The organism is Streptomyces sp. NPDC001781 (genome assembly GCF_053596035.1).
The window spans coordinates 1-55,563 of the sequence record NZ_JBSFFI010000036.1 but is presented as its reverse complement, the minus strand read 5'-3'; the positions used below and the strand labels follow the sequence as shown (position 1 = coordinate 55,563).

The 55,563-nt window shown below is 71.5% G+C and carries 51 protein-coding genes and 8 pseudogenes (1 of these 59 only partly in view); 30 read left to right on the top strand and 29 right to left on the bottom strand.

The window, feature by feature from the left end; translation table 11 throughout:
• The 7 genes and pseudogenes from ACWCV3_RS25820 to ACWCV3_RS25790 all read right to left on the bottom strand — a co-directional run.
• A pseudogene (locus tag ACWCV3_RS25820) lies at positions 1 to 4,139 on the bottom strand (type I polyketide synthase); its annotated part reaches 966 nt to the left of the window's first position; the annotation flags it as partial.
• A 210-nt stretch (positions 4,140 to 4,349) separates the two neighbouring features.
• Positions 4,350 to 5,435: an HAD-IIIC family phosphatase gene (locus ACWCV3_RS25815; protein ID WP_381944996.1), complete on the bottom strand. Its 1,086-nt coding sequence runs from the start codon at positions 5,433 to 5,435 to the stop codon at positions 4,350 to 4,352.
• A gap of 45 nt (positions 5,436 to 5,480) precedes the next feature.
• On the bottom strand, positions 5,481 to 6,593 hold the full coding sequence (locus ACWCV3_RS25810) for an acyl-CoA dehydrogenase family protein (RefSeq protein ID WP_451228675.1): 1,113 nt from the start codon (positions 6,591 to 6,593) through the stop codon (positions 5,481 to 5,483).
• Positions 6,586 to 6,882, bottom strand: coding sequence for an acyl carrier protein (locus ACWCV3_RS25805; RefSeq protein WP_381944999.1), 297 nt, complete (start codon positions 6,880 to 6,882; stop codon positions 6,586 to 6,588). The genes ACWCV3_RS25810 and ACWCV3_RS25805 overlap by 8 nt, the downstream gene beginning before the upstream one ends.
• Before the next feature lie 584 nt (positions 6,883 to 7,466).
• Positions 7,467 to 8,178, bottom strand: a pseudogene (locus tag ACWCV3_RS25800) (transposase); the annotation flags it as partial.
• Positions 8,179 to 8,299: 121 nt separating this feature from the next.
• Positions 8,300 to 9,217 (bottom strand): transcriptional regulator, encoded by a 918-nt coding sequence (locus ACWCV3_RS25795; RefSeq protein ID WP_451228672.1) that lies wholly within the window; start codon positions 9,215 to 9,217, stop codon positions 8,300 to 8,302.
• 842 nt (positions 9,218 to 10,059) lie between these two features.
• The gene (locus ACWCV3_RS25790) at positions 10,060 to 10,440 is read right to left on the bottom strand and encodes a hypothetical protein (protein ID WP_451228669.1); all 381 of its coding nucleotides are present in this window, start codon (positions 10,438 to 10,440) and stop codon (positions 10,060 to 10,062) included.
• Between the two features lie 484 nt (positions 10,441 to 10,924).
• Between ACWCV3_RS25790 and ACWCV3_RS25785 the strand changes: the two are divergent.
• From ACWCV3_RS25785 to ACWCV3_RS25775, 3 genes and pseudogenes are all read left to right on the top strand, one after another.
• A pseudogene (locus ACWCV3_RS25785) lies at positions 10,925 to 11,573 on the top strand (DUF4232 domain-containing protein).
• Between the two features lie 268 nt (positions 11,574 to 11,841).
• Positions 11,842 to 12,300 (top strand): transposase family protein, encoded by a 459-nt coding sequence (locus tag ACWCV3_RS25780; protein WP_451228666.1) that lies wholly within the window; start codon positions 11,842 to 11,844, stop codon positions 12,298 to 12,300.
• On the top strand, positions 12,243 to 12,986 hold the full coding sequence (locus ACWCV3_RS25775) for an ISAs1 family transposase (RefSeq protein ID WP_451228663.1): 744 nt from the start codon (positions 12,243 to 12,245) through the stop codon (positions 12,984 to 12,986). Before ACWCV3_RS25780 ends, ACWCV3_RS25775 begins: the two co-directional genes overlap by 58 nt.
• A gap of 130 nt (positions 12,987 to 13,116) precedes the next feature.
• Here ACWCV3_RS25775 and ACWCV3_RS25770 read toward each other — a convergent pair whose 3' ends face one another.
• The 4 genes and pseudogenes from ACWCV3_RS25770 to ACWCV3_RS25755 all read right to left on the bottom strand — a co-directional run.
• The gene (locus ACWCV3_RS25770; RefSeq protein WP_451228660.1) at positions 13,117 to 13,332 is read right to left on the bottom strand and encodes a hypothetical protein; all 216 of its coding nucleotides are present in this window, start codon (positions 13,330 to 13,332) and stop codon (positions 13,117 to 13,119) included.
• 1 nt (position 13,333) lies between these two features.
• Positions 13,334 to 13,558: a DUF5988 family protein gene (locus ACWCV3_RS25765; protein WP_451228657.1), complete on the bottom strand. Its 225-nt coding sequence runs from the start codon at positions 13,556 to 13,558 to the stop codon at positions 13,334 to 13,336.
• A gap of 754 nt (positions 13,559 to 14,312) precedes the next feature.
• On the bottom strand, positions 14,313 to 14,444 hold the full coding sequence (locus ACWCV3_RS25760; RefSeq protein WP_451228654.1) for a DUF4430 domain-containing protein: 132 nt from the start codon (positions 14,442 to 14,444) through the stop codon (positions 14,313 to 14,315).
• 37 nt (positions 14,445 to 14,481) lie between these two features.
• Positions 14,482 to 14,913, bottom strand: a pseudogene (locus ACWCV3_RS25755) (IS5 family transposase); the annotation flags it as partial.
• Between ACWCV3_RS25755 and ACWCV3_RS25750 the strand changes: the two are divergent.
• From ACWCV3_RS25750 to ACWCV3_RS25725, 6 genes and pseudogenes are all read left to right on the top strand, one after another.
• Positions 14,797 to 15,078 (top strand): annotated as a pseudogene (locus ACWCV3_RS25750) (transposase domain-containing protein); the annotation flags it as partial. The pseudogenes ACWCV3_RS25755 and ACWCV3_RS25750 sit on opposite strands and share 117 nt — an antisense overlap.
• Before the next feature lie 32 nt (positions 15,079 to 15,110).
• Positions 15,111 to 15,185 (top strand): annotated as a pseudogene (locus ACWCV3_RS25745) (transposase domain-containing protein); the annotation flags it as partial.
• A 27-nt stretch (positions 15,186 to 15,212) separates the two neighbouring features.
• The gene (locus tag ACWCV3_RS25740; protein WP_451228682.1) at positions 15,213 to 15,854 is read left to right on the top strand and encodes a transposase; all 642 of its coding nucleotides are present in this window, start codon (positions 15,213 to 15,215) and stop codon (positions 15,852 to 15,854) included.
• A gap of 430 nt (positions 15,855 to 16,284) precedes the next feature.
• Entirely contained in the window at positions 16,285 to 17,151 is an 867-nt protein-coding gene (locus ACWCV3_RS25735) for a metallophosphoesterase family protein (protein WP_451228651.1), read from the top strand.
• Positions 17,141 to 17,821, top strand: a complete 681-nt coding sequence (locus ACWCV3_RS25730) for a 4'-phosphopantetheinyl transferase family protein (RefSeq protein WP_451228648.1) — start codon at positions 17,141 to 17,143, stop codon at positions 17,819 to 17,821. The genes ACWCV3_RS25735 and ACWCV3_RS25730 overlap by 11 nt, the downstream gene beginning before the upstream one ends.
• A 700-nt stretch (positions 17,822 to 18,521) precedes the next feature.
• Positions 18,522 to 18,632 (top strand): annotated as a pseudogene (locus ACWCV3_RS25725) (undecaprenyl-diphosphatase); the annotation flags it as partial.
• A 6-nt stretch (positions 18,633 to 18,638) separates the two neighbouring features.
• Here the strand turns inward: ACWCV3_RS25725 and ACWCV3_RS25720 are convergent.
• Positions 18,639 to 19,298, bottom strand: coding sequence for an HAD family hydrolase (locus ACWCV3_RS25720; RefSeq protein ID WP_451228645.1), 660 nt, complete (start codon positions 19,296 to 19,298; stop codon positions 18,639 to 18,641).
• Between the two features lie 38 nt (positions 19,299 to 19,336).
• A complete protein-coding gene (locus ACWCV3_RS25715; protein ID WP_451228642.1) occupies positions 19,337 to 19,948 on the bottom strand; it encodes a DUF4291 domain-containing protein in 612 nt (203 codons plus the stop codon).
• 118 nt (positions 19,949 to 20,066) lie between these two features.
• Between ACWCV3_RS25715 and lnt the strand changes: the two genes are divergently transcribed.
• Positions 20,067 to 21,638, top strand: a complete 1,572-nt coding sequence (lnt, locus tag ACWCV3_RS25710) for an apolipoprotein N-acyltransferase (protein ID WP_451228640.1) — start codon at positions 20,067 to 20,069, stop codon at positions 21,636 to 21,638.
• Here the strand turns inward: lnt and ACWCV3_RS25705 are convergent.
• Complete coding sequence (locus ACWCV3_RS25705) at positions 21,556 to 22,467, bottom strand: Gfo/Idh/MocA family protein (RefSeq protein WP_451228637.1); 912 nt, start codon at positions 22,465 to 22,467, stop codon at positions 21,556 to 21,558. The two genes, lnt and ACWCV3_RS25705, sit on opposite strands and share 83 nt — an antisense overlap.
• A 485-nt stretch (positions 22,468 to 22,952) precedes the next feature.
• Here ACWCV3_RS25705 and ACWCV3_RS25700 point away from each other — a divergent pair, with 485 nt between their 5' ends.
• Positions 22,953 to 23,234, top strand: a complete 282-nt coding sequence (locus ACWCV3_RS25700; protein WP_451228634.1) for a hypothetical protein — start codon at positions 22,953 to 22,955, stop codon at positions 23,232 to 23,234.
• Here the strand turns inward: ACWCV3_RS25700 and ACWCV3_RS25695 are convergent.
• The 7 genes from ACWCV3_RS25695 to ACWCV3_RS25665 form a co-directional block, all read right to left on the bottom strand.
• The gene (locus ACWCV3_RS25695; RefSeq protein ID WP_451228632.1) at positions 23,231 to 23,752 is read right to left on the bottom strand and encodes a hypothetical protein; all 522 of its coding nucleotides are present in this window, start codon (positions 23,750 to 23,752) and stop codon (positions 23,231 to 23,233) included. The two genes, ACWCV3_RS25700 and ACWCV3_RS25695, sit on opposite strands and share 4 nt — an antisense overlap.
• Positions 23,753 to 23,877: 125 nt before the next feature.
• The gene (gene ung / locus ACWCV3_RS25690) at positions 23,878 to 24,561 is read right to left on the bottom strand and encodes a uracil-DNA glycosylase (protein WP_451228629.1); all 684 of its coding nucleotides are present in this window, start codon (positions 24,559 to 24,561) and stop codon (positions 23,878 to 23,880) included.
• Positions 24,562 to 24,642: 81 nt separating this feature from the next.
• A complete protein-coding gene (locus ACWCV3_RS25685; RefSeq protein ID WP_451228626.1) occupies positions 24,643 to 26,232 on the bottom strand; it encodes an ABC transporter substrate-binding protein in 1,590 nt (529 codons plus the stop codon).
• Positions 26,233 to 26,429: 197 nt separating this feature from the next.
• A complete protein-coding gene (locus ACWCV3_RS25680; RefSeq protein ID WP_451228623.1) occupies positions 26,430 to 27,191 on the bottom strand; it encodes an SDR family oxidoreductase in 762 nt (253 codons plus the stop codon).
• 363 nt (positions 27,192 to 27,554) lie between these two features.
• Positions 27,555 to 28,316 (bottom strand): 3-oxoacyl-ACP reductase FabG, encoded by a 762-nt coding sequence (gene fabG / locus ACWCV3_RS25675; RefSeq protein WP_030808836.1) that lies wholly within the window; start codon positions 28,314 to 28,316, stop codon positions 27,555 to 27,557.
• 144 nt (positions 28,317 to 28,460) lie between these two features.
• Positions 28,461 to 28,910, bottom strand: coding sequence for a DUF3037 domain-containing protein (locus tag ACWCV3_RS25670; protein WP_451228620.1), 450 nt, complete (start codon positions 28,908 to 28,910; stop codon positions 28,461 to 28,463).
• Entirely contained in the window at positions 28,907 to 29,671 is a 765-nt protein-coding gene (locus tag ACWCV3_RS25665; RefSeq protein WP_451228617.1) for a HipA family kinase, read from the bottom strand. Before ACWCV3_RS25665 ends, ACWCV3_RS25670 begins: the two co-directional genes overlap by 4 nt.
• A gap of 70 nt (positions 29,672 to 29,741) precedes the next feature.
• On the opposite strand from ACWCV3_RS25665, the gene ACWCV3_RS25660 reads away from it, so the two are divergent.
• Together ACWCV3_RS25660 and ACWCV3_RS25655 are read left to right on the top strand one after the other, a co-directional pair.
• Complete coding sequence (locus tag ACWCV3_RS25660; RefSeq protein ID WP_451228614.1) at positions 29,742 to 30,131, top strand: VOC family protein; 390 nt, start codon at positions 29,742 to 29,744, stop codon at positions 30,129 to 30,131.
• A 59-nt stretch (positions 30,132 to 30,190) separates the two neighbouring features.
• Entirely contained in the window at positions 30,191 to 31,453 is a 1,263-nt protein-coding gene (locus tag ACWCV3_RS25655; protein WP_451228612.1) for a cytochrome P450 family protein, read from the top strand.
• Here ACWCV3_RS25655 and ACWCV3_RS25650 read toward each other — a convergent pair.
• The gene (locus ACWCV3_RS25650) at positions 31,416 to 32,018 is read right to left on the bottom strand and encodes a ScbR family autoregulator-binding transcription factor (RefSeq protein WP_451228609.1); all 603 of its coding nucleotides are present in this window, start codon (positions 32,016 to 32,018) and stop codon (positions 31,416 to 31,418) included. The genes ACWCV3_RS25655 and ACWCV3_RS25650 overlap by 38 nt on opposite strands.
• 412 nt (positions 32,019 to 32,430) lie before the next feature.
• On the opposite strand from ACWCV3_RS25650, the gene ACWCV3_RS25645 reads away from it, so the two are divergent.
• From ACWCV3_RS25645 to ACWCV3_RS25635, 3 genes are all read left to right on the top strand, one after another.
• Positions 32,431 to 33,147 carry an HAD family hydrolase gene (locus ACWCV3_RS25645; protein ID WP_451228606.1) on the top strand — a complete coding sequence of 239 codons (717 nt, stop codon included), beginning with the start codon at positions 32,431 to 32,433 and terminating at the stop codon, positions 33,145 to 33,147.
• Positions 33,148 to 33,277: 130 nt separating this feature from the next.
• Positions 33,278 to 33,709 carry a Rieske 2Fe-2S domain-containing protein gene (locus ACWCV3_RS25640; RefSeq protein ID WP_451228603.1) on the top strand — a complete coding sequence of 144 codons (432 nt, stop codon included), beginning with the start codon at positions 33,278 to 33,280 and terminating at the stop codon, positions 33,707 to 33,709.
• Positions 33,710 to 33,728: 19 nt separating this feature from the next.
• Positions 33,729 to 34,199 (top strand): pyridoxamine 5'-phosphate oxidase family protein, encoded by a 471-nt coding sequence (locus ACWCV3_RS25635; RefSeq protein ID WP_451228600.1) that lies wholly within the window; start codon positions 33,729 to 33,731, stop codon positions 34,197 to 34,199.
• A gap of 4 nt (positions 34,200 to 34,203) precedes the next feature.
• Here ACWCV3_RS25635 and ACWCV3_RS25630 read toward each other — a convergent pair whose 3' ends face one another.
• Positions 34,204 to 35,106 (bottom strand): LysR family transcriptional regulator, encoded by a 903-nt coding sequence (locus tag ACWCV3_RS25630; RefSeq protein ID WP_451228597.1) that lies wholly within the window; start codon positions 35,104 to 35,106, stop codon positions 34,204 to 34,206.
• 74 nt (positions 35,107 to 35,180) lie between these two features.
• On the opposite strand from ACWCV3_RS25630, the gene ACWCV3_RS25625 reads away from it, so the two are divergent.
• Positions 35,181 to 36,140 carry a DMT family transporter gene (locus tag ACWCV3_RS25625; RefSeq protein WP_451228594.1) on the top strand — a complete coding sequence of 320 codons (960 nt, stop codon included), beginning with the start codon at positions 35,181 to 35,183 and terminating at the stop codon, positions 36,138 to 36,140.
• Positions 36,141 to 36,226: 86 nt separating this feature from the next.
• Here ACWCV3_RS25625 and ACWCV3_RS25620 read toward each other — a convergent pair whose 3' ends face one another.
• Positions 36,227 to 37,555 (bottom strand): aminotransferase class I/II-fold pyridoxal phosphate-dependent enzyme, encoded by a 1,329-nt coding sequence (locus ACWCV3_RS25620; RefSeq protein ID WP_451228591.1) that lies wholly within the window; start codon positions 37,553 to 37,555, stop codon positions 36,227 to 36,229.
• A 48-nt stretch (positions 37,556 to 37,603) separates the two neighbouring features.
• Between ACWCV3_RS25620 and ACWCV3_RS25615 the strand changes: the two genes are divergently transcribed.
• The gene (locus ACWCV3_RS25615) at positions 37,604 to 38,290 is read left to right on the top strand and encodes a pyridoxamine 5'-phosphate oxidase family protein (RefSeq protein WP_451228588.1); all 687 of its coding nucleotides are present in this window, start codon (positions 37,604 to 37,606) and stop codon (positions 38,288 to 38,290) included.
• 163 nt (positions 38,291 to 38,453) lie between these two features.
• Here the strand turns inward: ACWCV3_RS25615 and ACWCV3_RS25610 are convergent, their stop codons facing one another.
• The 3 genes from ACWCV3_RS25610 to ACWCV3_RS25600 form a co-directional block, all read right to left on the bottom strand.
• Positions 38,454 to 39,446: an EamA family transporter gene (locus tag ACWCV3_RS25610; protein ID WP_451228585.1), complete on the bottom strand. Its 993-nt coding sequence runs from the start codon at positions 39,444 to 39,446 to the stop codon at positions 38,454 to 38,456.
• 78 nt (positions 39,447 to 39,524) lie between these two features.
• Positions 39,525 to 40,076: a Clp protease N-terminal domain-containing protein gene (locus ACWCV3_RS25605; RefSeq protein ID WP_451228582.1), complete on the bottom strand. Its 552-nt coding sequence runs from the start codon at positions 40,074 to 40,076 to the stop codon at positions 39,525 to 39,527.
• Positions 40,077 to 40,483: 407 nt separating this feature from the next.
• Positions 40,484 to 41,107, bottom strand: coding sequence for a PadR family transcriptional regulator (locus ACWCV3_RS25600; RefSeq protein WP_451228579.1), 624 nt, complete (start codon positions 41,105 to 41,107; stop codon positions 40,484 to 40,486).
• A 290-nt stretch (positions 41,108 to 41,397) separates the two neighbouring features.
• Here ACWCV3_RS25600 and ACWCV3_RS25595 point away from each other — a divergent pair, with 290 nt between their 5' ends.
• From ACWCV3_RS25595 to ACWCV3_RS25580, 4 genes and pseudogenes are all read left to right on the top strand, one after another.
• Positions 41,398 to 42,135 (top strand): VOC family protein, encoded by a 738-nt coding sequence (locus ACWCV3_RS25595; protein WP_451228576.1) that lies wholly within the window; start codon positions 41,398 to 41,400, stop codon positions 42,133 to 42,135.
• A 64-nt stretch (positions 42,136 to 42,199) separates the two neighbouring features.
• Positions 42,200 to 42,789: pseudogene (locus ACWCV3_RS25590) on the top strand (DinB family protein).
• 88 nt (positions 42,790 to 42,877) lie between these two features.
• Entirely contained in the window at positions 42,878 to 43,708 is an 831-nt protein-coding gene (gene nadE, locus ACWCV3_RS25585; protein ID WP_451228573.1) for an ammonia-dependent NAD(+) synthetase, read from the top strand.
• 238 nt (positions 43,709 to 43,946) lie between these two features.
• Positions 43,947 to 44,759 carry a PhzF family phenazine biosynthesis protein gene (locus ACWCV3_RS25580; protein ID WP_451228571.1) on the top strand — a complete coding sequence of 271 codons (813 nt, stop codon included), beginning with the start codon at positions 43,947 to 43,949 and terminating at the stop codon, positions 44,757 to 44,759.
• Between the two features lies 1 nt (position 44,760).
• Here the strand turns inward: ACWCV3_RS25580 and ACWCV3_RS25575 are convergent, their stop codons facing one another.
• Both ACWCV3_RS25575 and ACWCV3_RS25570 read right to left on the bottom strand, forming a co-directional pair.
• Complete coding sequence (locus ACWCV3_RS25575; protein WP_451228679.1) at positions 44,761 to 45,501, bottom strand: CPBP family intramembrane glutamic endopeptidase; 741 nt, start codon at positions 45,499 to 45,501, stop codon at positions 44,761 to 44,763.
• Positions 45,502 to 45,709: 208 nt separating this feature from the next.
• Positions 45,710 to 47,227 carry a glutamate--cysteine ligase gene (locus ACWCV3_RS25570; RefSeq protein WP_451228569.1) on the bottom strand — a complete coding sequence of 506 codons (1,518 nt, stop codon included), beginning with the start codon at positions 47,225 to 47,227 and terminating at the stop codon, positions 45,710 to 45,712.
• A 578-nt stretch (positions 47,228 to 47,805) separates the two neighbouring features.
• Here ACWCV3_RS25570 and ACWCV3_RS25565 point away from each other — a divergent pair.
• The 8 genes from ACWCV3_RS25565 (at position 47,806) to ACWCV3_RS25530 (ending at position 55,499) form a co-directional block, all read left to right on the top strand.
• On the top strand, positions 47,806 to 48,390 hold the full coding sequence (locus tag ACWCV3_RS25565; protein ID WP_451228566.1) for a hypothetical protein: 585 nt from the start codon (positions 47,806 to 47,808) through the stop codon (positions 48,388 to 48,390).
• 373 nt (positions 48,391 to 48,763) lie between these two features.
• Positions 48,764 to 48,964, top strand: a complete 201-nt coding sequence (locus ACWCV3_RS25560; protein ID WP_030808771.1) for a DUF5999 family protein — start codon at positions 48,764 to 48,766, stop codon at positions 48,962 to 48,964.
• A 185-nt stretch (positions 48,965 to 49,149) separates the two neighbouring features.
• The gene (locus ACWCV3_RS25555; protein WP_451228563.1) at positions 49,150 to 49,680 is read left to right on the top strand and encodes a universal stress protein; all 531 of its coding nucleotides are present in this window, start codon (positions 49,150 to 49,152) and stop codon (positions 49,678 to 49,680) included.
• Positions 49,681 to 50,029: 349 nt separating this feature from the next.
• The gene (locus tag ACWCV3_RS25550) at positions 50,030 to 51,982 is read left to right on the top strand and encodes an amino acid transporter (protein ID WP_451228560.1); all 1,953 of its coding nucleotides are present in this window, start codon (positions 50,030 to 50,032) and stop codon (positions 51,980 to 51,982) included.
• Positions 51,983 to 52,049: 67 nt separating this feature from the next.
• Positions 52,050 to 52,448 carry a TOBE domain-containing protein gene (locus tag ACWCV3_RS25545; RefSeq protein ID WP_451228557.1) on the top strand — a complete coding sequence of 133 codons (399 nt, stop codon included), beginning with the start codon at positions 52,050 to 52,052 and terminating at the stop codon, positions 52,446 to 52,448.
• Positions 52,449 to 52,687: 239 nt separating this feature from the next.
• Complete coding sequence (modA, locus tag ACWCV3_RS25540; protein ID WP_451228554.1) at positions 52,688 to 53,503, top strand: molybdate ABC transporter substrate-binding protein; 816 nt, start codon at positions 52,688 to 52,690, stop codon at positions 53,501 to 53,503.
• Positions 53,500 to 54,354 carry an ABC transporter permease gene (locus ACWCV3_RS25535; RefSeq protein WP_451228551.1) on the top strand — a complete coding sequence of 285 codons (855 nt, stop codon included), beginning with the start codon at positions 53,500 to 53,502 and terminating at the stop codon, positions 54,352 to 54,354. The genes modA and ACWCV3_RS25535 overlap by 4 nt, the downstream gene beginning before the upstream one ends.
• A 59-nt stretch (positions 54,355 to 54,413) precedes the next feature.
• Positions 54,414 to 55,499, top strand: a complete 1,086-nt coding sequence (locus ACWCV3_RS25530) for an ABC transporter ATP-binding protein (RefSeq protein WP_451228548.1) — start codon at positions 54,414 to 54,416, stop codon at positions 55,497 to 55,499.
• Positions 55,500 to 55,563: the final 64 nt, after the last annotated feature.

Sequence of the window (55,563 nt, the reverse complement as noted above, 5' to 3'; positions counted from 1 at the left end):
TTGCCGTAGGTCTCGATCAGGGCGCCCGCCTCGATCGGGTCGCCGAGGGGGGTGCCGGTGCCGTGTGCCTCGACCGCGTCCACGTCGGTCGGGGACAGGCCGGCCTTGGCCAGCGCGGCGCGGATCACCTTCTGCTGCGCCATGCCGTTCGGCGCGGTCATGCCGTTGCTCGCGCCGTCCTGGTTGATCGCGCTGCCGCGCACGATCGCGAGCACCGGGTGTCCGTTGCGGCGGGCGTCCGAGAGCCGTTCCACCAGTAGCATGCCGGCGCCTTCGGCCATGGCGAATCCGTTCGCCTGCGCCGAGAACGCCTTCGAGCGGCCGTCGGGGCAGACGCCGCGCTGCCGGCTGAAGTAGACCGGCCAGGCGAGGTCGCCGAAGATCCACACGCCGCCGGCCAGCGCGAGCGAGCACTCCCCCGCCTGGAGTGCCTGCACCGCGAGGTGCAGGGAGACCAGCGACGAGGAGCACGCGGTGTCGACCGAGACGGCCGGGCCTTCGAGCCCGAGCGTGTAGGCCACCCGGCCCGAGGCGACACTGTTGGCGATGCCGGTCTGGAGGTGCCCCTCGTAGGTGTTGGGCAGAGCGCTGCCGTAGCCGGAGTGGGTGGCGCCGACGAACACGCCGGTGTCCGAGCCGCGCAGGCCGGTCGGGTCGAGGCCCGCGCGTTCGAGGGTCTCCCACGCGAGTTCCAGCAGCACCTGTTGCTGCGGGTCCATGGCGGTGGCCTCGCGGGGCGAGATGCCGAAGAACGCGGCGTCGAAGTCGCCCGCGTGGTGGAGGAAGCCGCCTCGCGCGCAGTAGTGGGTGCCGGAGTGCTCGGGGTCGGGGTTGTAGAGCTGCGCCAGGTCCCAGCCTCGGTTGGCGGGGAACGGCGAGGTCGCGTCAGTTCCGGTCCTCAGCAGGTCCCAGAAGTCCTCGGGTCCGGTGACGCCGCCGGGCACGCGGCACGACATGGCGACGATCGCGATCGGGTCGTCGTCCGCGCGGGCGGTCCGGCGCGGGGCGGGGAGGTCGGTCTCGGGTTCCTCGCCGAGCAGGTGGGCCTTGATCGACCGGACCAGTGCCTCGGGGGTCGGGTAGTCGTAGACGAGGCTGACCGGCAGGGCGAGCCCGGTGGCGGCGACGAGCCGGTTGCGCAGGTCCACCGCCGTCAGGGAGTCGAAGCCGATCTTCTTGAACGTGTACCGAGGGTCGATCTCGTCGCCGGAGGCGTGACCGAGGGACGCGGCCACGTGTGCCTGGACGAGGTCCGTCAGCAGTGCGGTGGACTCGGTCCCCGACAGCCCGGCCAGCCGCTCGCGCAGCACCGCCGCGCCGGCCGGTGTCCTGGTGCGGGCCGAGGGGGCCGCGACGACCTGTCCGGTGGCGTTGAGGAGCGTGCCGGTGCCGTCGAGCCAGTAGCGGGTGCGCTGGAACGCGTAGGTGGGCAGTTCGACGACGGGGGTGGCGGGCAGCACCGCCGGCCAGGAGATCTCGACGCCGCCGCAGTGGGCCTCGGCAAAGGAGTGCAGGACCCGCAGGGGGCCGCCCTCGTCGCGCCGCAGGGTGCCGGTGACGACGGGGACGGCGGGTTCGTCCTCGGGGCGGGAGTGCGCGAGGTCCTCGAAGATCTCGCCGATCGTGCCGACCAGCAGCGGGTGCGGCGACGTCTCGACGAAAACCCGGCAGCCGGCGTCGGCGAGGACGCGGATCGCGGCGTCGAACTCGACCGTCTTCCGCAGGCCCGCGTACCAGTACTCCGCGTCGAGTTCGGGGCCGGTGAGGAGTTGTCCACTCATCGACGAGACCATCGGTGTCCGGGCGGGGCGCGGGACGATCCCGGCCAGCCGCTCCGCCAGTTCGCCCTGGATGCGCTCGACCTGCGGGCTGTGCGAGGCGTAGTCGACGGCGACGGTGCGGGTGCGCAGACCCTCGCCGGCGCACACCTCGGCGAAGGTGTCGAGTGCGGCGAGGTCGCCGGAGACGACCGTGGCGTCCGGGCCGTTGACGACGGCGACGCTGAGCGCGCTGCCGTGCCGGCCGAGCAGGTCCCGCACCAGCGCGGCGGGGGCGGCGATCGAGAGCATCCCGCCCGCCCCGGCCAGCGCCTCCAGGGCGTGGCTGCGCAGCGCGACCGTCCGGGCGGCGTCGGGCAGCGAGAGGATCCCGGCGACGGTGGCCGCCGCGATCTCGCCCTGGCTGTGTCCGACGACGAAGTCGGGGCTCACCCCGGCGCTCTCCCAGAGCGCGGCCAGGCTGACCATGACGGCCCACAGCGCGGGCTGCACGACAGCGGCGGCCTCCAGCTCGGGCGCGCCCGGGGCACCGGCCAGCACCTCGTCCAGCGACCAGTCGACGTAGGGCTCCAGCGCGGCGGCGCACTCGGCCAGCCGCGCGGCGAACACCGGTGACGCGGCAGCGAGTTCACGACCCATACCGAGCCACTGGCCACCCTGGCCGGGGAAGACGAAGGCGGTCTTCCCCCGGCCGGCCGGCTGCGCCTGCGCGGCGACCAGTCCGGCTGCGGGGCCGCCCTCGGCCAGCGCGGCGAGCCCGGACAGCAGTTCGTCCCGGCCTGCGCCGGTGATCGCGGCGCGGTGCTCGAACGTCGACCGGGTGGTCGCCAGAGACCAAGCGACGGCGGCGGGGTCGAGTCCCGGATGCCGGTCCAGGTGCGCGGCGAGCCGGGCCGCCTGCTCGGCCAGCCCTGCGGCGGTGCGGCTGGAGACCAGCCAGGCGGTGGGCTCGTCGGGCGTGGCCGAAGCGGCGTCGGCCGGGTCGGGGGCTTGCTCGGTGCGGGTGGAGACCAGCAACGCGGTCGGCTCGTCCGGCGTGGCCGAAGCGGCGTCTGCCGGGGTGGGGGCCTGTTCGAGGATGGTGTGCACGTTGGTGCCGCTGATGCCGAAGGAGGAGACGCCGGCGCGTCGGGGGCGGTCCAGGTCGGGCCAGGGGCGGGCCTCGGTCAGGGGGTGGACTGCGGCAGCCGCCCAGTCGACCTCGGCCGTGGGGTGGTCGATGTGCAGGGAACGGGGCATGACGCCGTGGCGCAGGGCCATGACGGTCTTGATGACGCCGGCCACGCCGGCCGCGGCCTGGGTGTGGCCGATGTTCGACTTGACCGAGCCGACGTACAGCGGGCGCCCGTCCGGTCTGGTGCCGCCGTAGCCGGCGATCAGGGAGCGGGCCTCGGTCCGGTCGCCGAGCGGGGTGCCGGTGCCGTGCGCCTCCACGATGTCGATCTGGCCGGGTTCGAGCCCGGCGTCGGCGAGTGCGGCGTGGATGACGGCGCGCTGGGCGCGGTCGTCGGGTGCGGTCAGTCCGTTGCTGGCGCCGTCCGAGTTGGCAGCCGTGCCCCGAATGACGGCCAGCACGCGGTGGCCGCCCCGCTGGGCGTCCGAGAGGCGCTCCAGCAGCAGGACGCCGACGCCCTCGGACCAGACGGTGCCGTCGGCGTCGTCGGAGAACGCCTTGCAGCGGCCGTCCGGGGCGAGGCCCTTGAGGCGGCTGAAGGCGATGAAGTTGCCGGGGGTGGACATCACGGAGGCGCCGCCGACGACGGCCATCGAGCACTCGTCGCGGCGCAGCGCCTGCGCGGCGAGGTGCAGGGCGACCAGGGAACTGGACGCGGAGGTGTCCACGGTGACGGCCGGGCCGCGCAGGCCGAGCGTGTAGGAGATGCGGCCGGAGGCGACGCTGCCGGCGGTGCCGGTGAGGAGATAGCCCTCGATGCCGTCGGGCGCGTCGGACAGCCGGGGGCCGTACTCGCGGGCCTCGGCGCCGATGTACACGCCGGTGCGGGTGCCGCGCAGGGCGGCCGGGTCGAGGCCGGCGCGCTCCAGAGCCTCCCAGGACACTTCGAGGAGCAGGCGCTGCTGCGGGTCCATGGAGACGGCTTCGCGCGGGGAGACGCTGAAGAACGCCGCGTCGAAGTCGGCGGCGTCGTGGAGGAACCCGCCGCGCTTGACATAGCTGCGGCCGGGCACGTCCGGGTCCGGGTCGTACAGGGCCGCGACGTCCCAGCCGCGGTCTTCCGGGAAGGGCGAGATGACGTCGCGCTCGTCGGCGACGATCCGCCACAGGTCTTCGGGGGATCTGACTCCGCCGGGGTAGCGGCAGGCCATGCCGACGACGGCCAGCGGCTCGGCCGTGACGGCCTTCTCGGACTCGCTCATTTCTGGTGCTCCCTGGATTTCCCTGCACACGAAACTGGGATCGGTGCACGGCTCGGCATTCAGCTCAAGACGCCGATCGGCGCGCCGTGTGTGAGTGCGCAGCAGAGCACCATTCGGGCTTGATATGTGGAACGCATACGGAGGACCGGCCACCGCCCGCGCCGCCGAGTCGCTTCGGCGGCGTGGGTACTGCTGTCAGACCAGACCGAGTTCGGGCGCGATCACGGTCATGGTCGTGGGGCCCTCGCGGCGGTCGGCGGCCAGGTACAGCACCTGGATGCCGTCGGCTCCGGGCTCGGCCGGGACCGACTGCGGGATCGGGCGGTCGCCGGGGTCGTCGGTGAATCCGGCGAACCGGTAGGCGATCTCCATCATCCGGTTGCGGTCGGTGCGCCGGAAGTCGGCCGCCAGGTGCGCCCCGCCTCGGGCGGTCTGGTCCACGAGCCAGTTGAGCAGCACCGCTCCGGCGCCGAAGCTGACGACGCGGCAGGAGGTGGCGAGGAGTTTGAGCCGCCAGACCGTCTCGCCGTATTCGAGGAGGATCACGCCGACGGCGCCGTGCGGGCCGAAGCGGTCGGTGAGGTTGACCGTCAGCACCTCGTGCTTCGGGTCCGTCAGCAGGGCGCGCAGCGTCTCGTCCGAGTAGTGGACGCCGGTGGCGTTCATCTGGCTGGTGCGCAGGGTCAGTTCCTCGACCCGGGTGATGTCCTCACCGTCCGCCCGCTTGATCTCCATGACCAGGTCGAGCGAGCGCAGGAACTCCTCGTCGGGGCCGTTGAAGGACTCCTTCTCGGCCTCGCGGCGGGAGCCGGCCTGGTACATCTCGCGGCGCCGCCGGGCGTCCACGGTGACGACCTCGGGGCTGAACTCGGGCAGGTCCAGCAGTTCCGTGAGCTGCTCGGCGGCGTAGCAGCGCACCTCGGGCGCGCCGAACTCGACCTCGGCGCGCTCGGTGGGCTGGTCGTCGATGAAGGCGATGGTCCCGATCGCGAAGTTGAGCTGCTCGGCGATCTCGGTCACGGAGTCCGACTTGCGGCCCCAGTTGATCTGGGGGTGCAGGAAGTACTCGGTCAGGCCGAGTTTCTCCAGCCGTTCCCAGGCCAGGTCGTGGTCGTTCTTGCTGGATATCGACTGGAGGATCCCCCGGGAGTCGAGCGTCTCGATCACCTCGCGGGCCTGCTCGAACAGTTCGACGTCGGGGTCTTCCAGCAGCGTGCCTTGCCACAGCGTGTTGTCCAGGTCCCAGACCAGGCACTTCACCAGGGTCGGCTTGTCGGACACGGATCCTCCTGCGAGCTTGCGTGGGGTTTTGTCCTGCGGTGCGGGTTACCGGGTCAGGGACAGCGCGTGCTCGGCCAGGATGAGCTGGCAGATCTCGTTGCTGCCCTCGATGATCTCCATCAGCTTCGCGTCCCGGTAGGCGCGGGCGACGACGTGGCCGTCCTGGGAGCCGGCCGCGGCGAGTACCTGCACGGCGGTGGCGGCGCCGCGTGCGGCGTGGCCGGCGCTGACGTGCTTGGCGAGTACGGCGGCGACGGCCTGGTCCGGGGAGCCTGCGTCCCAGCTGCGGGAGGCGTTCGCGCAGATCTGCGTGGAGACCTGCTCGGCGACCAGCAGGTCGGCGAGGTGGCGGGAGACCAACTGCCGGTCCGAGAGCGGCAGTCCGCCCTGGGTGCGGGTCGCCGCGTGCCGGGTCGCGGCGTCGAGGCAGGCCCGGATGATCCCGACGCAGCCCCACGCGACCGACATCCGGCCGTAGGACAGCGCGGTGGTGAACAGCATGCCCAGCGCCTGGCCGCCCCCGCCGAGCAGGTACGACGCGGGCAGCCGCACCTCGTTGAGACGCAGGTTCATGTGCCCGGCCGCCCGGCAGCCGAGCGGGCTCTGCACCAGGTCCAGGTGGACGCCGGGGGCGTTGGTGGGAACGACGACGGCTGCTCCGACGCCGTTCGCGTCCAGTCCGAGGACGATCAGCAGGTCGGCGTAGCGGGCGCCGGTGGTCCACTTCTTCTCGCCGCTGACGACGACGGTGTCGCCGTCGGAGACGACGCTGGTCCGCATGGCGGAGAGGTCGCTGCCCGCGTCGGGTTCGCTGAACGCGACCGCCGCGAGCTGTCCGCCGGTCAGGTCGCCGAGGAAGCGGGTGCGCTGCGCCTTGTCGCCGAAGCGGCGGATCGTCGCGGCGGCGATGCCCTGCGAGGTCATGATGCTCCGCAGGGAACTACAGTGCCGCCCCACGTGCGCGGTCAGCGCCCCGTTGTCGGCGCTGCTGAGACCCAGCCCCCCGAAGGACTCCGGGACCTCCGCGCACAGAATGCCCGCCGCGCCCAGCTCGACGAGCAGGTCACACGGCAGTTCACCGGCCACGTCCCAGGCCCCGGGCTGGTCACCGACCAGCCCGTCGACCATGGCGAACCGCTCCGACAGGGTCTCAGCCACCCTGGGTCACGCCCTCCTGCGCGCGCAGCCTGAGCACCAGCTCCGTCATCCGCTGCACCGTCCGGAAGTTGTCGATGTTCAGCTCCGGTCCGACGATCGCGATGTCGTAAGCCTCCTCCAGGTGGACCACCAGCTGCATCGCGAACATGGAGGTGACCAGCCCGGTCCCGAACAGGTCCTGATCGACCTCGACCGTCGAGCTGATATGTCCAGCAAGGAAGGCCAGCAGCGCCTTCTCAATCTCTGGCGCGCTGATCGCCGCGGTTTCGATGTTCTGGTCAGCGGTCATCAGATCGACCCTCCATAGTCGTGAAAGCCCTGTCCGGGCGTGCGGAAACCCTCCGCGCCACAGGGCGCCGTCGCCGATCCGTGAACGCAGGCAACGGCACTGAAGAACCGGACGCCCCCTTACGGACGCCGGCCCGGCGGCCCCCCCGGCTCGATCACAGTGATGCACCTGCCGACGGAGGCTTCACCCGCCGCCTGAGGAAACACGCCGACCATAAGGCGGTCCGCCGGAGGAGGTGAAGCGGCGAGGTTGAGCACCCGCGCACCGGTCCGGAGCCGGCAAGAGGCTTGACCCGTCCGGGTCTTGCTGACGCCCCACCGGGCGATGCCGCGATCCGGACCGGGGCGGCGGTGTGTCCTACGGGGCGTGTCCGGGACGTCCGTCGGTCTGGGGGCGGAGAGGCCGGCGGCGAGCGCGCGGGGCCGCCGGAGGCCGGTCGGGCGGGTGCTGCGAGTGACGGCCCGTCGGGGGCGTGCGCCGTCGAGGGGGTCGGGGCAGGGGCGGGGATCGGACTGACGCCGGGGTTCGGATCGGCGCCGAGGGACAGAGTGGCGCCGGGGGACGGGCTGTCAGGAATGCCTTCGTGCGCCTCCGGCGCTGTCGGTGCGGATGAGGATGTCGGTGCCGTGGCGGTGGGCGTCGGGGATCTGCGCCAGGGTCTGCTCGAGGACGGCGATGTGATCGGCCGCGGTGTTGGCTCCGGCGTTGCCCGGCCGCAGCACTCCGGCCAGGGCTTCTCCGGTGTTGTCCAGGAAGCACAGCAGCGGGTGGTAGCCGAAGCCGCGTTTGTAGGTGGCCGCCGCGTGTTCCTTCTCGGAGTGGCAGGTGACGAGTGTGGCGTCGATGTCCAGGACCAGGCCCGCAAGGTCGCGTCCGCCCGCGTGGGCCGCGGGTATCCCGGGGGCGGTATCGGCGGCCTGCATCCAGGCGACTTCGCGGGCGGCGGCGCGGGGCCACCCGCAGTGCCGCGAGGGCGGCAGGATCGATGCCGGCCAGCAGCCGCCAGGCGGTCGAAGCGGAGGCCACCGGACCGAACGCCTCGGCCTGATCGCGCAGTAGAGCCAGGTCCGTGATGGTCTCCCCGCCGTCGGCGGGCATCACCGCCAGATCCACCGCGATCCTGCCCGGGTTGTGTCCAGTGCCGCGGGGCCGCAGTCGGCGCAGCGCGTCCGTGAAGGATGCGGTCAGGCCGGTGGCATCGGCGAGATCGGCCAGCAGGCGGGATCCGGCGTGGTTGATCACACCGCGCCCGTCGGACGAGACGACGAGTTCAGGGCGCGACCTGGTGGTGTGCACGCAGAAAGTGCCTTCCTGCTGGAACGACGCAGACCTTAGACACGCCTCATCGTCCCAGCTCAGAAGGCACTTTCGCGTTCCCGCTCAAGATCCGGACACCGTGGCACGTGAAACGCGCAGGCTAGTGCGGCCTGCCGACCTGCGCTCGCCGCTTCAGCTCCTCGGCGAACTCGTCCCAGATCTGCGAGTTGTGGCGAGAGAGCTGAATGATCAGTTCGATGCAGTGCGAGGGCACTGAGGCAACGATGTCAGTCATGTCCTTGGCGCCCAACACGTTCTCCTTGAACATCCTCAGCAGCCGGCGCCCCAGCTCGCTCTGCCGCAGCGAGGGATCACGCATGAGTTTTTCGAGCGTGGCCGTCAACTGAGGCACAACCTCGGACAGGTTCTGGAACGAACCGGGATCCTTCGGGGATGCCGCCTCGGTGTCGACGGGGGCCTCGGGGCGCCGGACCGGTTCGTCACCGCGCTCCAGCCGCCGCCGTACGTCGAGCACCGTCGCGGGTGAGACCCCGGCCACCCGGGCCACCTGGCGCAGGGAGGCATCCGGATTCTCCATGATGAGCTCCGCCACGCGCAGCCGGCCTTTGGCACCGTCCAGCGGCCGGACTTTACCGTCGCGCCCGACGCGAAACTCCGACTTCGGCACGCAATCGGATGAACGGCGTAGTTCAGCCACCGCCCTGGCGCCGAGGCCGGCGGACTTCGCGATGGCACGATCCGACATGTTCGGATGCGACTTGAGGATCCGCAGTGCTGCCGCCGTGCGATCGGCGTGCGTCAGTGGGAGTCCGTGCTCGACGTTCGCCTCGACGCTCCTAAGAAATGCGTCCTCACAGCTGCCGTCGAAGAACTCGACGTCGATTAACTTATGACCCTTGATGGAGGCCGCCATCAGACGGTGGATACCGTCGATGACTCTCATGGTTTTTCGGTCGACAAGAATGGGTGGAAGCGCGCAGTCCAGCGCCGCCAGCCGCACCACGTGAGCCTTGTCCTCGCCTCCCAAACGGGGCGATTCGCCAGGCAACACCTGCATGATCGGAACAGAAACAATTTCAGAAGTAACACCCCTGAAACTATCCCCAGTCGGAATTAAATCGTGTCCTACAAGGCTCATCTTTTACCCCCGTAAAACCACATCGAGCTGCCTCCCGTGAACAAGCCGGAGTCCACGCACTCACCCGATGCCGGTAGATTCGCTGGACAGGCCGAACAGGAGTCCTTGATTCCTCAAATAGGCTAACAGCCCCTCATCTCTCCCTCCAGGGTGCGCCATCCATTTTTGCGACTTCTTTTCGGCACAGCATTACCTATGTGACATCTCTGGAATTCCTTACATAAACTCCCGTTTACGAACTTTCCAGACACTTCGAGTTCACCTCGTTCGGGATTAATGACCGGATTGCACCAAGTAGGCCGCAGACCCTGACCGGGGATTGCACCCGAGACACTGCCGTTCTCACGGTCCAGCGCCTCGAAGAACCTGCCTTCAACTCCCCAAAAATTCACGATCCCCGCAACTCCCTGAACTGCAGGGTGTTGCGGGGATCGCTAGAACCCCCCGGCGGATTCTTGGGGTTTTCGCAACACCTGATGGCTTGCGTGGTCGTCAGTAGATCACGCAGGCGCTTATGCAGGCGGTGCGGTGTTCGCGGTTGACTTGAAACCGCCCGGAGGCCGCGCGGCCCACACAGCTGAGGCGGAACGGAGCCGATCAGGCGCAGGCAGGTGTTCAACCACGACGGCGCACTGGTTGAACACCTGCCGCCGAAGGAGCCGTGACGTCGCCCAACGGGCAGACACAGCGAAGCTCCGACTGTCGAGGAGTGACTCGGAGAGTCACTCCCGCCGGCCGGAGCTTCGCTGCGTTCGTAGCGGCTACGCGACTTCGGCCGAGGCGCTCGCCTTCTTCGTCCTCCGCTTCTTGGCCGGCGGCTCCTCGACGGCGGCCGAGTCGACCACCTCTCCGACCAGCACGGTCGGCTCGTTTTGCGAAGACTCCTTCGGCACGGCCGGGACGCTCAGGCCGGGCACGGTGAGGTCAGGGACCTTCTTCACCGTCTCCAGAGCTGATTCGATCGCCTCGGCCAGGGTCGGCGACACCGTGTCATCGAATTCTATCTTCGTGACGGTGAGATCGGCGTTAGTCGGAAGCGAATCGGACAGGAAAGCCGCTTCGGCGAATCCGGCCTCCCGCAGGAGGTCCGATTCCTCATCGGTGATTTCCCGGCTGAGAACCAGGGAGAATTTGTGCCCCACGTACGTCACCTCTCATTGTCGCCGCGTATTTCGGAACAGTAACCGGGCCATGGGGACGACGCAACGTGCGGCCACGTGCCCTACCCAGAATGTGTACCATCGCACGCGCCTCCCGGTCTCCGTTCAACTGCCCGGATATGACAGTTGAACACCCATGGTCAACCGAGCCATTGCCTGAAAAGAATGGCACCGCAATGGCTGTGCGACTTAAACGAAGATGAACATCCCGTAGCCCCGGGACTCCGAGGCGAGTCGGGTTCGCCCGGTCTGATCGCGTGACACCCAGCCAGGCCCAAGTGCAGCGAGAGCATGGCCGCTTGTGATCAGCGATGTGTTGCTGTGTCACGCCTGTACAGCGGCGACGTCCTGATGCGAGGACGAGCGTGCATATGGCGACCTAGGGCCTTCATGATGATCATGGAGCGGGAGAAGGGCACAAGCGCCGCCGACCCCGCTACTCCCCACACCGGAAGGACTTCTCTTTATGAACCGCCACCTGCGCAAGGCCGTCGTCACCGCGGCGATCACCGCCGGCTGCTGATGACCGCCTGCCGAGGCAGCGACACGGACGCCTCGCAGAATGCTTCTTCTTCCACTCCTTCCGGCAACTCGACCACCGCATCCGGTTCGTCCACCGCAGACGACAGCCGTACGGCCGCCGAGAATTCCGCCGGAGCGAGCAAAGGGACCCAGGACGGCTCCGGCTCCGGCAACGGGGGGAAGGGCGAAGTCGGGCAGATCTGTGGCGTCAACGACATTTCCTGGAGCACCACGTCCGAGACGCAGGCCGGCGGATACACCCTGATCATTGCGAAGGCCAAGTCAGGCATCACTTGCATCCTGCCCGCCGCGCTCCCAATGGTGGCGTTCGGATCCGACGGCACCGAGGCGGGCCCGGCGGAGCAGTCCGCCGGCAAGCAGATCACGCTGAGCGGGGGAACCACCGCCTACGCCGGAGTGAACACGAAGAGCACTGGCGGAAACGGGGCAAAGAGCTGAACAGCATCATCGTCGGCACCGGCGGCGACGATCCGAACCCGGTCTTCCTGCCGGTCGGCACCATCACCGTCGAGAAGCCGATCGTCACCAACTGGCACACCTCCGCGGCGGACGCTGTTCCCTCCAGCTCCTGAACGGGCTCGCAGCACGCCGAGCTGTTCCCCAAGGCCCAGGGGAAGGCCCGTGTGTCCCGTTTTGATCATGTAGCGCGTCGGCGAAGGCCCTGAACGAGGCGAGCACGGCACTTGTGGATCATGGGGTTTCCTACGCTTCAAGACCCGCAAGGTTGCCGTGCCTGCTGCTCCATCCTCCCCGACGTCCTTGGCCCTTCGCACAGCGCCCTCACCTGCGCAGACTGCCGAGACGGTGGTGCCGCCCGGGCTGCTCGACACCCTGGCGCGCGTGGTCGATCCGCGAGACCGGCGCGGAGTGCGCTTCCAGTTGGCCACGCTGCTCGCGGTGGGGGTATGCGCGATGACGTGCGCGGGCCACAACTCCCTTGCCTCCATTGCGGAATGGGGGCGCCGCTGCGACCAGGAGATCCTGGCCCGTCTTGGCTGCCGGTTCGAACCGTTCGCCGGGCGCTTCCGCGCGCCGGGAGAGCGGACCTTGCGTGACGCCTTCGCCAAAGTGGATCCCAGTGCGCTCGCCACAGCCGGCTTCGCCCGCCTCGCCCAGCTGGCTCCCTGGACTGTGCAGGCATGCAACCCGGACGGCACCATGGAACGCGAGCAGCGCCGCGCCCATCGCGCATTCGCCCCCATCCGCAGCGGCGGGCACAGCCGCGGCGCGGGGCGTTCGCTGTGGACGGCAAGTGCCTGCGCGGCGCCGTCCGCGCAGATGGCAGTCGCGTGTTCGTGATGACCGCGGTCCGCCACGACGATGCCCTCACCGCCGCCCTGTGCGAGATCGGCGCGAAGACCAACGAGATCCTCGAGTCCGCCCCGCTCCTGGACACCATCGACGATCGCGACCTGGCCGACGCCGCCGTCACCGTCGACGCCCTGCACGCGCAAAAGGAGCACGCCCGCTACCTGGTCGAACAGCGAGGCGCCCACTGCTTGCTCTCGGTGAAGAACAACCAGCACACGCTCGCCCGGCAGTTGAGAAACCTGCCCTGGTCCAAGACGCCGGTCCTTCACCGCTCTCGTGGCCGGGGACATGGCCGCGAGGAGAAGCGGGAGGTACAGGTCGTCACCGTCGACAGGCTGCTCGTCCCGCACGCGCGTCAGGTCGTGCGCATCCGCCGTCGGCGTCGCCGTCTCGGGGCCAAGAAGTGGAGCACGGAGACCGTCTACGCGGTCACCGAGATCGCGGCCTGGGCACGGGGCCGCCGGATCATCGAGAACACCGTGCACTGGACCATGGACGTCACCTTCGCCAAGGACGCAAGCCAGGTCCGCCGCCATCACACCCCCGCCGCCATGAGCTCCCTGCGCGACCGCACCCGAGCCACCCTCCACCGGGCCGGCTGGGCCAACATCGCCGGCGGCCGACGCGCCCACACCCAATTCGAAACCATCCTCACCTTCCACGGGATCCCGTGATCAAACCGGACGATCAGGACTCTCCCCGGGGCCCTGCCCGTACGCCGGAACGGCAGGGGTGTGCCCTGAAGGCGCCTCGACCGAGTCGATCACACCGTCCGGGTGAGGCGGTCGGTGAACAGCTCGGCCGTCACGGCCGACTCCTCGACGTCACTGACGAGGCACGCCGGCGAGCCGGCCGGGGCGCCAGCCGTACGTCTTTCACGGCGCCGAGGCTGTCGTCCGTGAGACCGGCGAGGCGCCGGTCACCCAGGGCGTCGGAGGCGTCGGGGATCAGGTCACTCAGGAAGGCGTCCTGCAAGAGCTGCCGCGCCTCGGCCTGGAACTCCAACGTCTCGGTATTCATGTCACTCCGCCACAAATGTGCAGTGGGCCCACTCGAAGACCTTCAGTGCGCGGTCGCCGATGAGAGTCGTCTCGGAACTGGCCTCGAAGTGTTCATAGCGATTGCCGCAGAGCACCTTGACCTTCTCAACGTCGAGATCGGGGACATAGCGCAGCCGTTCCTCATCAGAGAGGAACGTGCCTGAACCGCCACGAAGGAACACGTTGGGAGCGCTCTTGTCGTCCATGACTTTCCCTACTCTCTGGTTTTTGCGTTTCCCGCACGTACCACGCATGTGCGGCGCAGAGCCGCCCTGCTCGAAGTCGGCCACGACAGGGGCCGTTCCGGATTCGCGGCCATGGGCCTGCCGTCCCGCCCCGCCCGTCCATGTCGATCTGCTCGCCGGTCACACCGCGCACCACGTCCGTGAGCGCTGGCCCGTACGCGCCGCCGCCGGAGTGGACAGCTCGGTCATGGCGACCCCCTTCTCGATGGAGTGACTGGCTCGTTCACGAGATCGGTGAACCTGCCGGGCTCCAGCTCGGCCGGTCAGGACACCGCCGATGGCTCCGAAGGTGACCGGCTCGGAAAGGGCCGGGTGCTGTGAGGGGGCGCACCCGGCCCTGGTCTGCATACGGAGACGAGGGGCTTCCCCGTCAACTCCGGACGGGGGGCATCAGAAGCCCTGTCACCCCTCCTACGTACTCAGGCGGGCCTGGCACATCGCGGTGGTTCCTGGACTTCGGGAAAAGCCGTATCCACGCATTTCGTCGAGCCGAATTATGTGATCGACACTCATTGCCAACCCCCGATACTCGGGCGCCTCACCCAGCTTCTTGGGCTTGATCGTAACAACGCGGCCCCAAGCACACCGATGCAGTTGAACACCCGAACGGCCGGGAATCCAACCCCTTTCCTAAAGAGATCCCAAAGGAACTCCAAAAACTCCCCCCAGCTCGATCCCGGTCCTCCTTCACCTCGCAGCACCGGCCGCGCAGGGCTCAGAGAGCCGTCCAGGTGAACGCCACCGTGTCCCCCGCCTTCACTTTGAACTGGCAGCCGCCCACGGGGGTCGGGGTGCCGTTGACGGAGATGCTCCAGTAGGCGATGGCGTCACTCTTGACGGACTCCACGAGGTAGTCGTCGAAGGACGGGTACCAAGACCGTGTCCTACGTGGTGAGGCGGAGGAGTCGCTTGTAGCAGCAGAGGGCTGCGGCGAGTTCGAGGAAGGCCAGGTAGTTACAGGGATTGCGTTCGCAGCGGGTGCTGAGTCTGCGGTAGCCGGACAGCCACGACCATGGTGCGCTCGATCACCCACCTGCGACGGCCCAACCGTTCGCTGGACTCGAAACCCTGCGTGCGCGCCGGACCCCGACGCGTTTGCCACGTAATCATTTCCGCAGGTCGGCACGGTCGTAGGCTTTGTCCGCATGCAGGCGCTGAGGCTTGAAGTACCGGCCCCGGTGAGGGTCGTGTCTCGCTTGGTGACCCACGAGCATCGGCTTCAGCCCTTCACTGTCGTGGGTGTTGCCGCCCGAGACGCCGACGAGGAGGGGCAGTCCGTTCGCGTCCGACAGGACGTGCATCTTGGAACCCGGCTTGTTATCGGGCTAGGACTGCTGAACTGGGTGTATCGGCCTGGGTTGGTGGATCGTGTGGTGGCCGCTTGCGGTCGTGACGAGCGGCGTGTACGCCTGCTGTCGGCTCGGTTGGTGGTGTATTTCCTTCTCGCCCTTGCCTTGTTCTCGCCGGCGCCGTATCTGGAGGTGATGCGGCATCAGGTCGTGGCCAGGGACTGTTGGGCGAGTGGCATATCCCTGCGAAGTCGTCGCTGTTTCGGGCCCGCCAGCGCCTGGGATCGGAGCCGTTGCGGGTGCTGTTTGCCACGACCGTAGGGCCGATGGGCACCGAGGCCACGCCGGGTTGTTTCTGGCGCGGGCTGCGGCTGCTGGCAGTGGACGGCACCTGCTGGGACGTGGCCGACAGCCCGGCGAACGAGGCCGCCTTCGGCCGTCCCCGAAACGGTCGCGGCCACGACAAACCCAGCCTTCCCCAGGTGCGGATGGCCTGCCTGATCGAGGTGGGCACCCACCTCGTGCTGGATGCCGAGCCGGCCGGCTGCCGCACCGGCGAAGTCACCCTGGCCAGCCGCCTGTCACGCTCCTGCCAGTCCGGCGAACTGGTCCTGGCGGACCGGGAGTTCCTCGGCGTGCGATTGTGGAGGGCCTTCACCGACAGTAGCGCCGATCTGCTGTGGCGGGTGCCCGCCAACCGCATCCTGCCCGTCGAGCGGCAGTTCCTGTGGCCGCCGAACCGGGTCGCCGGGGCCCTTGCCGCACTGGGCGGCGGGCCCCAACCCAGCCAACACCGGGGCGAGTTCGCTCTCTACCTGATCTTGATGTCCGCGGTCCCGCTCTTGGCCGCCACCAGGTGGAACCGATGGCCTCCGAACTTGAGGTCCAGGTTCTTGCCCACCTTCATGCTGACGCCATGCGAACCGAGCGTGACAGAGCTGTCGCTCACCTCTTTGACGCTCAGTTGAAGGTTCTCGAGATTGATCGATGATCCGGAGTGCACGTGAACCGTGCACGAGCTTCCCGCACAGCGCTCATCGAGACTGTCGGGCATGCCGCAGCCGCTCAATGCGAGTGGAGCGGCAAGAACGAGGACGCAGGCAACGACACGTGCCGAGTGGCGCATGGGGTCCTCCTGATGTCTGGTGTGACTATCTCGGGCGTCCCATTGGTGTCCCGCCCACTTCACCTGACCGGCCGCAGGAGCAGCCGACGCCGGAGAGGCTACGATCGCCGCCCCCCGTCTGATATCCCGCTACGCCCCTTCACCGGTGGGTCTAGCCCCACTCATGCGGCAACCGGCAACTCGATTCGTTCAATTGACGCCCGACGGCCTGGTCCGAACGCTGTGGGATGTGTTCTGGTAGTGCCATTCACGTCGACGGGAGGGGACGAACGGTGACATCGGCGGCCAGGAGTACCGGGCAACTGCTGGCCATCAGCGATCTCCACATCGGCTACGAGGAGAATCGCGCCCTCGTCGAGAGCATGCGCCCCACCTCCGACGACGACTGGCTGCTCGTGGCCGGGGACGTCGCCGAGACCGTGACCGACATCCGCTGGGCCCTCAAGAGTCTCGCCGGCCGGTTCCGGAAGGTCATCTGGGCCCCGGGCAACCACGAATTGTGGACGCACCCGAAAGACACCGTCACTCTGCGCGGCACCGCCCGCTACCAGTACGTGGTGGACCTGTGCCGTGACATGGGCGTGACTACCCCCGAGGACCCCTACCCGGTCTGGGACGGGCCCGGCGGCCCGGTCGTCGTGGCGCCGCTGTTCCTGTTGTACGACTACAGCTTCCTGCCCGCCGGCTGCACCACCAAGGACGAGGGGCTGGCCCACGCGCGCGGCACGGGCGTCATCTGCAGCGACGAATATCTGCTGCATCCCGACCCGTACCCCAGCCGCGAGGCCTGGTGCCGGGCCCGCGTCGCCGAGACCGAACTCCGACTCGCTGCGATCCCCGGCGACCTGCCCACCGTGCTCGTCAACCACTACCCGCTCGATCGCCACCCCACGGACGTCCTGTGGTACCCCGAGTTCGCGATGTGGTGCGGCACCCGGCTGACCGCGGACTGGCACCGCCGATTCCGCGTGGCCGCCATGGTCTACGGGCATCTCCACATCCCGCGGACCACCTGGCACGAGGGTGTCCGCTTCGAAGAGGTGTCCGTGGGATATCCCCGCGAGTGGCGCAGTCGCCCGCACCCCCCGGGCAAGTTGCGCCGCATATTGCCGCTGGAGGTCGGAACCGTTGATCGTTGAGCTGCTCCCGGACTCGGTGGTGGCCGTGGAGTCATTCGGCGACGACGGGGCCGACCAGGCCCCGCTGTATCCCGAGGAGGTCGCGGTCGTCGCGCAGGCCGTGCAGACGCGCCGGCGCGAGTTCGCTGCAGTGCGCGCCTGCGCCCGCCGCGCCATGGCCAAGCTCGGTGTGCCTCCGCAGCCCCTTCTGCCCGGTGAGCGCGGCGCACCGGTATGGCCCGCAGGCCTGGCCGGCAGCATGACCCACTGCGACGGCTACTGCGCCGCCGCCCTGGTCCGCACCACCGACCTCGTCTCGCTCGGCATCGACGCCGAGCCCCATGGGCCGCTCCCGAACGGCGTCCTGGACGTCGTCTCCCTGCCACGGGAGCGGGAGCGCCTGGTGCTGCTGGCCGCGCAGCGGCCCGCCGTCCACTGGGACCGGCTGCTGTTCAGCGCGAAGGAGTCCGTCTACAAGGCCTGGTTTCCCCTGACCGGGAAGTGGCTGGGCTTCGAGGAGGCGGACATCGAGGTCCATGCGGACCCCGGAGCGGTGTCATGTGGCCATTTCCGCGCCGAGTTGCTCGTTCCCGGACCGCTCGTCGGCGGCCGTCGGCTCGGGCACTTCCAGGGACGATGGACGGTCGGCCAGGGATTGGTGGCCACCGCGGTGACGATCCCCGCGGTCTGACCCCGCCCCTGCGGTCGGATGCTGTGCGGCACCGCCGTCGAGCCGGCACCCGATGGTCAAGTGGGGCTAGGCCCACCGCTCAGGGGGCGTAGCGGGATACCTCGCGCGGCTCGGCCGACGTACGTTCTTCCGTATGCCGGGGATCGATTCCCGGCTGGCACGTTGCCGTGGCGAAATGATGGGGCGAATGAGGCTGCCTGCGGGAAGCGGCCCCTTGCGCTGGTACGTCGAAGCTGCGCAGGGAGTGTACCGTTCCCTGGTATTGACCGGACTCACCAGCCTGCTCGCCGTTGTGGCGGTGGTCGTCGGTATGGGCGGCTCCCAGGTGGCCTATTCCTGGTCCGGGGGCTCGCCACCGCTCCCCTGGTCGTCCGGGCGTTGGCGACTCTCGGGGAGACCTTGGTCGTCATTCTGTGGATGGCCATGGCCGCCTGGGTCGTGCACGCGTTGACCAGCAGGGCGTTCGCAAAGGCCGCACGCCGACGCACGGAACACCGGCTCGGCCTGCGGATCGAGGTGTCTTGCCGGCCCGTTCCCGGTCACCCGCATGGCGACGGGGTACTGGTGGGACGGCCACCAGTACCACCGATCCGAGCGGGAAGCGCGCCGTCGGGCCAGGGTGCACGCCCGATTCCACGATCCGCAGTTGCACTGGGACGGGCTGTGGGCCGTGGTCGCCGCTGTCACCGTACTGCCGAACATGAAGTGGATCTCCAACAGGAGCTTCATGCCCTTCGTCTACTACCGGGTGGCGCTGGGCGTCGTCATCATCGCCCTGGTCACGCCGCACGCGGCGGAGTCGGCGGGCTGACCGCTCTCATGCCGAACGGTTGAACCCCCTGATCAGGCCCGACAGTTCCAGCAGACTCTCGATGCGGAACAGCGGGAGGCGCCGGGCGTCCTTCGTGGGCCAGGTCAGTCCGGCCCAGGGGCCGCGGCGCAGAAGCGCCGTGTGGAGGCCGGCCGCCGCCGCGGGGCGGATGTCGTTGTCGAGGCGGTCGCCCACGTAGAGGATCTCGTCCGGTTCCGCGGGGACCAGGGAGGTCAGTCGGGCGAAGAAGGCGGGGTCGGGCTTGGCGGTTCCCCACTCGGCCGAGGTGCCGATCAGGTCGACGTCCGTGGCGAAGAGTTGCCGCAGGAGGCGGGCGGCGTGGGCGTCCTGGTTGCCGGCGATGCCGAGCCAGAGGCCGTCCGCGCGGAGGGTGGCCAGGGTGTCGCGGACGTCGGCGTACACGTCGGACTCTCCGAACCCCTCCGGCATCCCGGCGTCAGCCCGCCGCTCCCGTTCCGCCGCGAGGTCGAAGCCGGGCCGGAACTCCTCGAACACCTCGCGGTGATCCCGCCCTTGGGCCACCACCGCGCCGAACGCAGCCGAGAACGTGTGCCGGGGCACGCCCAGCCAGTCGGCCCAGGTCCCGTACTCCGTCGTCTCGTCCACCAGACACTCACCGACATCGAAGACCGCAGCGCGAATCATGGTCGCCAGGGTAAGTGCGGGTGCCCCGCCCCGGTCATCTACGCGCCCAGGTGAGTCAGCAGCCCCTCCGGCACGGGGTACGGCGACTGCTCCGGCAGCAGCGCGCCCGCCTCCTCGACGCGCCCGGCCCGGACCGCCCCGTGGACTTCACGCGCCAGCGGAGTCACGTCGCGGATGCCCACGATCCACTCGTCCGCGTACCGCGCGGCCGCCTCTCCGGTGAGCCCGAGCTGGAGGGAGCGGTGGGGCAGGGGTGCGAGGCGCAGGTCCCGCTCGGGGTCCCACTGCACCCGCGCCGGCGCCTCGCGCAAGGCGCGCCTGAAGTCGGCCGGGGTGCCGTGCAGCGCGGGGACGTGGTGGGAGAGGCAGGCGTTCCGCAGCGCCCACTCGAATCCGGCGCGCGTGATCTCCACGGCGAGCACGGTCTCCTGGCCCTCCTTGGTGCCCCAGCCGCAGCGGTACATCATCCAGAGGAACGACGGCTTGATCCACGTCATACGGGACCGGCTCCAAGCCGCCGGGAAGCGCCCCTCGCGGGCCGCCGGCACGCCGATCCCGGACCGGTACGCCTGGTACACCGTGAGCGTGGTGGGCGTGTGGGCCGCGCGGATGCGGAACTTCGGTTCGGGCGCGGCGGGTTGGTCGATCATGGGACCAGACTCGGCCACCTCGCTTCCGTCTGCCACCCTATTGTCGTCCGCCGTCCCCTGTCGTTGATCGTGGAAGGCGCGCACACTGAGGTGAGGACCCTGGGGAGGGAGACTCCGGATGAGGTGCGCGAGGCCGTTCGGCCGGCTGCTGGACTCCCCCTGGCCCCGCTCCGGTGCCGCCGCGCTCGCGGGCGCACTGCCCGTGCTCGCGTTCCCGGCGCCCTCGCTGTGGTGGTTCGCCCATGTCGCCCTCCTGCCCTGGATCGCGCTGGCCCGTACCGCGCCGACCGGGCGCCGGGCGGCGCTCGACGGGTGGTGCGGCGGGCTCGGTTTCATGGTGGCCGTGCACCACTGGCTGCTGCCGAGCCTGCACGTGTTCCTCTTCCTGATAGCCGCGCTGCTGGGCGTGCTCTGGGCCCCGTGGGGCTGGCTGGTGCGCCGCTTCCTGGGCGGCACCCCCTCCCCGGCGCGTGCCTCGGCCGCTCTGCTCGTCCTGCCCTCGGCCTGGCTGGCGGTGGAACTGGTCCGTTCCTGGCAGGGTCTCGGCGGCCCCTGGGGCATGCTCGGCGCCACCCAGTGGCAGGTCGGACCGGCGCTGCGCCTCGCCTCGGTGGGCGGGGTGTGGCTGCTCAGCTTCCTGGTGGTCGCCGTCGACGTGGCACTGGCGGTGCTGCTCGTGGTCCCCGCCTCCCGTGTCCCCGCCGTCGCCTCCCTGGTCGCCACCGCCGCCGCGACGAGCGCCGCCTGGGCCTGGGCACCGCACGCGGACGTGGACGGGCGGGCACGCGTCGCGGTCGTCCAGCCGGGCGTGTACGCGGGTCCCGAGCGGCGGTTCGCGCGGGAGGAGGCGCTGACCCGTCAGTTGGCCGGCCGGGACGCCGACCTGGTCGTCTGGGGCGAGAGCAGCGTCGGCCACGACCTGGGCGCCCGCCCCGACCTGGCCCGCAGGATCGCCGCCCTGTCCCGGCTGACCGGCGCGGAGATCCTGGTGAACGTCGACGCCCGCCGCTCCGACCGCCCCGGCATCTACAAGAGTTCGGTCCTGATCGGCCCCGACGGCCCCACCGGCGACCGGTACGACAAGATGCGGCTGGTCCCGTTCGGTGAGTACATACCGGCCCGCGGCCTGCTCGGCTGGGCCACCTCGGTCGGGAAGGCGGCCGGAGAGGACCGGCACCGCGGCACGGAACAGGTGGTGATGGATGCCGGGCGCCTGCGCGTCGGCCCGCTGATCTGCTTCGAGACCGCTTTCCCCGACATGGGCCGCCACCTCACCGAGGACGGCGCCGACGTACTCCTCGGCCAGTCCGCCACCTCGTCCTTCCAGCGCAGTTGGGCCCCCGGCCAGCACGCCTCGCTGGCCGCGCTGCGGGCCGCCGAGACAGGACGTCCGATGGTGCACGCCACCCTGACCGGCGTCTCGGCGGTCTACGGCCCGGACGGCGAACGCGTCGGCCCCCGGCTCGGCACCGGCGCGAGCTCCGCCCGCGTGTACGACGTACCGCTGGCGCACGGCGTCACCCCTTACGTGCGGCACGGCGACTGGCCGGTGGACGGCGCACTGCTGGTGCTGGCCGTGCCGGCGGTGACGGAGGGCGTACGGGTGCTCAGGCCGCGCCGGAGGAGGCCTGAGCCGCTCGTACCACGCGCTCGCACAGCTCGTGGGTCGCCAGCGCATCACGTGCGCTGAGCGGTTCGCCCGCCCGGACGGCGTCGAGGAAGGTGAGGACGGCGCTCTCGATGCCGCGCTGCCGGGACACCGGGACCCAGTCGCCCCGGCGGCGCACGGTGGGCTGGCCCCGGTGGTCGATCACCTCGGCGAGGTTGACGACCTGGCGCTTGGTGTCCTGTCCGGAGACCTCGAGGATCTCCTCGGCCGAGCCGCTGAGCCGGTTCATCACGCCGAGAGCGGTGAAGCCGTCGCCGGAGAGCTGGAGCACGACGTGGTGGAGCAGCCCGCCCTCGGTACGGGCCCGCACCGTGACGTCGTCCACGGGGCCGGGGGCCAGGAAGCGCAGGGTGTCGACGACGTGGATGAAGTCGTCCAGGACCATCGTGCGCGGTTCCTCGGGGAGGCCCACCCGGTTCTTCTGGAGCAGGATCAGGTCGCGCGGGTGCTCCAGGACCTGGGCGTAGGCGGGGGCGTAGCGGCGGTTGAAGCCGACGAAGAGCGGCACGTCCTGGCGCTCGGCGAGCTCCACCAGCTTCTGGGAGTCGGTCAGTTCGTAGGCGAGGGGCTTGTCGACGTAGGTCGGGACCCCCGCTTCCAGGAGCCGGGTCACGATCTCAGGGTGGACGGCGGTGGGCGCGTGCACGAGAGCCGCGTCGAGCCCGGCGTCCAGCAGCGCGCCCAGCGTCTCGTGCCGCTGCCCGGCGGGCAGGCGGAGCGAGTCGCCCACGGCGGCGAGCGTGGCGGGGGTGCGGGTCTGGAGGTGGAGGTCGAGGCCGGGCTGGGAGCCGAGGACCGGCAGGTACGCCTTCCGCGCGATGTCGCCGAGTCCGATGCAGCCGACCTTCACGTGTCTTCTCCCTGCCCCTGTTCCGCGTTCTCGTTCTCGTTCTCGTTCTCGTTCTCGTTCTCGGAAGCATACGGCGGGCGCCGAGCGGCGACGGTACCGGGAAGCGCGGCGACGGCACCGCAGGCGGACCTTGGCACAGGACGGTCGCCGAGCCCGGACGAAGTACGGATCAGTCGGCGGCAGTTGCTCCGGAGAGGTGCTCGGCCGCCGGGCGCGCGTCACCCTGTGTCCGCGCCACGCCCTCCCCGTGGGGCGAGAGATCACTCGTGTGGGGCATCGTGGGCCCGTCGGAGGTGGATGGCGGGCGACGGGGTGCGCAGAGTGGGCGGGTGGATCGAACTTCGTCTGCCGCGGCGCTGCTGGTGGCCGTCACGACTCTGACCGGGTGTATGACCGTGCACGGGCCGGCGGTGCCCGCTTCGGGGCCTGGAGGCCCGCCCTCGCGGGCGGCGGCCGCCCGGCCGGACGGGAGCGCGCTGCCTCGCATGGACCAGGAGCCTGGCCAGGAGGCGCTGGAACGGACCGGGCCCTCCCCTCGTGCCGGGGAGCCGCACCGCCCGGTGCCCGCCGCCGTGCCGGAGTCCCGGCGCACCCCCGCCGCACCCGCCCCGCGCCCGGTGTACCCGGAGCGGCAGCGCACCGAGCCCCCGCGCGTGCCCCGCGCGGTGCCGCGGATCCCGAACGTGTGCGCGCTGGGCAAGAAGTACGGCGGCTGGCCCAGGAACAGCCCGCAGTCGGCCATCTGCGAGCGGGCGTACGGGCGTTAGTGCGTCGGTCGCTGTCTCGGCGGCCCCCAGCCCTCGCCCTCGGAGGGGCCGGTGTCGGGGAGGCGGAGTTCCAGGCGGGTGATCGCGGCCCGGACGCCGGTTCCGTAGCCGTCGTCGGGGAGGGTGTCGGCGGCGCGGCGGGCGCGGCGGAGGTGGGTGCGGGCGGCGTCGGCGCGGTCCAGCTTGAGGTAGTCGGCCGCGAGGCTGAGGTGCAGCGAGGGGTAGAAGCCACGCACGCTCGCCGGATCGGCGCCTGGGCGGCCGTCGGTCAGTTCGTCGGCCGCCGACAACGCCCTGAGATCCCAGGCGAGCTCGTCCACCGGGTCGTCCTGGGTGTCGGCCAGGTAGTGGGCGAGGGTGCAGCGGTGCAGCGGGTCGCCGGACTCCGCCGCCTCGGCCCACAGCTCGAGCAGCCTGCGCCGGGCCTCCTCGCGGTCGCCGCCGCGGTGCAGCATCACGGTCTGCCCGATCCGGGTGAGCAGGGCGTCGGGCGCCGTCTGTTCCTGTCGCTCCGCCACCGCGCCCTCCGGACCCGTCTTCCGGCCGCTCGTCGGCCGTCCGCCACCGACGCTAACCGCAGCCGGCGGCGATTCCGGGCAGGCGGCCCCGCACGGGACGGTGAGACCGCCTGCCCGGTCCCCGGTCAGCCCAGGTCGGGGATGCGCCAGTCGATCGGCTCGTGGCCCTGCGCGGCGACGGCCTCGTCGATCCGGGTGAAGGGGCGGGAGCCGAAGAACTTCTTCGCGGAGAGCGGCGAGGGGTGCGCGCCCTTGACCACCACGTGCCGCGTCTCGTCGATCAGCGGCAGCTTCTTCTGGGCGTAGTTCCCCCACAGCACGAAGACCGCAGGGTCGGGACGGGAGGCCACCGCGCGGATCACCGCGTCCGTGAACTTCTCCCAGCCCTTGCCCTTGTGCGAGTTCGCCTCACCGGCGCGGACGGTGAGCACCGCGTTGAGCAGCAGGACGCCCTGTTCGGCCCACGGCATCAGATAGCCGTTGTCCGGGACGGGCAGGCCGAGCTCCTCGCGCATCTCCTTGTAGATGTTCCGCAGCGACGGCGGGGTCTTCACACCGGGCCGCACCGAGAAGCACAGCCCGTGGCCCTGGCCCTCGCCGTGGTACGGGTCCTGGCCGAGCACGAGCACCTTGACCTTGTCGTACGGTGTCGCGTCCAGCGCTGCGAAGACCTCCTCGCGCGGCGGGTAGACGGGACCCTTCGCCCGCTCCTCCTCGACGAACTCCGTCAGCTCCTTGAAGTACGGCTGCTGGAGCTCGTCGCCCAGAACGCCCTGCCAGGACTCGGGCAGCATGGCGATGTCGGTCACGTCGGTCCCTTAACGATCGGCGGTCACTTCCCAGGCCTCAGAACCTACAGGCGACCACTGACAACGCCGAGGGCAGGCCGCTCACCAGCTCGTCTTCCGGTTGAGCTCCCACATCATCATGATCGTCGAGGGGTCGAGAGCCTGCTCTCCGCCGGAGATGTCCACGCTCGCGGCGATGTACTGGCGCCCCTGCCAGAGCGGGATCAGCCGGGCGTCGTCCACCATGATCCGCTGGGCGGCCGTCAGGTCCTTCACCACCTCGGCCCGGTTCCCCTGCGCCCGCGACCGTGGCAGCAGCTCACCGGTGATCCTCTTGCTCACGTACGGGGTGCCGAGCGCGTTGTGCTCGCCGACGAAGGGCGCGATGAAGTTGTCCGCGTCGGGGAAGTCCGGGAACCAGCCCCGGCCGAAGACCGGGTACTCGCCCTTCTGGTAGCCGGTGACGTAGGTCTTCCAGGGGCGGGCGCGCAGGGTGATGGTGAACAGCCCGGAGCCCTCCAGTTGCCGCTTCAGCTCCCGGAACATCACTTTCGTCTCGGAGCCGTAGCGGTCGGAGGTGTACCAGAAGGTGAGCGGGACGCGCTGTCTGACGCCCGCCTCGGCGAGGATCGCGCGGGCCTTGCCGGCGCTGGGTTCGCCGAAGGTGTCGAAGTAGGAGGTGGTGTGCCCGGTCAGGCCCTTGGGGACCATCGAGTACAGCGGTTCGACGGTGTCCCGGTACACCTTGTGCACGATGGCTCCCCGGTCCACGACCTGGGCTATGGCCTTGCGGACGGCGACGTTCCCGGCCCACGGGTCCTTGGGGTTGAACACCAGGTAGCTGATGTCGGTGCCGGTGCCGTCGACCAGTTGCAGTCCGGCCGGGGACTGCTGCTGGAGGGTGAGGATGTCGTGCGCGGCGAGTCCCCGGTAGGTGACGTCGATCCGCTTGTCGCGCAGTGCCTGGACCATCGCGGCGGAGTCCTGGAAGTACCGGATGGTCACCGCCTTGTTCTCCCGCTCGGCGAAGCCCTCGTACCGGTCGTTGCGCACCAGCACGGCCTGCTTGCCCTCGTCGTAGGACTTCAGCCGGTACGGGCCGGAGCCGTACACGTCGCCGTCCTGGCGCAGCGAGTTGGCGGGGTACTCGCGCGGGTCGACGAGGGACATGGCGGGGGTGGCGAGCACGAACGGGAAGGTGGCGTCGGGCTTCTTCAGATGGAAGACGACCTCGCGCGCGCCGGTGGTCTGCACCCGGTCCAGCCCCTCCAGCAGTCCGGCGGGGCCGCTCGGGGCGTTGATGGTGCGGATGCGGTCGATGGAGTGCCGGACCGCCTCGGCGTCGAGCGGGTGGCCGTCGGCGAACTTCAGCCCGGAACGAAGCCTGCAGCGGTAGGTGCGGCTGGTGGAGTCGGTGAAGGAGCAGCTCTCGGCGGCGTCCGGCTGGGGGGTGGTCGCGCCGTTCGGGTAGGCGAGGAGGGTCTGGTAGACGTTGCGGAACAGTTCCCAGGAGCCGTCCCAGGCGCCCGCCGGGTCCAGGGTGCTCGGCGCGCTGGTCGTCCCCACCACGATCGGGCTGCTGTCGTCAGGGCCGCCGCCGGAGAGCAATCCGCAGCCGGGCAGCAGGGTGATGAGGGAGGTCAGGGACACGGCCGCCGCGACCCTGCGCCGGACTCTGTTCCGCTTGAACACGCGCACGCTCCTCGATCCGCCGTACCAAGGTCGGCAGACCATACCGCAGCACCGGACCTCGTGAACCTCCCCTGAAACATGGGGTGTTGATCGACTCAGGATGACTACGTTGTCAGGCCGCGGACCCGCCGGGAAAGCGCACGGGCGCCGCTCCCCCGAAGGGGAGCGGCGCCCGTGGTGGCGTCGGCCGGGCGGGGTCAGCCCACCCCGGCGTTGAGGAAGATGCCCCCGTCCACGACGAGCGTCTGACCGGTGACCCAGTCGGACTGCGCGGAGGTGAGGAAGGCCGCCGCCCCGCCGATGTCGGAGGGGACGCCGAGCCGGCCGAGCGGATAGGCGGCGGCCGCCTCCTCCTCCCGGCCCTCGTACAGGGCCTCGGCGAACTTGGTCTTCACGACCGCCGGGGCGATCGCGTTGACCCGCACCCTGGGTGCGAACTCGTGCGCGAGCTGCTGGGTCAGGTTGATCATCGCGGCCTTGCTCACGCCGTACGCGCCGATGAACGGCGAGGGCGCGATTCCGGCGACGGAGGCGATGTTGACGATCGCGCCGCCGTTCTCCCGCTGCCAGGCGTGCCAGGTCTTCTGGGCGAAGCCCAGCGCCGAGATCACATTGGTCTCGAAAACCTTGCGGGCCACGTCCAGGTCGACGTCGGCCATGGGGCCGAAGACCGGGTTGGTGCCCGCGTTGTTGACCAGGTAGTCGACGCGGCCGAACACGTCCATGGCGCGTTCGACGGCCTCGGTCTGGTGGGCGAGGTCGTGGGCCTTGCCGGCGACGCCGATGACGCGATCGGCGCCGAGCCGCTCGACGGCCTCCTTCAGCGCCTCCTCGTTGCGGCCGGTGATGACCACGCGGTCACCGCGCGCCACCAGGGCCTCAGCGACGCCGTAGCCGATGCCCCGGCTGGCGCCCGTGACGAGCGCGGCCTTGCCGGAGAGTGCGGGGAGTTCAGTCATGTCCGTGTGCTCCAGGTTCTTCGGGGTGCGGACCGGCCAGGGTCTTTCGTCCGGATCGGGCCGGATCAGGGAGCAGGGCCCGGTGCCGTGCCCCGCGAGGCGGAGGAGGGCGTCATGGCGGAGCCATGGCAACCCACGGCAACGCCGCGAGAGACGGCACCGGACCCCGCGTCCCGCGCCGTGATCCGCCGGATGGGCCCTGGTGCTGTGACCGGAAGGGTTTGCCGGAAAGCTCGCGGCGTCCGGTGCGGTGCATCGCAAGGCGGAGCACCGCCCGCGTACGGGATGTACTCGGGCGACGCGACAACGCGGCGAGGTGCCGTGCCGGACGCCGCGAGCCGGTGAACCTTCCCGGTCACCGCACTAGTCGAGCGGTCCGCCCGCGACGTACAGCACCTGGCCGGAGACGAATCCGGCCGCCTCGCCGGTGAAGAAGGCGATGGCGTTGGCGATGTCCTCGGGCTCACCGACGCGCTGGACCGGGATCTGGGTGGCGGCGGCCTTCTTGAAGTCGTCGAAGCCCATGCCCACGCGGTCGGCGGTGGCCTTGGTCATCTCGGTGGCGATGAAGCCGGGGGCGACGGCGTTGGCGGTGATGCCGAACTTGCCCAGCTCGATGGCGAGGGTCTTGGTGAAGCCCTGCAGGCCCGCCTTGGCGGCCGAGTAGTTGGCCTGACCGCGGTTGCCGAGCGCGGAGGAGGAGGACAGGTTGACGACCCGGCCGAAGCCCGCGTCCACCATGTGCTTCTGCACTGCCTTGGTCATCAGGAACGAGCCGCGCAGGTGCACGCCGAGCACGGTGTCCCAGTCGGACACGCTCATCTTGAACAGCAGGTTGTCGCGGAGCACACCGGCGTTGTTGACCAGGATGGTGGGCGCGCCCAGTTCCTCCGCGATCCGCGCGACGGCGGCCTCGACCTGCGCCTCGTCGGAGACGTCCGCGCCGACCGCGAGGGCCTTGCCGCCCGCCGAGGTGATCTTCTCGACGGTGTCCTTGCAGGCGGCCTCGTCCAGGTCGACGACGGCGACGGCGTGACCCTCGGCGGCCAGCCGGACGGCGGTGGCGGCACCGATGCCGCGCGCCGCGCCGGTGACCACAGCGACCCGCTGTTCAGTGGTGGACATTGCTGCTTCTCCTCGCCCTTGAGAGAACCCGGCGGGTCCGGACCGGACCCGCCGTGCGGTGAGCGACCGCTTAGTACCTTCAGCACCCGTGACGCTAGAAGCCCTGGCACCCGGTGTCAACGGGACACCGGGTGGTGTGATCCATTACCTCACCAGGAGGTCCAGCAGACGCTCCGTCTCGGCCACCGGGTCGGCGGTCAGGCCGGTGTGCACCGGTCCGGGCCGCACCACCGTGGAGCGGGGCGCGATCAGCCAGCGGAAACGCCGCCCGGCGTCGTCGCCGGCCGCCTGCCCGGCCTCCGCCCCGCCCGCGCAGATCCGCTCCACGGCGCCGAGCGCGGCGCGCACCCCTGCGACGTCGGCGTCCGGGTCGAGCGCGAGCAGCCGGGCCTCGTCCAAGTGGGTGCGGGCGCCGACGTAGCCCCGGGCTCGGCAGTAGACGATCACACCCGCGTTGATCCGCTCGCCGCGCTCCACGCGGGGCACGACCCGCAGCAGGGCGTACTCGTACACCTCGCGGTCCCCGCCCTGGCCGCCCCGGATGATGTGGCGCTCGACCACACTTCCGGCCATGTGAATGTGGTGCTCGCTCACTTGCTCTCCTTCAGGCCCGCGATGCGTTCGTGGACGGTGCCCGCGCGGGCGAGCAGCGGGCGCGCGTAGGCACGGCGCAGGTCGTCGGGGGTGTCGAAACCGGGCTCGTCGGCCAGCCAGGCGTCGGGGATCTGGGCGGTGACCTCGGCGAGCAGGTCCTCGGTGACCAGGGGGGCCAGGCCGGCCGCGGCGGCGGTGACGTCGGGGGCGAAGCGGGCGAGGGCGTGGTCGGCCGCGTCGTAGGGCCGGGCGGCGGAGGCGTCCACGGAAGGCCAGTTGTGGTGCCAGATCATGGTGGCGCCGTGGTCGATGAGCCACAGCCCGCCTCCCTGCACCAGGAGGTTGGGGTTGCGCCAGGAGCGGTCGACGTTGTTGACCAGCGCGTCGAACCAGACGATCCGGCCCGCCTCCTCGGGGTCGGCGGGGAAGGCCAGCGGGTCGTAGCCGAGGGCGCCGGAGAGGAATTCCATGCCGAGGTTGGCGCCGCCGCTGGCCCGCAGCAGGTCCTGCACCTGCCGCTCGGGCTCGCCCAGTCCGAGCACGGGGTCCAGCCCGACGGTCACCAGGCCGGGCACCCGGAATCCGAGCCGCCGGGCGAGTTCCCCGCAGACCACCTCGGCGACCAGGGTCTTGCGGCCCTGCCCGGCGCCGGTGAACTTCAGGACGTAGAGCCCGAGGTCGTCGGCCTCGACGAGCCCCGGCAGCGAGCCGCCCTCACGCAGGGGCGTGACGAACCGGGTGGCGGTGACTTCGGTGAGCATCCGCCCAGGCTATCCCGCGTACGACGCCGCGCCCCGCCCCCGTTCCGGCTTCTCCCGGCAGTATCGGCCCATGACGAACACCGTGCCGCGGATCAACGCCCTCGTCGTCGACGCCACCGACCCCGAGTCGTTCGCCGCGTTCTGGTCCGGGCTGCTCGGCGGGCCGGTCGGGGGCCGCACGGGCCCGTACGTGTGGTTGCGGCGGGAGGACGGCCTGGGCCTGGGGTTCCAGCGGGCGGACGGCCCCAGGGCGGGCGAGAACCGGATGCACTTCGACGTCACCGCCGTCGGCCCGGCCGTCGGGCAGCAGCGCGTCGAGTCGCTGGGCGGGCGCCGGCTGACGGAGTACGACGAGGGCGGGTTCCTGGTGACGGCGGACCCGGAGGGCGACGAGTTCCGCGTCATCCCCGACGGCCCCTTCGAGCTGGACGACGACGGCCGCGCCCACTACCTCGGCTGACCCGCCGCCCCTACGATCGGCGGCGCACCCCTCCCGGCCGTACGACCGTCAGGAGCACCATGGAGACCTCGCCCTCCGCGGCCCCGCACCGGCTGAACCCCGCCGGGGGCTGCCCGCACGCCGACAACGCCCGCCTGCTGGCCCTCGGCGCGGTGGCGCCCGTCGAACTGCCGGGCGGAATTGAGGGGATGGCCGTCCTGGGCCACGACGCGCTGCGGGAGTTCCTCCAGCATCCCGAGGTGGCGAAGGACGTGAGGCACTTCAAGGCACTGCGCGAGGGCCGGATCGCACCGGGCTGGCCGCTGCGGACGTTCGCCACCGTGCGCGGCATGACCACGGCGGACGGGGCGGACCACCGGCGGTTGCGGTCCCTGGTCAGCCGGGCCTTCACCCCGCGCCGGGTGGAGGGCCTCCGGCCGCGCGTCGAGGAGCTGACCGACGCGCTGCTGGACGGTCTCGGGGCGGCGGACGGCGTGGTCGACCTCCGGCAGCGCTTCGCACTGCCCCTGCCGATGGGCGTCATCTGTGAACTCCTCGGTGTGGAGGAGCGGTTCCGGGACCGTCTGCACCGGCTCAGCAACCAGGTGGTGGCCACCGACATCGGACCGGAGGCCGCGCTCGCCGCCAACCGCGAACTCGTCGCCGTCCTGGCCGAGATGGCCGCCGGCAAGGCCGCGCACCCCGGCGACGACCTGACCGGCGCCCTCATCGCCGCCCGGGACGAGGGCGGTGACCGGCTCGGGCAGGAGGAGCTGATCGGCACGCTGGTGCTGCTGATCGTGGCCGGGCACGAGACCACCCTGAACCTGATCACCAACGCCGTGCGCGCCCTGTGCGCCCACCGCGACCAGCTCGCCCTGGTCCGTTCCGGGACGGCGAGCTGGGCCGACGTGGTGGAGGAGACCCTGCGCTGGGACTCCCCGGTGAGCTACTTCCCGTTCCGCTACCCGGTACGGGACCTCATCGTCGGCGGTACGAAGATCCCGGCGGGCACTCCGGTCCTGGCCGGCTACTCCGCCGCCGGACGCGACACGGCGGCACACGGCCCGGATGCCGACCGCTTCGACGTCACACGCCCGGCCCGCGCCGACGCCGTGCGCGGCCTGTCGCTGGGGCACGGCGCCCACTACTGCCTGGGCGCTCCGCTGGCCCGGCTGGAGGCGACGGTCGCGCTGGAGCGGCTGTTCGCCCGCTTCCCGGGCCTCGAGGTGGCCGTGCCGGATGAGGACTTGCCGCGGCATGCCAGCTTCGTGGGCAACAGTGTGCGGGAGTTGCCGGTGCGTCTCAGCGCTCGGGTGCCGCCTGGAGGGACGGCAGGGTGAGGTGCCACCACTCGGCCAGGCGGGCGGTGATGGTGGCGGTGCCCTCCAGCGCCTCGGTCAGTGAGCAGAGGCCGAAGAACGCGCGCACCAGGGCGCGGGCGGTGGGTGCGGGGCGGACATGCGGGGCCAGCTGTCCGGTCGCCCGCGCCTGGGCCAGCAGGCGGGTGGCGGCGGCGGTCCAGAGGGCGAAGGGGTCGGGCAGCGTGGCGTTGATGACGTCACGTTCGGCCCAGAGCCTCGCGCCCCCGCGCGTCACGGGGTCCTCGGCCAGGGCTTCGGCGATGTCGTAACTCAGTGCGACGAGCCGGACCATCGGCGGGACCGTGTCGTTCGTGTACCGGGCGGCGAGCCCGGGCCAGGTGGCGAAACGATCCTGGACGACGGCGAGGGCGATGCCCTCCTTGCTCGCGTAGTGGAAGTACACGGCACCGCTCGTCTTTCCCGACCTGCTGCTTATGTCGTTGACGCTGGTGCCCGCGTACCCGCGTTCGGCGAAGAGGGAGGCGGCGGCCTCCAGGAGTGACCGGCGCGTTGCCCTGGCGCGTTCCTGCAACGTCCCGTCCACCCTCGCTCAGCGTTCCCGACGCCGAAGAATGTAGTGCGCCCGCGTGCGCCGGGAGCGGGCGGCAGCCAGACTCGCGCGGTAATTGCGCCTTTCTTTCGAGGATGAACGCGCGCGAGTGGTAAACGGTGCGCAACCCCACCGTTTCGGTGCTTCGCAGCGAGAGCGTCGGCTTCGGACACGGGAGTCGGCACGGACGTGAGCATTCTTCAACTGTGCTGTGACGCAATGTCGTTGAACACCGCGGCGACCAGTCCCGCCGCCGGCCGCGCCGGGTGCGCATACACCCCTGAACCCCGCACCGTCGATAACTCTTTGTAGTCATTTCCTCACTTTGTGCTCCAAAATAACGTAGCGGCCACGATGTTTCCGTTTCCCGCTCTATGTCGGGAATGCCCGCTACAGGGAGGTCATTGTGTCCACCACGGGCCATCATCTGCTGGGCTGGTCCCCCAAGGCCGTCGTCTTCGACTGCGACGGCACGCTGATGGACAGCGAACGCCACTGGCAGGAGGCCCGTGGCCGGGCCTTCCGGGGCTTCGGCCTCCAGACGCCGCCCGGCTTCGCCGACCAGGCCAAGGGGGTGCACTACGCCGACTGCGGGCGGCTGATGGCCGAGGCGGTGCACAAGCCGGAACTGACCGCCGACCTGACCACGGCCCTCCTCCACCACTTCCTCGACCTCGTCGAGGACGACCCCGTGACGATGCCGGGCGCCGTCGACCTCGTACGGCTGCTCTCCGGGAAGCTCCCGATGGCCGTGGCGAGCAACTGCCCCTCCGAGGTGGTGGAGGCGAGCCTCGAACGGGCCGGTCTGCGCGCCCACTTCGAGCACATCGTCGTCCCCTCCGCCGCCCCGGCCGGCGACGCGGGCACGGTCCGCCCCAAGCCGTGGCCCGACGTGTACGAGAGGGCGGCGAAGCTGTGCGGGGTCGGGGCGGAGGAGGCGCTGGCCGTCGAGGACTCGCTGACCGGGGTGGAGTCGGCCCGCCGTGCCCGGCTGCGCGTGCTGGGGGTCGGCCCCCGGCCGGACGGCGACGACGCCCAGCGGGCCGACCTGTGGGTACCGGCCCTGCACACACCGGAGTTGCTGTCCTGGGTGCACACCTGGGCGCTATGCGCGGGGAGTTGATCCGGGCCCGGCTCTTACGCCGTCCTCATGCCGGGGCGGCGAGGATCGGGGCCGTCGGTGAACGTCAGGTGCCACGGGGCCGTACCCCTGGACAGATCAAGAACGCTCACCCCGGCGGAAGGAAACGCCCATGACCAGCGCGACACCCCGACCCGACACCGGCCCGGACCGGCGTACCGTGATCGCGGCCGCGGGAGCGGCCGGCCTCAGCGTGGCGCTGGCGGCGTGCGGTTCGGGGGACGGCGGCTCGGACGCGGCCGGCTCCGGTTCCGCCGGGGACGCTCTCGCCAGGACGGCTGACATCCCCGAGGGCGGCGGCAAGATCTTCAAGGATCAGGGTGTGGTGGTCACCCAGCCCAGCGCGGGCACGTACAAGGCGTTCTCCGCCAAGTGCACGCACCAGGGCTGCGCGGTGAGCAGTGTCGCGGACGGCGTGATCGTCTGCCCGTGCCACAAGAGCCACTTCTCGGTGGCCGACGGCAGCGTGAAGCAGGGGCCGGCCACGGCTCCGCTGCCCGAGCAGAAGATCAGCGTGTCCGGCGACGAGATCAAGCTGGCCTGACCGGGAAAGGGGGGTAAGCATGGCCGTCAGGCAACAGCGCCGGGGCAGGAAGATCATGATGACGCCCGGCGAGCTGGACGAGTTCCTCGGCAGCCAGCGCACCTGCCGGGTGGCCACCGTCTCGGCGGACGGCACCCCGCATGTGAGCGCGCTGTGGTTCGCCTGGGACGGTACCTCGCTCTGGCTCTACTCCGTGGTGCGCAGCAGACGTTGGGCACAGCTCCGGCAGGACGCGCGGGTGGCGGTGGTCGTCGACTCGGGTGAGGAGTACGACCAGTTGCGCGGGGCGGAGCTGTCCGGGCGGGTGGCGTTCGTGGGCGAGGTGCCCCGCACGGGGGAGCTGTGCGCCGAACTCGACACGCCGGAGACGCTGTTCGCACGGAAGTACTTCGGCATGGACGAGATGCCGCACGACGGCCGGCACGCCTGGGCCCGGCTCACACCGGAGAAGGTCGTGTCCTGGGACTTCCGCAAGCTCGGCGGGCACTGAGGGTTCAGCGCGGCCGCGCGGCCGCGGTGCGCAGGGCGTCGACGGCGGCCCGGATCGAGGGCCGCCGGTCGGCGTCCGCGCGCCACAGCACGTAGACGTGCCGACGCACCCGCTGCCTGAGCGGGACCAGGACGACCCCGGGCGGTACGGGGTCGCGGCCCAGCAGGGGCGCGATGCAGACCCCGAGCCCGGCGGCGACCAGCGCGAGCTGGGTGTGGGTCTCGCCCGCGCGGTGGCCGACGATGGGTTCTACGCCCTTGGAGCGCAGGGTGAACAACAGCCACTCGTGGCAGAACTCGCCCTCGCCCCAGGTGATCCACTCGTCCTCGGCGAACTCGGCGAGATCGACCTCGTCCCGGTCCGCCAGCGGGTGACCCGAGGGCAGGGCGACCTCGGCCGGGTCGTCCAGCAGGGGTTCCTTGACCAGGCCGTCCGGCACCGGCATCGGCTTGTTGTACCAGTCCAGGACGACCGCGAGGTCCAGGTCGCGGCGTGCGACCCCGGCGACGCCGAGTTCCGGCTCCAGCTCGCAGGAGCGGAGCCGCAGGGCGGGGTGCCGGGCGCGAAGGGCGGCGAGCGCGGCGGGGAAGAGGCCGCGGGCGGCGGTGGGGAAGGCGGACATCCTCAGATCCCCGGCGACCTGGCCCCGGTGGGCCTCCAGGTCGGACTGGGCCAGCTCGACCTGGGAGAGGATGCGGGCCGCGTGCTCGGACAGCAGGCGACCGGCGTCGGTGAGGCGCACTCCGCGCCCGTTCTTGGCGAGCAACCGCTGTCCGGCCTCCCGCTCCAGCTTGCCGAGCTGCTGGGACACCGCGGAGGTGGTCACGTGCAGCGCCTCGGCCGCCGCGCTGACCGAGCCGTGCCGGGCGAAGGCGTGCAGGGTCCGCAGACGCTCCAGGTTCAACATGTAAGCGATCCTAAATGGTACCGCGCTCGAATTCTCGATTGTGCTAAGAAGTTGCGTCCAGCATCTTTGACGGCATGAGCACGGTCATCCCTTCGCGGACCCAGTCCCCCGCAGCCACCACCCTCCCGGCCCCCGCACGCCCGCCCCGCCTGCTCGACTGGCGGCTGCGCTTCGGCGTGCTGTCCCTGATCTGGGGCTTCAGCTTCCTCCTGATCAAGGTCGGCACCGGCGCCTACGCCCCCTTCCAGGTCACCCTGGGCCGCCTGCTGTTCGGCACGCTGGTGCTCGTGGCGGCCATGGCCGTGAAGCGGGAGCGGCTGCCGCGGGGCGCTCGCACCTGGGCCCACCTCGCGGTGGCCGCGTTCTTCCTGAACGCCCTTCCCTTCTCGCTGTTCGCCTTCACCGAGCTGACGATCCCCTCCACGCTGGCCGGCATCTGCAACGCCACCTCCCCGCTGTGGGGCATGGCCCTCTCCCTGGTCGCCCTCTCCGAGGACCGCCCCACCCGCGTCCGCGTCGCGGGACTCGGCCTCGGCTTCCTCGGCGTCCTGACCGTCCTCGGCGCCTGGCAGGGATTCCACGGTCTTGACGCCCGGGGCACCGCACTGGCCCTTCTGGCCTCCCTGAGCTACCCGGTCGGCTGGATCCACGTCCGCCGCACTCTGGCCGGCACGGCCGGCTCCCACCTGTCGATGACCGGCGCGCAGCTTCTCCTCGCCACTCTGCAACTCGCTCTGGTCACACCGCTGTTCACCACCGCTCCGGCGAGCTTCCCGGTGGTGCCCCTGCTGGCGATCGCCGCCCTGGGCGCCCTCGGCACCGGCGTCGCCATGCTGGTCCAGTACGGCCTCGTCGCCGAGGTCGGCCCCACCACGGCCCAGATGGTCACCTACTTCGTCCCGGTGATCGCCACGGCGGCCGGGGTGACGGTCCTCGGTGAGTCCCTCCGGTGGACCACACCGGTGGGCGCGGCGATCGTCATCGCGGGGGCGGCACTGACGCAGTTCAGGCGCGGAGCGGCGGCAGCGAAGTAGCGCCCCCGGGTCCCGGAGGGCGGCCTGCGAGCAGCCACGCCGGCCGGACGCGGCACTCGCCCCCACCCCCGCACCGGCGCCCCTGCTCACCGGTACGACCGGGCCGACGGCGGCCGCAGCGCCGCGGCGACCGCCTCCGCCAGCGGCACGACGTCGGCCTCCGCCAGCGGCGAGACCGTGATGCGGATCGCCGGAGGGGAGTCCAGGCGGAAGCGGGCTCCGGGAGCCACGGCCCAGCCGGACTGGAGGAGGCGGGCGACGACGCCGGTCTCGTCGGGGACCGGGACCCAGACGTTCATGCCGCTGCGTCCGTGGGCCGTGACGCCGCGCTCGGCGAGGGCGTCGAGCAGGTGCCCTCGGCGTGCGCTGTAGGACGCGGCCACCTCCGGGCCCGCCGCGCCGTCGGCCCAGAGGCGGGCGACGGTGCGCTGGAGCAGGTGGCTCACCCAGCCGGGGCCGAGCCGCTGGCGGCCGCGCACCAGGTCGACGGTGCGGGTGTCGCCCGCGAGGACGGCCAGCCGGAGGTCGGGGCCATAGGTCTTGGACACGGAGCGGACGAAGGCCCAGTGCGGGGTGGCGCCTGCCAGGGGGTGCGCGGGGAGGTCGACGAAGCCGTGGCCGTGGTCGTCCTCGATCAGCACGGTGCCGGGATGTCCGCGCAGCACGGCGCGGAGTTCGCGGGCGCGGCCGGCGCTCACCGAGGCGCCGGTGGGATTCTGGGCCCGGGTGGTGACGACGAGGGCGCGGACGCCGGAGCGGAGGGCGCCGTCCAGCCCGGCGGGCAGCGGCCCCTCGCCGTCCACGCCGACGGGCACGGGCCGAAGCCCCAGCGCCGGGATCAGGTCCAGCACACTCCCCCAGCCCGGGTCCTCCACGGCGACCGCGTCGCCGGGCCGCAGATGGGCGGCGAGGACCCGCTCGATGGCGTCGAGCGAGCCGGAGGTGAGGGTGAGCGGCCCGGCCGGAACCCCGTCGGCGTCCAGCGCCGAGCGCGCGGCGCGCACCAGGTCCGGGTCGGCCGGGTCGTCCCCGTACAGCGCCGGGACCTGGTCCGCGCGGGCGGCGGCCTCCGCCAGCGCCGGGCCGAGAGCGGGCAGCAGCGCGGGGTCGGGGTTGCCGGTGGACAGGTCCCGCGCGCCCTCGGGCACGTCGAGGAGCGGTTCGTCGCGGCCGGTGGTGGCGGGCTTGGGGCGGACCCTGCTGCCCCGGCGGCCGGCGGTCTCGATCACCCCGCGCTCGCGCAGGGTGCGGTAGGCGGCCGCGACCGTGTTGGGATTGACGTCGAGCCGGGCCGCCAACTCCCGCATGGGCGGCAGCGGTTGGCCTGGCAGCAGCTCTCCGGAGCCGACCGCGCGTTCGACGCTGGCCGCGATCTCCGCTGCGCCCCGCCCCTGAATCGGATACTCTCCTAGCACAAACACGATTATGCACTAGTGCAATCAGACAGTCCAGGGAGGGCCGCCATGCAGGGCACCGGACAGGCAGCGCCGCAGGCCGAGTACGCACCGACCGACCGCACCGTGCCCACCAGGGCCCCCCAGCGGGCGTCGTACGACAGGGAGGCGGTGCACGCGATCCTCGACGAGGGCTATCTCTGCCACCTCGGCTTCGTCCGCGACGGGGCACCCGTGGTGCTGCCCACGCTGTACGGCCGGGTCGGCGAGCGGCTCTACGTCCACGGATCCACCGGATCGCGCCCGCTGCGGATGACCGGCGCCGCCGATCCGGGACTCCCGGTGTGCCTGACGGTCACACATGTCGACGGCCTGGTACTGGCCCGCTCCGCCTTCCATCACTCGATCAACTACCGCTCGGTGGTGGTGCACGGCGTGGCGCACGAGGTGACCGACCCCGAGGAGCGCCGGGCCGCCCTGGACGCCGTGGTGGACCAGGTGGTGCCCGGCCGCTCGGCCGACTCCCGCCCCGCCAACCGCAAGGAGCTGGCGGCGACGGCCGTGATCCGGCTGGACCTGGAGGAGGTGTCGGCCAAGGTACGCACCGGCGGCGTGGCCGACGAGCCGGAGGACCTCACCCTCCCGCACTGGGCCGGAGTGGTCCCCGTGCAGCGGACCTACGCAGCCCCGCTCGCCGACGCCGACCTGGCGCCCGGCACGGAACTGCCGGGATACCTTGCGGAGTTGACGAAGTAGAACCCTCGGGAGCCCGAGCGTCCGCCGCCCCCGGCGGGCGCTCGACGACCACCACGGCGCCCCGCCGCTCGTCCGATCGCCCGCGTCCGCCGAGTGCACGGGCGATCCCGCTCCCCGCGCGGCGCACCGCATCCGACGCCGCTCGCCGTTTCGCCGGAGGCTCTCAGGCGGCGGTCCCCCGCGCCGACAGTTCCCGTTCCGCGCCGCCCTCGGCGACCGGCTCCGCGGCCGCCTCGGCCGGTGCCGGGGACTGCGCGATGAACGCCCCGAGGAGCACGACCGCACCCCCGGCCACCTGCGGGAGCGACAGGTGCTCGCCGAGCAGCACCCAGGCCAGCACGGTGGCGATGACCGCCTCCAGGCACGCGACGACCCCGGCCACCTGCGGCGAGAGCCGCCGTACGGACAGCACGCCGGTGACGTAGGCGGCGACCGTGGCGACCAGCACGATCCAGGCCAGCAGCGCGAGCGCGGGCACCGGGATGCCGTCGAGGTGCGCGGTGCCTGTCAGCACCGTGCGGTCCATGGTCCAGGGCCGCGCGAGCAGGGTGAGCACGGCGGCACCGGCCAGCAGGCCGTACGCGATCACGCCGAGCGGGTCGGGCGCCCGCTCCCCCGCGTCACCGCCCTGGTCGGACAGGACGAAGTAGCCGACCTGGCAGCAGGCGGCGCCCAGCGCGAGCAGCAGGCCGAGCGCGTCGAAGCGCAGCCCGGACCACACCTCGACCACACAGGCGAGCCCGCCGGCCGCGAGGACCACACCGAGCGCGGCCGCCCTGGTCACCGGCCGCCGCTGCACGAACCGCACCCAGCCGAGCACCAGCGCCGGGGCCAGGTACTCGACGAGCAGCGCGACACCGACCGGGATGCGGGAGAGCGCGGCGAAATAGCAGGCCTGCACCCCGGCCACCGCGAGCAGTCCGAACCCGGCGAGCAGCGCGGGGCGCCGGCGGAGCAGCACGCGGTGCCGCACGGCGAGGGGCAGCATCACCAGGGCGGCGCCGGTGACCCGGAGCCAGACGACGTGCAGCGGGTCCAGGCCCGCCTCGATGAGCGGCTTGGCCGCGACTCCCGACCCGCCGAAGGCCAGGGCCGAGACGAGCGCAAGGCCGAGCCCGGCGCCTCGGCCGCTCCCACTGTTTCCGGACGTACGCACGCGCACATGATGACAGGGGATGACATGAGCGTCACCCTTGTTGACACCTGTCTCAGGAGGTGGACGCGGGGACGCGCCTCAGCGCCCCGTGGAGCGGTGCGCCTGCCCGGCGGCCAGTGCGCCGGAGGGTATTCCGGAGTGCTCCAGCACCTCGACGGCGCGGGAGCGCGGATCGGCGACCAGTGCGGCGAGCAGATCGAGACCGGTGGCGTGGAGTTCGCCCCGGCGCGTGGCGCGGCGCCGGGCCTCCCGCATGGCCTCGGCCGCGAGGGGCGACCAGCGCTCGGGGCTCTCGAAGGTGCCGTCGCCCCGCACGGGTCTCGGTACGGCACCCGGTGCGCCGCCGCCCTCCGCGACGCGCTGCCAGCCGAGTCCGTAGCCGATGCTGCGCTGCACCAGGTAACCCAGCAGCCGGACCAGTCGGGGACCGACGGCGGCACGGGCCTCGGGGTCGGCGTCCAGGAGGGAGTGCAGCAGATGGGCGGTGTCGATCTGCCGGTCGCCGTCCCGCACGGCGCGGCGGCGCGCGCCGGCGACGACCGCGGCGAGGGCCGCGTCGAGTCCGGTGCCGTCCGGTGCGCCGGCACCGCCCTCCTCGGGGACGGTCCGACCGGCTGTACGCGATTCCACGGTCCCACCCCATCAGTCACGGCGCCCCCTTCACATCCGCGAGGGGAACCATTCGCGCGTCCCACGCAGAGTGCAGACCGGCCCGCGCCGCCTCCTCCTCACGGATGAGGCCGCGTCTCCCGCCTCGGGGGCGCGTGCGGTCCGCCGCGCGCCCCGGGCGCAGCCACACGGCTCCCGCACACGTCTTCCACGAAGCGTCGGAAGCATGCGCGTACGGACCGGTGGGCTCGTCGGCGGTCCACGGCGGCCCGTACGTCCACCGCGTGTGCGCTCCGGGGGCGCGCAGCCTGCGGACCTGTTCCGGGCGCCTGGCACCGACCCGCCGAGGACCCCTTCCCGCGGGTGGGGGACCTGTGCGACGCGGCAGTGACACGCCGGGTGCCTGCGGCCTGAGCGCCGGCAAGGGTTCAGCCCTCGTCGGCGAGGATGAGGTACAGCTTCCGACGGGCGTCGTTGAGGACGGCCAGCGCCTTGTCCCGCTGCTCCTTGGTGCCGGTCTTCCAGACCTGCCCGAAGGCTTCCATCAGACCGGACCCGGCCTGGCGGATCTCGCTGAGCGCCTCCCAGTCGACACCTCGCGAAGCCTCCTCCCAGGGAGCGTCCGGCCCCTCCTCGGCGGCGGTGCGGCCGGCCCCGGTGAGCGCGAACAGCTTCTTCCCGCCCTCGCTCTCGCTGGCGATCAGGCCCTCGTCCTCCAGCAGTTGCAGCGTCGGGTACACCGAGCCGGGGCTCGGCTTCCACGCACCGCCGCTGCGCCCGGCGATCTCCTGGATCATCTCGTAACCGTGCATCGGCCGGTCCTTGAGCAGCGCCAGGATCGAGGCCCGCACGTCACCGCGCCGCGCCCGCCCCCTGGGCCCGCCGCGTCCGCGGCCGCCTCCGAAACCAGGTCCGCCGAACATCGGCCCACCGAACCCGGGCCCGCCCGGCCCGAAGGGCCCGAACGCTCCTCGCTCCCCCTCGAACCCGGGCCGGCCGTGCCGCCCCGGTCCGGCACCCCGGTGACCTCGCTGGAATCCATGACCGTGCATGACGATCACTCCGTTCTGTCTTCGATCCATCACATCCGATCGCGTTCCTTACGCGACACGTCAACGATATATCGCTATAAGTTCGCCGACAAGCCCCTCGGCAGGACCTTGCGGGGAGGGATCCGGGACGGCGGTGCGGACCCGGTCCCACCCCGGGCCGAGAACGGCATGCCGGTGGCGTCCGCCCGCCGGTCCCAGGGCGGCCCAGGGGGGGTCGTCGGCGACGGGACGGGCAGGACAGCGGGAAACCGGCTGGCCGCCCCGCGCCGCACCGGCATACGATCCCCCGCATGACGACGCGTCTGGTGCAGATCTCGATGAAGGCGACGGACAAGTCCGCGCTCGGGCGCTTCTGGGCGGCGGCGCTCGGCTGGAAGGTCACCGGGGACACGGCCGACGAGACGAACGTCGAGCCCGAGGGAGTCACGTACCCCTCCCCCGAGGCCGTCTGCATCGACGTCCTCGACGTCCCGGTCCCCAAGACGGGGAAGAACCGCGTCCACCTCGACCTCGCCACCGCCTCCGAGGCCCACAAGGCCGAACTGCTCTCCCGGCTGGCCGAGTTGGGTGCCACCCCCGTCGACATCGGCCAGGGCGACGTCCCCTGGACCGTCCTGGCCGACCCCGAGGGCAACGAGTTCTGCGTACTCGAGCCCAGGGAGCGGTACCGGGACACCGGCCCCGTCGCCGCCGTGGTCGTCGACTGCGTGGACCCGCGCGCCATGGCCCGCTTCTGGGGCGAGGCCATGGACTGGAACGTGCACGAGGTCACCGACGGCCTCGCCCGGCTCCGCTCCGGCAGGGCCGTCGGCCCCTACCTCGAGTTCATCCGCACCCCTGACCCCAAGTCCGGCCTGAACCGGGTCCACTTCGACCTCCGCCCCTACCCCGGCGACGACCAGTCCGCCGAGGCCGACCGCCTCCGCGCCCTGGGCGCCACCGACCTCGACTTCGGCCAGGGCGACGTCTCCTGGACCGTCCTCACCGACCCCGAGGACAACGAGTTCTGCCTCCTGGTCCCGCTGTGACGCGCACTCACGGGCAGGGGGTGACCGTCCGCCGGCGGGAGAACCCGCACGACGGCCTCCAGGACTGACGCACCCCACGACCACCTCCGGCCCCGGGGCCGACGTCCTCCGCCGGCTGAGGTCCGCCCGCGAAGCGCTGCTCTGGAAGCTCGACGGGCTCTCCGAGTACGACGCCCGGCGCCCGCCCCGCCCGGTTCCAATCTGCTGGGGCTGGTCGAGCACGCGGCCGGGGTGGAGCTGGGGTACCTGGGGGACGCCTTCGGCCGGCCCTCCGGTGAGGCGTTGCCGTGGCTCGCGAGGGGCGCCGAGGTCAACGCGGACGTGCGGGTCACCGCCGAGGAGTCGCGCGCGGACGTCGTGGAGCTCTACCGCCGCGCCTGGGCGCACGCGGACGCGACCGTCGAGGCGCTCCCGCTGGATACCGTGGGCCGGGTGCCGTGGGGGCCGAGCGGCCGGGACGAGATGACCCTGCACCACGCCGCCCTACGCGTCCTCGCCGGCACCCAGCGGCATGCCGGGCACGCCGACATCGTCCGGGAGCTGGTGGACGGCGCGACCGGGACGGACCGGACGGACACCGGCCTGCCGTAGGACGACCCCGTCCGGTGGTCGGCGCACCTGGCCCGGGTGGAGCGCGCGGCGCGGGACGCGTGACCCGTCGCGCACCGGCCCGCCGGGCGTTTGCCAGAATGGCGGCGGCCCGCAGGTGAGGGCCACCGCCGAAGTGTGAGGAACGAGCAGCATGACCGACCTGGCCCCCACGCCGCAGCAGAAGGAGATCGCCCGCGACCTCCAGGTACCCGAGTCCTTCGACGCGGAGCAGGAGATCGAGCGCCGGACCGCCTTCCTCGCCGAGCGTCTGACGTCCACGGGCCTGCGCTCACTGGTGCTCGGGATAAGCGGCGGGGTGGACTCGACCACGGCGGGCCGCCTCTGCCAGCTCGCGGTCGAGCGGGCACGCGCGGCGGGCCACGAGGCCACCTTCTACGCGATGCGGCTGCCGTACGGGGTGCAGGCCGACGAGGCCGACGCCCAGCTCGCGCTCGGCTTCATCCGTCCCGACCGCACTCTCACCGTGGACGTCCGCCCCGCGAGCGACGCGGCGCTGGACGCGGTCGTGGCCGGCGGCGTGGTCTTCCGCGACGACTACCACCAGGACTTCGTGCAGGGCAACATAAAGGCCCGTCAGCGCATGATCGCCCAGTACGCGGTGGCGGGCGCCCAGGACGGCCTGGTCGTCGGGACCGACCACGCGGCGGAGGCGGTCTCCGGCTTCTTCACCAAGCACGGTGACGGCGCGGCGGACGTCGTTCCCCTGACCGGCCTCACCAAGCGCCGCGTCCGCGCCCTGGCCGAAGCTCTCGGCGCCCCGGCCGAACTGGTCCGGAAGACCCCCACCGCCGACCTGGAGACCCTCGATCCCGGTAAGGCGGACGAGACCGCCCTCGGCGTCACCTACGACGACATCGACGACCTCCTGGAAGGCAAGCCGGTCCCGGACCCCGCCTACACCGTGATCGTCGACCGCTACCACCGCACCGAGCACAAGCGCCGGCTCCCGGTCGCGCCCTGAGCCCCGCCCGGCCAGGGCCACCCCTGCCCAACCGGCCTTGGCCGCCCGGCCGTCGGACCACCTAGTGCTGTGACCGGAAAGGTCTGCCGGAAAGCTCGCGGCGTCCGGTGCGGTGCATCGCAAGGCGGAGCATCGCCCGCGTACGGGATGTACGCGGGCGACGCGGCAACGCGGCGAGGTGCCGTGCCGGACGCCGCGAGCCGGTGAACCTTCCCGGTCACAGCACTAGGGTCTGCTCATGCGCATCCGAATCGTCGACGCCTTCGCCGATCGCCCCTTCACCGGGAACCCCGCCGGGGTACTGCTCCTGGACGACCCGTTCCCCGACGACGACTGGCTCCAGCAGGTGGCCGCCGAGGTGAACCACTCCGAGACGGCATTCGTCCACCGGCTGCCCGAGGGCGGCGAGGCGGACTGGGCGCTGCGGTGGTTCACCCCGGTCACGGAGGTGGCGATGTGCGGGCACGCCACGCTGGCCACCGCGCACGTGCTGTACGCCACCGGCGCCCATGCGGGCCTCGTACGGTTCGCCACCCGCAGCGGGGTGGTCGTCGCCACGCCGCACGAGGACGGGGAGATCACCCTGGACTTCCCGACCGCGCCGCTCACCGAGGTCGAAGTCCCCGCCGGTCTCGCCGACGCGCTGGGCACCGAGCCGGTGGCCGCGTTCGACACCGGGCCGAACGTAGGTGATCTGCTGGTGGAAGTGGCGAACGAGAAGACGGTGCTGGAGCTGACCCCGGACCACCGGCGACTGGGAAGCTGCTCCAGCCGGGGCGTGATCGTGACCGCCCGCGCCGAGGACCCCACACTGGGCTCGGACTACGTCTCCCGCTGCTTCTTCCCGAACGTCGGCATCGACGAGGACCCGGTGACCGGCAGCGCCCACACGGCACTCGCCCCCTACTGGTCCGCCCGCCTGGACCGCGACGACCTCACCGGCCTCCAGGCGTCCCGCCGCACCGGCCTGGTACACACCGGCCTGCGCGGGGCCCGCACGCTGCTCCGGGGCCGCGCGGTCACCGTCATCGACGGCGAACTCCGCGCGTAGCTCAGGGAGTCGGCAGCCAGCCCACCTTGCCCGCCAGCAGCGCGTACCCGACGAAGGCGCCGATGTCGAGCAGCGAGTGGGCGACGACCAGTGGGCCGACCCGGCCCCAGCGGCGGTACAGCCAGACGAACACCACGCCCATCACCATGTTGCCGATGAAGCCGCCGATGCCCTGGTAGAGGTGGTACGAGCCACGCAGGACCGCGCTGGCCACCAGCGCGGTCCCCGGGCTCCAGCCCGACTGGCCGAGCCTGCGCAGCAGATAGCCGACGACGATGACCTCTTCGAGGACCGCGTTCTGCACGGCGGACAGCACCAGCACCGGGTACTTCCACCACACGTCGGGCAGCGCCTCGGGTACCACGGTGAGGTTGAAGCCGAGCCCGCGCGCGGCCAGGTAGAAGGCGATCCCGGTACTGCCGATCACGGCCGCGACGGCGGCGCCCCGCGCCAGGTCGGACCAGGGCCGCCCCCGGTCGAAACCGATCACGCGCAGGCTCTCGCCCTCCCGGCACAGCAGATACGCGACCAGCGCCACCGGCACCAGCGCGGACGCGATCCCGAAGAGCTGCCAGGCAAGGTCGAGCCAGGGCCGGCCGGGCGCGGCGGACGCGTTGAGGGTGGCCGCCTGGTCCTTGAGCCCGCCGGGCTTGGTGACCGAACCGATGAAGCTGATGAGGGCGGACACCCCGCTCGCCCCGAGCGAGAGCGCCAGCACGATCAGCGTCTCGTCCCGCAGCATCCGCCGGGAGGGCTGCTGCCATGCCGTCGACTCGGCCACCGGTTCCGCCTCCAACCGCGTTCCGGGCGCCGGACGGCTCGACCTGCCCCCGCGCGCCTGTGTTCGGGCAAAGGATCGCAGAAGGACCCGGCCGGGCCGCGCACCGGGTGGCACACGGCCACGGCCGTACGCGGAGACCCGCGTACGGCCGTGGCCGTGAGAACCGTCCTCAGCCCAGCGGCACCGGCTCCGGCAGGCCCACCGGCCAGGTGTGCACCGGTTCCCCGGCGTGCATCAGCTCGGCGTACCGGCGCGTCGTCGCGGCCAGCGCCTCCTCCCTGCTGTGACCCTTGTCCAGTGCCTGGTGGAAGGTGGCCGCCTGCCAGGAAGCCCCGTTGACCCGTTTGCGGCAGCGCTCCTCGATGACGCCGAGATAGAAGTCCCGGTCGGCCGCCTCGATCCCCCACGCGTCCAGTCCCGCGGCGGCCATCGGCAGCAGCTCGTCGCGGACCAGGGTGACTGCCTCGACCTCGGCCGTACCGCCGTAGCGGCCGCGGCGGGGCCAGGTGAAGCGGGCGTCGATGCCGTACCGGCAGGCCGCGTCGAAGTTGGCCTCGGCGGCCTCGAAGGGCAGCCGGGACCACACCGGGCGGGGCTCCTCGGCCAGCGCCCGCACCAGCCCGTAGTAGAAGGCGGCGTTGGCGATCACGTCGGTGATGGTGGGCCCGGCGGGAAGAACCCGGTTCTCCACCCGGAGGTGGGGAACGCCGTCGGCGATGTCGTAGACCGGGCGGTTCCAGCGGTACACCGTGCCGTTGTGCAGGACGAGTTCGGCCAGCCTGGGCACGCCGCCGGCGTCGAGGACCTCCAGCGGCTCCTCGTCGTCGCAGATCGGGAGCAGGGGCGGGAAGTAGCGCAGGTTCTCCTCGAACAGGTCGTGGGCGCCGGTGATCCAGCGCTCGCCGAACCAGGTGCGCGGCCGTACGCCCTGGGCCTGGAGTTCCGGCGGGCGGGTGTCGGTGGCCTGGAGGAAGAGCGGCGGCCGGGACTCGCGCCACAGCTCGTGCCCGAACAGGAACGGCGAGTTGGCGCCGACGGCGATCTGTGCGGCCGAGGCCGCCTGCGCCGCGTTCCAGACGTCGGCGAACCGGTCGGGCGTCACCTGGAGATGGAGCTGCACGGAGGTGCAGGCCGCCTCGGGGACGATGGAGCGCGACGTGCAGCGCAGATGCTCCACGCCCTCGATGTCGAGCCGGAAGTCCTCACCGCGCGCGGCGACGATCTGGTCGTTGAGGAGGGCGTACCGGTCCACCTCGGAGAGGTTGGACGAGACCAGGTCGTCCCGGCCGAGCGTGGGCAGGATGCCGGTCATCACGATTCCGGCGTCCACCTCGGCCGCCTTGCGGTCGGCGTAGGCGAGGGAGGTGCGCAACTCCTCAGCGAGCCGGTCGAATACCCGGTCGCCCAGCCGGTGGGGCGCTATGTTGACCTCCAGATTGAACATGGCGAGCTCGGTCTGGAAATCGCGGCTGGCGATCCGCTCCAGTACCTCGCCGTTCAGCATTCTCGGCATACCGTCTGGGCCCGCCAGATTCAATTCGATCTCAAGTCCGACCAGGTTCTTGGGACGGTCGAACCGTTTCTCGGCCAGCAGCCGCTCCAGTCCCGCCAGGCACTTCTGGAGCTTTTCGCGGTAGCGCTGGCGATCGGACAGGTCGAACGGGCCTGCCACGACCTTCTCCCCCATGGAAGTGTCCCTCCTCGGATGGGCGGCCCGAGGGTCCGGCCGCCGGGGCTCCCGGATCGGTTGGGATGATGCCCAGCGGAAGCGATCGATAACGCCGCATCCGGCCTCGCCGCCCATTATTCTGACGGAAGTGTCCTGCGGCACATTCACGAGGCATGCCGCATCACGCATCTTCGGGTGCCCTGATCGCCTCGTGAAAAACGCCGACGACAATCGGCCGACCGCGCGGACGGGGTCCGGCGAGGTCAGCGGAGCCCGACGGCCGGGAAATCGGGACGTTCAACGCGTATCCGCGACCGGATATCGCCTTGCCGGGGCCACCGGAATCGGATAGCCGAAACAACCGGTGAACACGTGTCGTATAAACTTCGCTCACAGGGCCGAAGGATGGTGCCTCGGTACCGGTTTCTGACGCGTTTTTGCCGCATTCCCGGCCGTCGGTCGACGACCGGCAGATCTCCGTCGCACTCGCGTCCGCTCCGGGCCCCCGCCGCCCCCGGCCCTCCACCTGTGAGCAGACAGTGCCGTCCGCCCCACCCCTCGCGCCGCCGCGCCTGTCGAACGAGAGGCGACCCACCATGCCGCTGCACGTGCCCCCCGCGCCCGCGCCCGCACTGCACTCCGTCCTCACGGCCCTCGGTTCTCCCACCGCGGTCCGTGAGGCGCGCACCCCGGCCCTGCGTGCCGCTCAGGGTCCGGTCACGCCCGAACTCCCGCTCGCTCTGCACGTGTTGGACCACATCACCCCCAAGGGCCTGTCCGCGACGCGGCTGACGGGCTGGCGGTTCGTCATCCGGGCCGGCGACCGCCCGGTAGCGGCGGCCGACACCGTACTCACCCCGGACGGCTGGGCCTTCTCGCACTTCTTCGAGGGCCCCTACATCCCGTCCACCGAGCGGGCGCTCCAGCAGGCCGAGGCGCTGCTCCAGCCCTACCAGCCGCGCCTGCTGTCGGTGCCCGGCCTGTACATGCTCACCCTGTGGCTGCACGGTGATCCGACCGCGGACCCGGCCGAGGGCCATCCGGCCGCCACCGACCTGCTGGTGCCGCTCGCCCCGGCACCGCCCGGTATCCGGGCCCACCGGCCGCACCGGGCCTCGGAACTGCTGCCGGTGCTGACCCATCGTGCGACTCCCGTGCCCCTTCTCGGCTCACCCGCCTGACCGAACCCCCGCGTACCCCGCTTCCCGGCGCGGAAGCGGGGTACGGTCTTTTCTCCGGATACGCCGGATTCCTGCACGGGGTGTGCGTCTTCGCGTGAGCCCCACACATTTCGCTCGTGCGAGTAATTCCCCGCTCCTGTGAGCGAATGGCCGTCACTCCTCCATGTGGACTAGCCCTTTCCGGTCACCTCGAACCACCCAAAGGGACAGTGGAGGTGGATTGAACCGTCCGCGAGGGTGATGCGTCATGAACGAGTAAGAAGCGGTGCCGCGAAATCCCTGCGGAACGACGCCCAGCGGGCAACACTGGAATCCGACCGATGTTTCACCACGGGGGACGGACATGACCACGACAAAGCGAAAGATCCCGCCCATGTGCCAGCATCAACCCACCTGCCCGCCGGCCGAGTCCGCCGACCGTGAGTCGGCCCGTCTCGTGGCGCACCACCCGGAACAGGGGTGGAGTCTGCTGTGCAACGGCGTTCTGCTCTTCGAGGACACCGGTGAGCTCCTGCCCGACGGCCGGGTCATCGCCCCCCATCGCCCGCTCGGCGCGCTCATGACCGCCGCCTGAGCAGCACCTGAGGCGGCCCGCCGAGACCGCCCGCCGATCGCAGGGGCCGGACGCACACATGGTGCGCCCCGGCCCCGACTCGTGTCCGGAGCGGCCGGCCGGGGCGCCGGCTGGTCGGATCGTCCGGACGGGAGTGGGATGGAAGCAGGATGCGCGGGCGGTCCCTCCCCGAGGAGCGTGAAGTGATGTCCGGTTGCAACGCCCCCTGGGCCACGCGGGTGGTCGTCGGGGTGAGTGGTTCCCTCGGCAGCGTCACGGTCCTGCGCCGGGCCACCGCGCTCGCCCAGCGGCTGGCGGCCGAACTGTGGCCGGTGCTGGCCTGGACGCCGCCGGGCGGTGATCCGGCCGGCCGGCGCTCTCCTGTCGCCGACCCGCTGACCGAGGAATGGCAGCGGATGGCGGAGCACCGGCTCACCGCGCTGCTCGACGACCTCTTCGGCGAGGAGGGCCCCGGTCTCCCGCTGCACGCGGTGGTCGTGTGCGGCACACCGGGCAGGGCGCTGGTCGCGGTCGCGGACCGCGAGGACGACCTGCTGGTGGTCGGTGCGGGCCGCCGCGGACTACGCCGGGCCTTCTCCGGGCGGGTCTCCCGGCAGTGTCTCGCCCGCGCCCGCTGCCCGGTGCTCGCGGTGCCGCCCTCGCCGCTCGAGTCCGACCTGACGGCCGTCCACCGCCGCAACGCCTGGCACCGGCGCATGGACACCCGCGGCCTCTGACGCGGCCCGCGCTGGGCTGCGGGCCTGCCTCGCGCGAGGCAGCATGGACAAGGTGCGGACGGTCCCCCGACGCTCTCACCCGAGATGACGCTCGGTGTCCGCTCCCGGAGCCCCGACCCCCCCTCCCCGGTGGCGCCCGCACATCGCACATCCTGTCCCCGCAGGCTCCGGGCCTTCACTTATCGCCGCGTCAGCAATCCCCGTCGGCTCATTCTTAACGCAGGATTGACGCCTCTCCGCCGTGGAATCCATGGGGCGAGCGTCACTCTCCGCATACGCTGGACCGGCTGTCCGCGCGACCGCGGGCAGTGACCGCAGGCAGCCGAGCCGCACCACCTGGAGCACGCCGATGGCCACGACCGAGCACCCTCCCAGCCGTCTGCGCGGCTGGATGCTGCAGGGGCTCTCCGACATGGGCAAGCGGGGCGGCCTGACCGGTCCGCATGCCGAGCCGGAGCCCCCGCACCGTGGCCAGCGCTGGTGGCGGGTGATGTGCCTGACCGGCGTCGACTACTTCTCCACCCTCGGCTACCAGCCCGGCATCGCCGCCCTCGCGGCCGGTCTGCTCTCCCCGCTGGCGACCATCGTGCTGGTCGTCGTCACCCTGGCGGGCGCCCTCCCGGTGTACCGGCGGGTGGCGCAGGAGAGCCCGCACGGGCAGGGTTCCATCGCCATGCTGGAGCGGCTGCTGTCGTTCTGGAAGGGCAAGCTGTTCGTGCTGACCCTGCTGGGGTTCGCGGCCACCGACTTCCTGATCACCATCACGCTCTCCGCCGCCGACGCCTCCACCCACCTGGTGGAGAACCCGCATCTGACCAGCACGCTCGGCGGCCACCAGATGCTCATCACGCTGATCCTGGTGGCGCTGCTCGGCGCGGTCTTCCTCAAGGGCTTCCTGGAGGCCATGGGCGTCGCGGTCGCCCTGGTCGGCGTCTACCTGGCGCTCAACCTCGTCGTGGTGATCACCGGTCTGTGGCACGTGCTGACCGCCGAGCACGTGGTCACCGACTGGACCAACGCGCTGACCGTCCAGCACGGCAACATCTTCGCGATGATCGGTGTGGCCCTCATCGTCTTCCCCAAGCTCGCCCTCGGCCTGTCCGGCTTCGAGACCGGCGTCGCGGTGATGCCCCACGTCCAGGGCGAGGCGGGCGACACCGAGGAGCACCCGGTGGGCCGTATCCGTGACACCAAGAAGCTGCTCACCACCGCCGCCGTGATCATGAGCTGCTTCCTGATCACCACCAGCTTCATCACCACGCTGCTCATCCCGGCCGCCGAGTTCCAGCCCGGCGGCCAGGCCAACGGCCGCGCCCTGGCCTACCTCGCCCACGAGTACCTGGGCAACGCCTTCGGCACGGTGTACGACGTCTCGACCATCGCCATCCTGTGGTTCGCCGGCGCCTCCGCCATGGCCGGCCTGCTCAACCTGATGCCCCGATACCTCCCCCGGTACGGCATGGCCCCGCAATGGGCCCGCGCGGTGCGCCCGATGGTCATCGTCTTCATCCTGATCGCCTTCCTGGTCACCTGGCTGTTCGACGCCGACGTGGACAAGCAGGGCGGCGCCTACGCCACCGGCGTACTGGTGCTGATCAGCTCGGCCGCGATCGCGGTGACCATCGCCGCGCACAAGGCCGGACAGCGCGGCTGGACCATCGGGTTCGGCGTCATCTCCGCCGTCTTCCTGTACACCACGGTCGCCAACGTCATCGAACGGCCGGACGGCGTGAAGATCGGCGTCTGCTTCATCGCGGGCATCATGCTGGTCTCGCTGCTGTCCCGGCTGGCCCGCTCCTTCGAGCTGCGGGTGACCAGCGTGGCGATGGACCCGATGGCGGAACGGTTCGTCCGGGACATGGCCAGCAGGAAGATCCGGTTCATCGCCAACGAGCCCGACAACCGCGACCGGGCGGAGTACCGCGACAAGATCGAGCAGATCCGTACCGACAACGACATGCCCGAGCAGGAGGACTTCGTCTTCGTCGAGGTCACGGTGGCCGATCCCTCGGAGTTCGAGACGTGCCTGACGGTGCGCGGCGAGGTCCTGCACAACCGCTACCGGGTGCTGACCGTGGAGTCGTCCTCCATCCCCAACGCTCTCGCCGCCCTGATGCTGCACGTACGGGACCTGACCGGGCGCACGCCGCACATCTTCTTCGAGTGGACGGAGGGCAACCCGTTCGCCAACTTCCTGCGCTTCTTCCTCTTCGGCCAGGGCGAGGTCGCTCCGGTCACCCGTGAGGTGCTGCGCGAGGCGGAACCGGACCGGGCCCGCCGTCCCCGCGTGCACACCGGCTGACCCCTCCGGGCGCGCCCGCGTCCCGCCCGGAGCCCGGCCGCCGGCCTCTCGATCTAGGCTGACCGGCATGCAGTCCTACACGATCGGCCAGGCAGCCAGGCTCCTCGGCGTGAGCCCCGACACCGCCCGCCGCTGGGCCGACGCCGGCCGGATGGCCACCCACCGCGACGAGGCAGGGCGTCGCCTGATCGCCGGCCAGGACCTGGCGGCGTTCTCCGTCGAGCTGGCCCAGGCGGGCGGGTCGGCCGAGGAGGAGACGTCGGCCACCTCCGTGCGCAACGCCTTCCCCGGCATCGTCACCGCCATCAAGCTGGGCGACGTGGCCGCCCAGGTGGAGATCCAGGCGGGCCCGCACCGGCTGGTCTCGCTGCTCACCCGCGAGGCGGTCGACGAACTCGGTCTCGAGGTCGGCATGGAGGCCACCGCGCGCGTGAAGTCGACGAACGTGCACGTGGACCGCTTCTGAGCGGCCCCCGAAGTCGGGCCGGCGGCCATGACCGGGCGAACTCCCTCGGACAGCTTGCGTACCGCACACCTCCGGACAACCGCACATGCGAGGCCCAGACAGCCTGCGCGCGGCTCATGCGACAGCAGATCCGGCTTACGCCTGGCAAATGCGGCAGTATTATCGGCCTGGCGGCCGGTGTCCGGCCACCAGCGAGGGCGCGAGCGTCGTTCCGCCGAGACGAGGAGCAGAAGCCTGTGATGACCCGTTCAGCACGCCGGACCCGCCGGATGCTGCCGCTGGCCGGTGTGGGAGTCGCCGCCCTGCTGGCCCTCGGCGCCTGCTCCGACTCCGACGGGTCCACACCGGCCAAGGCCGGCAGCTCCGGCTCCCCGAGGCTGTCCGGCACGCTCACCGTGTTCGCGGCCGCCTCCCTCGAGGAGAGCTTCACGACGCTGGGCGAGCAGTTCGAGCGGGAGCACCCCGGCACCGAGGTCGCCTTCAACTTCGGTGGCAGCGACACCCTCGCCGCCAGTATCACCAGCGGCGCCCCGGCGGACGTGTTCGCCGCCGCCAGCCCCAGGACCATGGCGATCGTCACGGACGGGGAGGACACGGCGAGCGCCCCGTCCACCTTCGCCCGCAACCAGCTCGAGATCGCCACCCTGCCGGGCAACCCCGACAAGGTCGCCTCGTTGAAGGACCTCACCGGCCCGAAGCTCAAGGTCGTCCTCTGCGACAGGACCGTGCCGTGCGGCGCGGCCGCGCAGAAGGTGCTCGACGCCGGCGGCGTCGAGGTCACCCCGGTCTCCTACGAGCAGGACGTCAAGGCAGCCCTGAACAAGGTGGAGCTGAAGGAGGCCGACGCGTCCCTGGTCTACAGGACCGACGTGAAGTCCGCCGCGGGCAAGGTCCAGGGCGTGGAGTTCCCCGAGTCCGAGGACGCGATCAACGACTATCCGATCGCCCCGCTGAGGAACTCGAAGAACGCCGACGCCGCCGCCGCGTTCATCGCCCTGGTCGAGTCCCCCGACGGCCAGAGGGTGCTGACCCGGGCCGGGTTCCTCAAGCCGTGACCGACCTGAAGCAGCCCGCCGCGGCCCGTCCCGGCAGGGGCGGGCAGAGGCGCCCGCGTGTCCGTGCCGCCCGCGGGAGCGTGCCGGTCCCGCTGCTGGTGCCGGGTCTGCTCGCCATGGCGTTCCTTCTGGTGCCCCTGCTCGCCCTGCTGGTCCGCGCCCCCTGGCGCAGCCTGCCTTCCCAGCTCACCAGCGCCGAGGTGTGGCAGGCGCTCCAGCTCTCCCTGATCAGCGCGACCGCCGCCACCGCCGTCACCCTCGTGCTCGGCGTGCCGCTGGCCTGGCTGCTGGCCCGCACCGAGTTCCCCGGCCGGGGCCTGGTGCGGGCGCTGGTGACCCTGCCGTTGGTCCTGCCCCCGGTCGTCGGCGGTGTCGCGCTGCTGCTCGCGCTCGGCCGCAACGGCATCGTCGGCAGGTCACTGGACGCCTGGTTCGGCATCACCCTGCCGTTCACCACCGCCGGCGTGGTCGTCGCGGAGGCGTTCGTCGCCATGCCGTTCCTCGTCATCAGCGTCGAGGGCACCCTGCGGGCGGCCGACCCGCGCTACGAGGAGGCGGCCACCACGCTCGGCGCGTCCCGCTTCACCGCGTTCCGCCGGGTCACCCTGCCGCTGATCGCCCCGGGCATCGCGGCCGGTGCCGTGCTGGCATGGGCCCGCGCGCTCGGTGAGTTCGGGGCCACGATCACCTTCGCGGGCAACTTCCCGGGCCGTACCCAGACCATGCCGCTCGCGGTCTACCTCGCCCTTCAGAACGACCCGGAGGCCGCCGTCGCCCTCAGCCTGATCCTGCTCGCCGTGTCCATCGCGGTACTGGCGGGCCTGCGCGACCGGTGGATGACGGGAGCGTGACGGTGCGGCGAGGACGGAGGACGGCGAGCGGGCAGGCGCCGGCGGAGGACGACCGCCCCATGACCGGCACCGACGCGCCGCCGGCCCTGCCGACCGCGGCGGACGAACAGGGTCTCGACGCCCGTCTCGTGGTCGACCGGGGCTCGTTCCGGCTGGACGTGTCGCTGCGCGCGGCCCCCGGCGACGTGGTCGCGCTGCTCGGCCCGAACGGCGCGGGCAAGACCACCGCGCTGCGCGCCCTCGCGGGCCTAGTCCCGCTCTCCGGGGGCCGTCTGCGGCTGGACGGCACCGCGCTGGAGCGCATCCCGCCGGAGAGGCGTCCCGTCGGCGTGGTCTTCCAGGACTACCTCCTCTTCCCCCACCTGACCGCGCTGGACAACGTGGCCTTCGGGCCGCGCTGCCACGGCACCGGCAAGGCCGAGGCCCGTGCGCAGGCCGCCACCTGGCTGGAGCGGATGGGCCTGGCCGGCCACGCGGGCGCACGGCCCCGCCGTCTCTCCGGCGGCCAGGCCCAGCGGGTCGCGCTGGCAAGGGCGCTGGCGACCCGGCCCAGGCTGCTGCTCCTGGACGAACCGCTCGCCGCGCTGGACGCGCGTACCCGTCTGGAGGTCCGCTCGCAGTTGCGGCGCCACCTGGCGGAGTTCGAGGCGGTCGCCGTCCTGGTGACGCACGATCCGCTGGACGCCATGGTGCTGGCTGACCGGCTGGTGGTGGTCGAGCAGGGCAGGGTCGTGCAGGAGGGCACGCCCACCGAGATCGCCCGGCACCCCCGCACCGACTACATCGCGCAGTTGGTCGGCCTCAACCTCTACCGGGGCGAGGCGGACGGGCACGCGGTACGGCTGGACGGCGGGCCGTCGATCACCACGACCGAGGATCTGACGGGACCGGTGTTCGTCGCGTTCCCGCCGGTGGCCGTGACCCTGTTCCGGGACCGCCCCACCGGGGCGAGCGCCCGCAACCTGTGGCGCTGCGAGGTGGCCGGCCTGGAGACGCGCGGCGACCGGATCCGCGCGGACCTCACCGGGGAGATCCGGCTCGCCGCCGACCTCACCACGGCGGCGGCCGCCGAGCTGGACCTGCACACCGGTGCGGTGGTCTGGGCCACCGTCAAGGCGATGCAGACCCACGCCTACCCGGCGTGAGGATGGAGCCCTCGGACAAGGGCCGAGCGAACGCGAGAAGGCCCCCCGCCCGGACACCGGGCGG

Excerpts from the sequence above, each read along its gene's own strand:
- ACWCV3_RS25805 (WP_381944999.1), bottom strand. The coding sequence starts at position 6,882 with ATGACCGCTGACCAGAACATCGAAACCGCGGCGATCAGCGCGCCAGAG.
- ACWCV3_RS25795 (WP_451228672.1), bottom strand. The coding sequence starts at position 9,217 with ATGCAGGTGTTGCCTGGCGAATCGCCCCGTTTGGGAGGCGAGGACAAG.
- ACWCV3_RS25770 (WP_451228660.1), bottom strand. The coding sequence starts at position 13,332 with ATGAATACCGAGACGTTGGAGTTCCAGGCCGAGGCGCGGCAGCTCTTG.
- ACWCV3_RS25765 (WP_451228657.1), bottom strand. The coding sequence starts at position 13,558 with ATGGACGACAAGAGCGCTCCCAACGTGTTCCTTCGTGGCGGTTCAGGC.
- ACWCV3_RS25740 (WP_451228682.1), top strand. The coding sequence starts at position 15,213 with ATGGGCACCGAGGCCACGCCGGGTTGTTTCTGGCGCGGGCTGCGGCTG.
- ACWCV3_RS25720 (WP_451228645.1), bottom strand. The coding sequence starts at position 19,298 with ATGATTCGCGCTGCGGTCTTCGATGTCGGTGAGTGTCTGGTGGACGAG.
- ACWCV3_RS25715 (WP_451228642.1), bottom strand. The coding sequence starts at position 19,948 with ATGATCGACCAACCCGCCGCGCCCGAACCGAAGTTCCGCATCCGCGCG.
- lnt (WP_451228640.1), top strand. The coding sequence starts at position 20,067 with ATGAGGTGCGCGAGGCCGTTCGGCCGGCTGCTGGACTCCCCCTGGCCC.
- ACWCV3_RS25700 (WP_451228634.1), top strand. The coding sequence starts at position 22,953 with ATGGACCAGGAGCCTGGCCAGGAGGCGCTGGAACGGACCGGGCCCTCC.
- ACWCV3_RS25680 (WP_451228623.1), bottom strand. The coding sequence starts at position 27,191 with ATGACTGAACTCCCCGCACTCTCCGGCAAGGCCGCGCTCGTCACGGGC.
- fabG (WP_030808836.1), bottom strand. The coding sequence starts at position 28,316 with ATGTCCACCACTGAACAGCGGGTCGCTGTGGTCACCGGCGCGGCGCGC.
- ACWCV3_RS25665 (WP_451228617.1), bottom strand. The coding sequence starts at position 29,671 with ATGCTCACCGAAGTCACCGCCACCCGGTTCGTCACGCCCCTGCGTGAG.
- ACWCV3_RS25660 (WP_451228614.1), top strand. The coding sequence starts at position 29,742 with ATGACGAACACCGTGCCGCGGATCAACGCCCTCGTCGTCGACGCCACC.
- ACWCV3_RS25655 (WP_451228612.1), top strand. The coding sequence starts at position 30,191 with ATGGAGACCTCGCCCTCCGCGGCCCCGCACCGGCTGAACCCCGCCGGG.
- ACWCV3_RS25640 (WP_451228603.1), top strand. The coding sequence starts at position 33,278 with ATGACCAGCGCGACACCCCGACCCGACACCGGCCCGGACCGGCGTACC.
- ACWCV3_RS25635 (WP_451228600.1), top strand. The coding sequence starts at position 33,729 with ATGGCCGTCAGGCAACAGCGCCGGGGCAGGAAGATCATGATGACGCCC.
- ACWCV3_RS25630 (WP_451228597.1), bottom strand. The coding sequence starts at position 35,106 with ATGTTGAACCTGGAGCGTCTGCGGACCCTGCACGCCTTCGCCCGGCAC.
- ACWCV3_RS25625 (WP_451228594.1), top strand. The coding sequence starts at position 35,181 with ATGAGCACGGTCATCCCTTCGCGGACCCAGTCCCCCGCAGCCACCACC.
- ACWCV3_RS25615 (WP_451228588.1), top strand. The coding sequence starts at position 37,604 with ATGCAGGGCACCGGACAGGCAGCGCCGCAGGCCGAGTACGCACCGACC.
- ACWCV3_RS25600 (WP_451228579.1), bottom strand. The coding sequence starts at position 41,107 with ATGCACGGTCATGGATTCCAGCGAGGTCACCGGGGTGCCGGACCGGGG.
- ACWCV3_RS25595 (WP_451228576.1), top strand. The coding sequence starts at position 41,398 with ATGACGACGCGTCTGGTGCAGATCTCGATGAAGGCGACGGACAAGTCC.
- nadE (WP_451228573.1), top strand. The coding sequence starts at position 42,878 with ATGACCGACCTGGCCCCCACGCCGCAGCAGAAGGAGATCGCCCGCGAC.
- ACWCV3_RS25580 (WP_451228571.1), top strand. The coding sequence starts at position 43,947 with ATGCGCATCCGAATCGTCGACGCCTTCGCCGATCGCCCCTTCACCGGG.
- ACWCV3_RS25575 (WP_451228679.1), bottom strand. The coding sequence starts at position 45,501 with ATGCTGCGGGACGAGACGCTGATCGTGCTGGCGCTCTCGCTCGGGGCG.
- ACWCV3_RS25570 (WP_451228569.1), bottom strand. The coding sequence starts at position 47,227 with ATGGGGGAGAAGGTCGTGGCAGGCCCGTTCGACCTGTCCGATCGCCAG.
- ACWCV3_RS25565 (WP_451228566.1), top strand. The coding sequence starts at position 47,806 with ATGCCGCTGCACGTGCCCCCCGCGCCCGCGCCCGCACTGCACTCCGTC.
- ACWCV3_RS25560 (WP_030808771.1), top strand. The coding sequence starts at position 48,764 with ATGTGCCAGCATCAACCCACCTGCCCGCCGGCCGAGTCCGCCGACCGT.
- ACWCV3_RS25555 (WP_451228563.1), top strand. The coding sequence starts at position 49,150 with ATGTCCGGTTGCAACGCCCCCTGGGCCACGCGGGTGGTCGTCGGGGTG.
- ACWCV3_RS25550 (WP_451228560.1), top strand. The coding sequence starts at position 50,030 with ATGGCCACGACCGAGCACCCTCCCAGCCGTCTGCGCGGCTGGATGCTG.
- ACWCV3_RS25545 (WP_451228557.1), top strand. The coding sequence starts at position 52,050 with ATGCAGTCCTACACGATCGGCCAGGCAGCCAGGCTCCTCGGCGTGAGC.
- modA (WP_451228554.1), top strand. The coding sequence starts at position 52,688 with ATGACCCGTTCAGCACGCCGGACCCGCCGGATGCTGCCGCTGGCCGGT.
- ACWCV3_RS25530 (WP_451228548.1), top strand. The coding sequence starts at position 54,414 with ATGACCGGCACCGACGCGCCGCCGGCCCTGCCGACCGCGGCGGACGAA.